Source organism: Pseudomonas sp. SB113 (assembly GCF_040754745.1).
GTDB lineage: Bacteria > Pseudomonadota > Gammaproteobacteria > Pseudomonadales > Pseudomonadaceae > Aquipseudomonas > Aquipseudomonas grimontii.
Genome location: NZ_JBFMHW010000033.1, coordinates 1 through 57671, shown reverse-complemented (window position 1 = coordinate 57671; position 57671 = coordinate 1). Strand labels below are relative to the sequence as shown.

General features: G+C 61.6%; 49 protein-coding genes (1 of these 49 running past the window's edge). 22 read left to right on the top strand and 27 right to left on the bottom strand.

Translation table 11 applies throughout. The features are described 5' to 3' along the window. From AB1462_RS28445 to AB1462_RS28435, 3 genes are all read left to right on the top strand, one after another. Positions 1 to 8, top strand: the 3' portion of a protein-coding gene (locus tag AB1462_RS28445) for a MarR family winged helix-turn-helix transcriptional regulator (RefSeq protein ID WP_090410013.1). Its footprint begins 427 nt before the window's first position; only the last 8 of its 435 coding nucleotides appear in the window; the start codon falls outside the window, past its left edge; its stop codon occupies positions 6 to 8. Positions 9 to 207: 199 nt separating this feature from the next. Next, positions 208 to 690 carry a (2Fe-2S)-binding protein gene (locus AB1462_RS28440; protein ID WP_090404870.1) on the top strand — a complete coding sequence of 161 codons (483 nt, stop codon included), beginning with the start codon at positions 208 to 210 and terminating at the stop codon, positions 688 to 690. A 5-nt stretch (positions 691 to 695) separates the two neighbouring features. Next, the gene (locus tag AB1462_RS28435; RefSeq protein ID WP_367248603.1) at positions 696 to 4217 is read left to right on the top strand and encodes a molybdopterin cofactor-binding domain-containing protein; all 3522 of its coding nucleotides are present in this window, start codon (positions 696 to 698) and stop codon (positions 4215 to 4217) included. On the opposite strand, the gene AB1462_RS28430 is transcribed toward AB1462_RS28435, so the two are convergent. Further along, a complete protein-coding gene (locus tag AB1462_RS28430) occupies positions 4214 to 4861 on the bottom strand; it encodes a TetR/AcrR family transcriptional regulator (protein ID WP_090404867.1) in 648 nt (215 codons plus the stop codon). The genes AB1462_RS28435 and AB1462_RS28430 overlap by 4 nt on opposite strands. A gap of 160 nt (positions 4862 to 5021) precedes the next feature. Between AB1462_RS28430 and ggt the strand changes: the two genes are divergently transcribed. After that, positions 5022 to 6746: a gamma-glutamyltransferase gene (gene ggt, locus AB1462_RS28425; protein WP_259194137.1), complete on the top strand. Its 1725-nt coding sequence runs from the start codon at positions 5022 to 5024 to the stop codon at positions 6744 to 6746. A gap of 138 nt (positions 6747 to 6884) precedes the next feature. Here ggt and AB1462_RS28420 read toward each other — a convergent pair whose 3' ends face one another. The 3 genes from AB1462_RS28420 to AB1462_RS28410 all read right to left on the bottom strand — a co-directional run bounded on the left by AB1462_RS28420 (position 6885) and on the right by AB1462_RS28410 (position 9719). Continuing rightward, positions 6885 to 7409 carry an AAA family ATPase gene (locus tag AB1462_RS28420; RefSeq protein ID WP_090404860.1) on the bottom strand — a complete coding sequence of 175 codons (525 nt, stop codon included), beginning with the start codon at positions 7407 to 7409 and terminating at the stop codon, positions 6885 to 6887. Further along, positions 7406 to 7969, bottom strand: a complete 564-nt coding sequence (gene pnuC / locus AB1462_RS28415) for a nicotinamide riboside transporter PnuC (RefSeq protein WP_090404858.1) — start codon at positions 7967 to 7969, stop codon at positions 7406 to 7408. Before pnuC ends, AB1462_RS28420 begins: the two co-directional genes overlap by 4 nt. Before the next feature lie 115 nt (positions 7970 to 8084). Next, positions 8085 to 9719, bottom strand: coding sequence for a methyl-accepting chemotaxis protein (locus tag AB1462_RS28410; protein ID WP_090404854.1), 1635 nt, complete (start codon positions 9717 to 9719; stop codon positions 8085 to 8087). Between the two features lie 232 nt (positions 9720 to 9951). On the opposite strand from AB1462_RS28410, the gene AB1462_RS28405 reads away from it, so the two are divergent. Together AB1462_RS28405 and AB1462_RS28400 are read left to right on the top strand one after the other, a co-directional pair. Continuing rightward, a complete protein-coding gene (locus tag AB1462_RS28405) occupies positions 9952 to 10782 on the top strand; it encodes an undecaprenyl-diphosphate phosphatase (RefSeq protein ID WP_090404851.1) in 831 nt (276 codons plus the stop codon). Then, positions 10779 to 11162 (top strand): DUF1294 domain-containing protein, encoded by a 384-nt coding sequence (locus AB1462_RS28400; RefSeq protein ID WP_259194136.1) that lies wholly within the window; start codon positions 10779 to 10781, stop codon positions 11160 to 11162. Before AB1462_RS28405 ends, AB1462_RS28400 begins: the two co-directional genes overlap by 4 nt. Here the strand turns inward: AB1462_RS28400 and AB1462_RS28395 are convergent. Further along, positions 11151 to 11507 carry an MmcQ/YjbR family DNA-binding protein gene (locus tag AB1462_RS28395; protein ID WP_090404843.1) on the bottom strand — a complete coding sequence of 119 codons (357 nt, stop codon included), beginning with the start codon at positions 11505 to 11507 and terminating at the stop codon, positions 11151 to 11153. The genes AB1462_RS28400 and AB1462_RS28395 overlap by 12 nt on opposite strands. Then, positions 11504 to 12412 (bottom strand): LysR substrate-binding domain-containing protein, encoded by a 909-nt coding sequence (locus tag AB1462_RS28390; RefSeq protein ID WP_259194134.1) that lies wholly within the window; start codon positions 12410 to 12412, stop codon positions 11504 to 11506. The genes AB1462_RS28395 and AB1462_RS28390 overlap by 4 nt, the downstream gene beginning before the upstream one ends. A gap of 125 nt (positions 12413 to 12537) precedes the next feature. Between AB1462_RS28390 and AB1462_RS28385 the strand changes: the two genes are divergently transcribed. Beyond that, complete coding sequence (locus AB1462_RS28385) at positions 12538 to 13149, top strand: FMN-dependent NADH-azoreductase (protein ID WP_090404835.1); 612 nt, start codon at positions 12538 to 12540, stop codon at positions 13147 to 13149. Between the two features lie 241 nt (positions 13150 to 13390). Beyond that, positions 13391 to 14428: a dienelactone hydrolase gene (locus AB1462_RS28380; protein WP_315338953.1), complete on the top strand. Its 1038-nt coding sequence runs from the start codon at positions 13391 to 13393 to the stop codon at positions 14426 to 14428. On the opposite strand, the gene AB1462_RS28375 is transcribed toward AB1462_RS28380, so the two are convergent. Further along, a complete protein-coding gene (locus AB1462_RS28375) occupies positions 14422 to 15597 on the bottom strand; it encodes an MFS transporter (RefSeq protein WP_090404829.1) in 1176 nt (391 codons plus the stop codon). The two genes, AB1462_RS28380 and AB1462_RS28375, sit on opposite strands and share 7 nt — an antisense overlap. A 335-nt stretch (positions 15598 to 15932) precedes the next feature. Continuing rightward, positions 15933 to 17519: an ABC-F family ATPase gene (locus AB1462_RS28370; RefSeq protein ID WP_074846575.1), complete on the bottom strand. Its 1587-nt coding sequence runs from the start codon at positions 17517 to 17519 to the stop codon at positions 15933 to 15935. A gap of 311 nt (positions 17520 to 17830) precedes the next feature. Here AB1462_RS28370 and AB1462_RS28365 point away from each other — a divergent pair, with 311 nt between their 5' ends. Next, on the top strand, positions 17831 to 17992 hold the full coding sequence (locus AB1462_RS28365; protein WP_167361116.1) for a hypothetical protein: 162 nt from the start codon (positions 17831 to 17833) through the stop codon (positions 17990 to 17992). 5 nt (positions 17993 to 17997) lie between these two features. Further along, on the top strand, positions 17998 to 18315 hold the full coding sequence (locus tag AB1462_RS28360; protein ID WP_259194144.1) for a hypothetical protein: 318 nt from the start codon (positions 17998 to 18000) through the stop codon (positions 18313 to 18315). Between the two features lie 122 nt (positions 18316 to 18437). Here AB1462_RS28360 and AB1462_RS28355 read toward each other — a convergent pair whose 3' ends face one another. Further along, entirely contained in the window at positions 18438 to 19676 is a 1239-nt protein-coding gene (locus tag AB1462_RS28355; protein WP_315338954.1) for an MFS transporter, read from the bottom strand. A gap of 155 nt (positions 19677 to 19831) precedes the next feature. Between AB1462_RS28355 and AB1462_RS28350 the strand changes: the two genes are divergently transcribed. Beyond that, positions 19832 to 20644, top strand: coding sequence for a bifunctional 2-polyprenyl-6-hydroxyphenol methylase/3-demethylubiquinol 3-O-methyltransferase UbiG (locus AB1462_RS28350; RefSeq protein WP_259194131.1), 813 nt, complete (start codon positions 19832 to 19834; stop codon positions 20642 to 20644). Positions 20645 to 20777: 133 nt separating this feature from the next. On the opposite strand, the gene AB1462_RS28345 is transcribed toward AB1462_RS28350, so the two are convergent. Continuing rightward, entirely contained in the window at positions 20778 to 21164 is a 387-nt protein-coding gene (locus AB1462_RS28345) for a TIGR03067 domain-containing protein (RefSeq protein WP_367248598.1), read from the bottom strand. Positions 21165 to 21524: 360 nt separating this feature from the next. Between AB1462_RS28345 and AB1462_RS28340 the strand changes: the two genes are divergently transcribed. Together AB1462_RS28340 and lpxO are read left to right on the top strand one after the other, a co-directional pair. After that, positions 21525 to 22841: a Wzz/FepE/Etk N-terminal domain-containing protein gene (locus AB1462_RS28340; protein ID WP_259194142.1), complete on the top strand. Its 1317-nt coding sequence runs from the start codon at positions 21525 to 21527 to the stop codon at positions 22839 to 22841. 264 nt (positions 22842 to 23105) lie between these two features. Beyond that, positions 23106 to 24005, top strand: coding sequence for a lipid A hydroxylase LpxO (lpxO, locus tag AB1462_RS28335; protein ID WP_090404811.1), 900 nt, complete (start codon positions 23106 to 23108; stop codon positions 24003 to 24005). 19 nt (positions 24006 to 24024) lie between these two features. On the opposite strand, the gene ligD is transcribed toward lpxO, so the two are convergent. Together ligD and AB1462_RS28325 are read right to left on the bottom strand one after the other, a co-directional pair. Beyond that, complete coding sequence (ligD, locus tag AB1462_RS28330) at positions 24025 to 26487, bottom strand: DNA ligase D (protein WP_367248596.1); 2463 nt, start codon at positions 26485 to 26487, stop codon at positions 24025 to 24027. Positions 26488 to 26511: 24 nt separating this feature from the next. Beyond that, entirely contained in the window at positions 26512 to 27339 is an 828-nt protein-coding gene (locus AB1462_RS28325; RefSeq protein WP_259194128.1) for a Ku protein, read from the bottom strand. Positions 27340 to 27523: 184 nt separating this feature from the next. Between AB1462_RS28325 and AB1462_RS28320 the strand changes: the two genes are divergently transcribed. Both AB1462_RS28320 and AB1462_RS28315 read left to right on the top strand, forming a co-directional pair. Further along, the gene (locus AB1462_RS28320) at positions 27524 to 27838 is read left to right on the top strand and encodes a hypothetical protein (RefSeq protein WP_367248594.1); all 315 of its coding nucleotides are present in this window, start codon (positions 27524 to 27526) and stop codon (positions 27836 to 27838) included. Positions 27839 to 27849: 11 nt separating this feature from the next. Next, positions 27850 to 28998, top strand: coding sequence for a PQQ-dependent sugar dehydrogenase (locus AB1462_RS28315; RefSeq protein WP_367248593.1), 1149 nt, complete (start codon positions 27850 to 27852; stop codon positions 28996 to 28998). Between the two features lie 43 nt (positions 28999 to 29041). Here AB1462_RS28315 and AB1462_RS28310 read toward each other — a convergent pair whose 3' ends face one another. Then, positions 29042 to 29521: a nuclear transport factor 2 family protein gene (locus AB1462_RS28310; RefSeq protein ID WP_090404796.1), complete on the bottom strand. Its 480-nt coding sequence runs from the start codon at positions 29519 to 29521 to the stop codon at positions 29042 to 29044. 41 nt (positions 29522 to 29562) lie between these two features. Beyond that, positions 29563 to 30126 carry a TetR/AcrR family transcriptional regulator gene (locus AB1462_RS28305; RefSeq protein ID WP_090404793.1) on the bottom strand — a complete coding sequence of 188 codons (564 nt, stop codon included), beginning with the start codon at positions 30124 to 30126 and terminating at the stop codon, positions 29563 to 29565. A gap of 123 nt (positions 30127 to 30249) precedes the next feature. Between AB1462_RS28305 and pssA the strand changes: the two genes are divergently transcribed. Together pssA and AB1462_RS28295 are read left to right on the top strand one after the other, a co-directional pair. Beyond that, positions 30250 to 31593, top strand: coding sequence for a CDP-diacylglycerol--serine O-phosphatidyltransferase (gene pssA / locus AB1462_RS28300; RefSeq protein ID WP_090404790.1), 1344 nt, complete (start codon positions 30250 to 30252; stop codon positions 31591 to 31593). 150 nt (positions 31594 to 31743) lie between these two features. Further along, entirely contained in the window at positions 31744 to 35340 is a 3597-nt protein-coding gene (locus tag AB1462_RS28295; RefSeq protein WP_367248590.1) for a hypothetical protein, read from the top strand. A 44-nt stretch (positions 35341 to 35384) separates the two neighbouring features. On the opposite strand, the gene efeO (AB1462_RS28290) is transcribed toward AB1462_RS28295, so the two are convergent. The 6 genes from efeO (AB1462_RS28290) to AB1462_RS28265 form a co-directional block, all read right to left on the bottom strand. Next, positions 35385 to 36332 carry an iron uptake system protein EfeO gene (gene efeO, locus AB1462_RS28290; RefSeq protein WP_367248588.1) on the bottom strand — a complete coding sequence of 316 codons (948 nt, stop codon included), beginning with the start codon at positions 36330 to 36332 and terminating at the stop codon, positions 35385 to 35387. Beyond that, positions 36229 to 37533: an iron uptake transporter deferrochelatase/peroxidase subunit gene (gene efeB / locus AB1462_RS28285; RefSeq protein ID WP_259194123.1), complete on the bottom strand. Its 1305-nt coding sequence runs from the start codon at positions 37531 to 37533 to the stop codon at positions 36229 to 36231. Before efeB ends, efeO (AB1462_RS28290) begins: the two co-directional genes overlap by 104 nt. 14 nt (positions 37534 to 37547) lie before the next feature. After that, complete coding sequence (efeO, locus tag AB1462_RS28280) at positions 37548 to 38750, bottom strand: iron uptake system protein EfeO (RefSeq protein WP_259194122.1); 1203 nt, start codon at positions 38748 to 38750, stop codon at positions 37548 to 37550. A 10-nt stretch (positions 38751 to 38760) separates the two neighbouring features. Then, positions 38761 to 39606 (bottom strand): iron uptake transporter permease EfeU, encoded by an 846-nt coding sequence (efeU, locus tag AB1462_RS28275; RefSeq protein WP_315338944.1) that lies wholly within the window; start codon positions 39604 to 39606, stop codon positions 38761 to 38763. Positions 39607 to 39721: 115 nt separating this feature from the next. Continuing rightward, positions 39722 to 40714, bottom strand: a complete 993-nt coding sequence (locus tag AB1462_RS28270; protein WP_259194120.1) for a hypothetical protein — start codon at positions 40712 to 40714, stop codon at positions 39722 to 39724. After that, positions 40711 to 42309, bottom strand: a complete 1599-nt coding sequence (locus AB1462_RS28265; RefSeq protein WP_367248585.1) for a hypothetical protein — start codon at positions 42307 to 42309, stop codon at positions 40711 to 40713. Before AB1462_RS28265 ends, AB1462_RS28270 begins: the two co-directional genes overlap by 4 nt. 130 nt (positions 42310 to 42439) lie before the next feature. On the opposite strand from AB1462_RS28265, the gene AB1462_RS28260 reads away from it, so the two are divergent. From AB1462_RS28260 to AB1462_RS28245, 4 genes are all read left to right on the top strand, one after another. Beyond that, a complete protein-coding gene (locus AB1462_RS28260) occupies positions 42440 to 43456 on the top strand; it encodes an AraC family transcriptional regulator (protein ID WP_367248583.1) in 1017 nt (338 codons plus the stop codon). Positions 43457 to 43476: 20 nt separating this feature from the next. Further along, entirely contained in the window at positions 43477 to 44001 is a 525-nt protein-coding gene (locus tag AB1462_RS28255; protein ID WP_367248582.1) for a hypothetical protein, read from the top strand. 416 nt (positions 44002 to 44417) lie between these two features. Continuing rightward, positions 44418 to 45365 (top strand): hypothetical protein, encoded by a 948-nt coding sequence (locus AB1462_RS28250; RefSeq protein ID WP_367248580.1) that lies wholly within the window; start codon positions 44418 to 44420, stop codon positions 45363 to 45365. Next, positions 45355 to 45744, top strand: coding sequence for a hypothetical protein (locus AB1462_RS28245; protein WP_315338934.1), 390 nt, complete (start codon positions 45355 to 45357; stop codon positions 45742 to 45744). Before AB1462_RS28250 ends, AB1462_RS28245 begins: the two co-directional genes overlap by 11 nt. Before the next feature lie 78 nt (positions 45745 to 45822). Here the strand turns inward: AB1462_RS28245 and AB1462_RS28240 are convergent, their stop codons facing one another. The 7 genes from AB1462_RS28240 to AB1462_RS28210 all read right to left on the bottom strand — a co-directional run bounded on the left by AB1462_RS28240 (position 45823) and on the right by AB1462_RS28210 (position 56580). After that, positions 45823 to 47238 (bottom strand): efflux transporter outer membrane subunit, encoded by a 1416-nt coding sequence (locus tag AB1462_RS28240; protein ID WP_259194116.1) that lies wholly within the window; start codon positions 47236 to 47238, stop codon positions 45823 to 45825. Further along, a complete protein-coding gene (locus AB1462_RS28235; RefSeq protein WP_090404755.1) occupies positions 47235 to 50414 on the bottom strand; it encodes an efflux RND transporter permease subunit in 3180 nt (1059 codons plus the stop codon). Before AB1462_RS28235 ends, AB1462_RS28240 begins: the two co-directional genes overlap by 4 nt. A gap of 15 nt (positions 50415 to 50429) precedes the next feature. After that, positions 50430 to 51671 (bottom strand): multidrug efflux RND transporter periplasmic adaptor subunit MexE, encoded by a 1242-nt coding sequence (gene mexE / locus AB1462_RS28230; protein ID WP_090410005.1) that lies wholly within the window; start codon positions 51669 to 51671, stop codon positions 50430 to 50432. A 301-nt stretch (positions 51672 to 51972) separates the two neighbouring features. Then, on the bottom strand, positions 51973 to 52443 hold the full coding sequence (locus AB1462_RS28225; protein ID WP_090404752.1) for a response regulator: 471 nt from the start codon (positions 52441 to 52443) through the stop codon (positions 51973 to 51975). Next, positions 52440 to 54755, bottom strand: a complete 2316-nt coding sequence (locus AB1462_RS28220; RefSeq protein WP_367248578.1) for an ATP-binding protein — start codon at positions 54753 to 54755, stop codon at positions 52440 to 52442. The genes AB1462_RS28225 and AB1462_RS28220 overlap by 4 nt, the downstream gene beginning before the upstream one ends. Beyond that, on the bottom strand, positions 54752 to 55405 hold the full coding sequence (locus AB1462_RS28215; protein WP_090404746.1) for a response regulator transcription factor: 654 nt from the start codon (positions 55403 to 55405) through the stop codon (positions 54752 to 54754). The genes AB1462_RS28220 and AB1462_RS28215 overlap by 4 nt, the downstream gene beginning before the upstream one ends. Then, on the bottom strand, positions 55402 to 56580 hold the full coding sequence (locus tag AB1462_RS28210) for a sensor histidine kinase (protein ID WP_367248576.1): 1179 nt from the start codon (positions 56578 to 56580) through the stop codon (positions 55402 to 55404). Before AB1462_RS28210 ends, AB1462_RS28215 begins: the two co-directional genes overlap by 4 nt. A 179-nt stretch (positions 56581 to 56759) precedes the next feature. On the opposite strand from AB1462_RS28210, the gene AB1462_RS28205 reads away from it, so the two are divergent. Continuing rightward, positions 56760 to 57278, top strand: coding sequence for an SgcJ/EcaC family oxidoreductase (locus tag AB1462_RS28205; RefSeq protein ID WP_090404740.1), 519 nt, complete (start codon positions 56760 to 56762; stop codon positions 57276 to 57278). Positions 57279 to 57671 lie beyond the last annotated feature (393 nt).

The following is a 57671-nucleotide window of genomic DNA, read 5'->3' as shown; positions in this document are numbered from 1 at the left end:
AGGACTGATAGCCGCCTGGAGTCGTACCTATTGTGGCAAGCCCGCTCGCCACAGTGGATGTGCCGAGCCTTTTGGCATCGTTTTTGCTCTCTGTTGATGTAGCGGGCACTTCATCAGTCAAGTGTGTCGCGAGACCCCAGGTCCGCGACGCTTTTTTTTGACTGTTTCATGTAGTGTCTACTTCATCAATGGGCTTGGGCGAAGCAAATGATCAGCCAGCACATCACGGTAGCGCTTGAGGTCAACGGGCAAACCAGCGAAGTCAGCGCCATGGCGGATACGCCGCTGTTGCTGGTACTGCGCAATGACCTGCAACTCAACGGCCCCAAGTACGGCTGCGGCCTGGGCGAATGCGGTGCATGCACCGTGATCATCGATGGCGTCGCTGCGCGCTCGTGTGTGTTTCCGCTGTCGGGCGCGGTGGGGCGTGAGATCGTCACCCTCGAAGGCCTCGGCACCCGCCAGGCGCTGCACCCGGTGCAGCAAGCGTTTATCGATGAACAGGCCGCGCAATGCGGCTACTGCCTCAACGGCATGATCATGACCACCAAGGCCTTGCTCGACCGCAACCCCAGCCCCAGCGAAGCCCAGGTGCGCCTTGAGCTGTCGGGCAACCTTTGCCGCTGCGGCACCCATATCGAAATCCTTCGCGCGGTGCTGCGTGCCGCGCGCCTGATGAACGTGGATTGATGACCATGACCGACACCCCGCTTTCCCGTGACCAGTGGCTGGCCAAAACTGGCGTTTTGTTGATCGTCGATGACGTGCTACCGCCTTCGGGGCCGGTGGCCAAGGGCGGTACGCCGAGCGTGAAGCCCAAGGAACTGGGGCTGTTTATCGCCGTCAACGATGACGGCCTGGTGTATGCGTTCAACGGCCATGTCGACCTGGGCACCGGCATCCGTACCGCGCTGGCGCAGATCGTCGCCGAGGAACTCGACCTGAGCATGGAGCAGGTGAAGATGGTGCTCGGCGACACCGAGCGCGTGCCGAACCAGGGCGCGACCATTGCCAGTGCCACGTTGCAGATTTCCGCGATCCCTCTGCGTAACGCGGCGGCGCAAGCGCGGCGCTGCTTACTGGCGCGGGCGGCGGGGCGCTGGGGCGTGAGCACGGCCAGCCTCAAGGTGGAAGGTGGCGTGATTCACAGCGCCGACGGGCGTACCAGCACCTACGCGGAACTGGTCAGCGGCCAGCATCATCAGTTGCGCATCAGTGGTGATGCGCCCCTCAAGGCCAGCCCGGATTACCGTCTGGTGGGCAAGGGCGCCGCGCGGGTGGACATCCCGGGCAAGGCCACCGGCGAACTGACTTATGTTCACGATATGCGCGTGCCCGGCATGCTTCACGGCCGGGTGATTCGCCCGCCGTATGCCGGGCTCGATTGCGGTGACTTTGTCGGCAACAGCCTGCTGCGCGTGGATGAAGACTCCATCGCGCATATCCCCGGTATCGTCGCGGTGGTGGTGATCGGTGATTTTGTCGGCGTGGTGGCGCTGCGCGAAGAGCAGGCGATCAAGGCCGCGCAGACGTTGCAGGTGCATTGGAAACCCTGGAACACCGCGCTGCCGGACATGAGCGATGTGGAGCAGGCCATCCGCGACAACCCACGGGTACGCCGCACGGTGCTCGACCAAGGCAATGTCGACGCAGCCCTGGCCAATGCCAGCCAACGCATGCCGCGCACGTACCTGTGGCCGTACCAGATGCATGGCTCCATCGGCCCCTCCTGCGGGCTGGCCGACTACGCGCCGACAGGCAGTCGCGTGTGGTCCGGCAGCCAGAACCCGCACCTGCTGCGCGCCGACCTGGCGTGGTTGCTGGAGTGCGATGAGGCGCTGATCGACGTCATCCGCATGGAGGCTTCCGGCTGTTATGGCCGCAATTGCGCTGATGATGTGTGCGCCGACGCCTTGCTGCTGTCCCGCGCGGTGGGCAAGCCGGTGCGCGTACAGCTGAGCCGCGAACAGGAGCATCTGTGGGAGCCCAAGGGCACCGCGCAGTTGATGGAGGTGGACGGCGGCCTCAATGCCGACGGCAGCATCGCCGCCTACGACTTCGAAACCAGCTACCCCTCCAACGGGGCACCGACCCTGGCACTCTTGCTCACCGGCCGCGTCGAACCGGTGGCGGCGATGTTCGAGATGGGCGACCGCACTTCGATTCCGCCCTACGACATCGACAACCTGCGCGTGACCATCAACGACATGGCGCCCATCGTGCGCGCTTCGTGGATGCGCGGCGTGTCGGCGTTGCCCAACACCTTTGCCCATGAATCCTATATCGATGAACTGGCCTTCGCTGCCGGCGTCGATCCGGTGGAATACCGCCTGCGCTATCTCAAGGACGAGCGCGCCATCGACCTGGTGAAGTCCACCGCCGAACGCGCCAACTGGTCACCGCGCACCGCGCCGATGCAAACCGCCAGTGACGATCACCTGTTGCGCGGCCGCGGCTTTGCCTACGCGCGTTACATCCACAGCAAGTTCCCCGGCTTCGGCGCGGCGTGGGCCGCCTGGGTGGCGGATGTGGCGATCGACAAACACACCGGCGATGTGTCGGTGACGCGGGTGGTGATCGGGCATGACTCGGGGATGATGATCAACCCGGCGGGCGTGCAGCATCAGATCCACGGCAATGTGATCCAGTCCACCAGTCGCGTGCTCAAGGAGCGCGTGACCTTCGAAGAGTCGACGGTAGCGAGCAAGGAGTGGGGCGGGTACCCGATCCTGACCTTCCCTGAGGTGCCGCAGATCGATGTGCTGATGATGCCGCGCCAGGACCAGCCGCCCATGGGCGCGGGTGAGTCGGCGTCGGTGCCCAGCGCGGCGGCGATTGCCAATGCGATCTACGACGCCACCGGGATTCGTTTTCGCGAACTGCCGATCACCCCGGAGCGGGTGCTGGCGGCGCTGAATGCCGGGGCCTCGGGTGAGCCGGCCAAATCGCCGGAAAAACGCCGCAAGTGGTGGTTCGGTGCGCTGTTCGCGACGTTGGGCGCGCTGCTGGCCACGGCCTGGCCATTTCACAATGAAATCGCGCCCATCGCGCCGCCCAGCGCCGGCACCTGGTCCAAGGCCACCCTGGAACGTGGACGCCTGCTGGCGGCGGTGGGTGATTGCGCGGTGTGCCATACGGCGCCGGGTGGTGCGACCAACGCGGGCGGGCTGGCGATGGAGACACCGTTCGGCACGCTGTACAGCAGCAATATCACCCCGGATGTAAACACCGGCATCGGCGCCTGGTCGTACCCGGCCTTTGAGCGGGCGATGCGCGATGGCATTGGCCGCGACGGGCGCAACCTGTACCCGGCGTTTCCCTACACGGCGTTTCGCAATATCAACGATGCGGATATGCAGGCGCTGTACGCCTACCTGATGTCACAGGCACCGGTCAGCCAGGCGCCGACGCCGAATGCCATGGTTTTTCCGTTCAATCTCCGGCCGCTGATGGCGGGGTGGAATGCCCTGAATCTGCGGCGCGGTGAAATCACTTTGCAGCCTGAACGTGGTGAGCAGTGGAATCGCGGCAATTATCTGGTGAACGGCTTGGGCCACTGCGCCGCGTGCCATTCGCCACGCAACCTGATGGGGGCCGAGAAGGGCGGCAAGGCGTTCCTGGCCGGCGGTACGGTCGATGGTTGGGAAGCGCCGGCGTTGACAGGGTTGTCCAAGGCGCCGACGCCGTGGACCGAGGACCAGCTATTCACTTACCTGAGCACCGGCTATTCCGATGCACACGGCGTAGCGGCAGGCCCGATGGGGCCGGTGGTGAGTGAGTTGTCGAAACTGCCCAAGGCGGATATCCGCGCCATGGCGGTGTACCTGGCGTCGCTGAAGGGCGAAGCCGTTGCGCAAGTACAGGTGGCGACCACGCTGCCAAATCCCAATGGCCGGCGCGTGTTCGAAGGGGCGTGCAAGGCCTGCCACGCCGACGGGCTGGGGCCGACGTTGTTCGGGGTGAGCCCGTCGCTGGCGACCAATACCAACGTGCACAGCGACCAGCCGGACAATTTGATCAAGGTAATCCTGCAAGGCATCAGCAATCCGGCGACCGAGGATCTGGGCTACATGCCGGGCTTCAAGGACAGTTTGTCGAATAGCCAGGTGGCGGATCTGGTGGCGTACCTGCGCGGGCGGTTTGCGCCGAATGCGCCGACGTGGAATGGGTTGGAACAGAAGGTTGCGCACCTGCGCGCCAACCCTGGCACTCATTAGTGTGGGAGGGGGGTGACGCCGCGTACCACCAGGTCGCTGATAAAGGCCAGCCAGTCCTGCTGCGGGGTCTTGTTCGACAGGTCTTCCCCGAGGAATGAGCTGAGGGTGTGGCGGTTGGAGTTATAGAAGTAGCACAGCGAGGCGATCATCAAGTACACGTGCTTGAGGTCGACATCCTCGCGGAACACGCCTTGGGCTTGGCCGGCTTCGATGATCGGGCGCAGCACGCCGACCGCTTCCCCCGACAGCCTGCGCAGTTCGCCGGACTGCTTGGCGTGCTTGCCCTGGTGCAGGTTCTCGATGCTCAGGATCGCCACGAACTCCGGGTGCTTGACGTAGTAGGTCCAGATAAACGCGACCAGCTCGCGCAGGGCCTGCACCGGCGCAGCCAGGTCCAGTTTGAGTTTGCTTTCGGCCCGGTTGAACTGCTCGTAGGTGTGTTCCAGCACGCAGACGAACAGGTGTTCCTTGCTGCCGAAATAGTAATAGAGCATACGGTCGTTGGAGTCGGCCTCCTTGGAAATGGTGTCGACGCGCCCCCCGGAATAGCCGTCGCGGGTGAACACCTTGACCGCCGCCTGCAAGATGCGCGAACGCGTCTGGTCGGCCTGTTGGGCACGAATTCCGGTCTTCTTGATCGCCATGTCAAAACGCCTTGCAGGACAGTTTGGGCGCGAAATATAGCATGGGCTTTTTCCGCTCCGTTCTATGACCGACAGGTTCTGTAATAAAAACGCCATTGCGCTGGGGATTAAATTCAGGCCGGGCTATTTTGGTGCATCTCAATAACTAGAGTAGCCATGGATGAAATACCAACCCTTCAGCCGCACATTAATTGCCACCGCCTTGGTGCTGACGGTCAGCGGCGTGCAAGCCGCTTCCCAGGCGCCGGTGGCCGGTGAAAATGGCATGGTGGTGACCGCCCAGCATTTGGCCACGCATGTCGGCGTGGATGTACTCAAGGCCGGCGGTAATGCGGTCGATGCCGCGGTGGCGGTCGGCTACGCGCTGGCAGTGGTGTACCCGGCGGCAGGGAACCTGGGCGGCGGCGGGTTCATGACCGTGCAACTGGCGGACGGGCGCAAGACCTTCCTCGACTTCCGCGAAAAAGCCCCGTTGGCAGCCACCGCTGACATGTACCTGGACAAGGCCGGCAATGTTGTCGAAGGCCTGAGTGCCAAGGGCCACCTGGCCGTCGGCGTGCCCGGCACCGTGTCCGGCATGGAGCTGGCCCTGAGCAAGTACGGCACCCTCAAGCGCGCCCAGGTGATTGCCCCGGCGATCAAGCTGGCGGAAAACGGCTTTGCCCTGGAGCAGGGGGATATCGACCTGCTGCACACCGCCACTGGTGAGTTCGAAAAAGACAAGGACATGCGCGGGATTTTCCTGCACAACGGCCAGCCGATGCAGGTCGGCCAGAAGCTGGTGCAGAAAGACCTGGCCAAGACCCTGAAGGAAATCTCCGCCAAGGGCACCGACGGTTTCTATAAAGGTTGGGTCGCCAAGGCCCTGGTGGACTCCAGCCAGGCCGGCAAGGGCATCATCACCCAGGCCGACCTCGACAAATACAAGACCCGCGAACTGGCGCCCATCGAGTGCGATTACCGTGGCTACCACGTGGTCTCGGCACCGCCGCCAAGCTCGGGCGGTGTGGTGATCTGCCAGATCATGAACATCCTCGAAGGCTACCCGATGGCCGACCTGGGCTATCACTCGGCCCAGGGCCTGCACTACCAGATCGAAGCCATGCGCCACGCCTACGTGGACCGTAACAGCTACCTGGGCGATCCGGATTTCGTCAAGAACCCGATCGAGCATCTGCTGGACAAGAACTACGCGGCCAAACTGCGTGACGCCATCGAGCCGCACAAGGCCGGGGATTCCCAGGCGATCAAGCCGGGCGTGTCGCCCCACGAGGGCAACAACACCACTCACTATTCCATCGTCGACAAGTGGGGCAACGCGGTCTCGGTGACCTACACCCTCAACGACTGGTTCGGTGCAGGGGTGATGGCCAGCAAGACCGGGGTGATTCTCAACGATGAAATGGACGACTTCACCGTCAAGGTCGGCGTGCCGAACATGTACGGCCTGGTCCAGGGTGAAGCCAACGCCATCGCACCGGGCAAGGCGCCGCTGTCGTCGATGAGCCCGACCATCGTGACCAAGGACGGCAAGGCCGTGATGGTCGTGGGTACGCCGGGCGGCAGCCGCATCATTACCGCCACCTTGCTGACCATCCTGAATGTCATCGACTACAAGATGAACATCCAGGAAGCCGTGGACGCGCCGCGTTTCCACCAGCAGTGGATGCCGGAAACCACCAACCTTGAGACCTTCGCCGTCAGCCCGGACACCCAGAAGATTCTGGAAAGCTGGGGTCATAAGTTTGCCGGGCCGCAGGACGCCAACCACTTGGCGGCGATCCTGGTGGGCGCCCCCTCCCTGGACGGTAAACCGGTGGGCAGCAACCGCTTCTATGGCGCGAATGACCCGCGTCGTAATACCGGCCTGTCGCTGGGCTACTAAAGCCTGACACGGTCAAAAATGTGGGAGGGGGCTTGCCCTAATGCCAGTCAGTTAAGAGATAGAACGGGCAAACAGTTACAGTGTTCCTCCTTAACTGACTGGCATTAGGGCAAGCCCCCTCCCACAGTGAGGACAGTGTTATGGTTGAAGCAGGTGTTCCACTGCTGAAAACGCCGCCTGTTTGCGCGCTTCCCAATCCCCCCGAATCACCACAACCGCCTGTCGATGCTGCTGCATCCACGCCAGGCTGCCTTGGAAAAACGCCTGGCGGTCGGCCAGTTCCGGCTGGCAGCGTTGGCCATCGGCAGTCCATTCCACATCGTCCGGCGATAGCAGCAGGTGCAGGTCGTAGTGCCGCGCCAGCAGTTCGTCGTCCAGCCACGCCGGGTAGTCACCGAACAGGGTCTGGCTCCACAGTTTGTTGGTCAGCAGGTGCGTGTCGAGGACCAGCAGGTGCGGCTGCTGGGCGCGGGCGGCATCTTCCCAGGCCAGTTGGCCGTGGGCGATGGCCGGAATATCCGCCAGACTGGTGTCGCGCTGGTGGTGGTCCATGAAATCGCGCACGTATTCACGCACCATCAGCCCGCCGAAATGCGCGTGCAACTCGGCGGCCAGCCAGCTTTTACCGCTGGATTCGGGGCCGGCCAGTACCACCACCTTCATGGTTGCAACGCCGGGTCGGCGCGCCATTCACGCCAGCCTTGCACAGCGATCACGGTGAACAGTGCATAAAGGACGGCGGTGAGATAGAGGCCTTTGTAGAGGAACAGTCCGACGAAAATCACGTCCACGGCAATCCACAGCGGCCAGCATTGCACGCGTTTCTGCGCCATCCACAGTTGCGCCACCAGGCTGAAACCGGTGAGGGCGGCATCGAGCCAGGGTTGCGCGGCGTCGGTCCAGTGCGCCATCGCAGCGCCCAGCAGCAGGCTGCCGACCGCGCCGACCGCCAGGCTGGTCATGATCGCCGGCACTCCCAGGCTGGTGACCTGGCGGCCTTGCTTGACCTCGCCGGCGCGGGTCCACTGCCACCAGCCATAGACTTGCAAGGCGGCGTAGACCACCTGCAGCAGCATGTCGGAATAGAGTTTCACGTCATAGAACACCCAGGTGTACAGCAACACCATCACCAGGCCGATGGGCCAGCACCAGGGGTTTTGTTTGACCGTCAGCCAGACAGCGATCACCCCCAGGGCGGCGGCGAACAGTTCAAGCCCGGACATGGCGGTTCCTTGGGAAATGAGAGAGGGCGGGGATTGTAACCAGAGGTAAGCAATCTTCAAAACACTGGAGGGTAAATGTGGGAAGGGCTAGCCCCCTCCCACAGGTTGGCCTGCGCTAGACCTTGAATTGGCGTAGCAGGCCGTCGAGCTGTTCGCTCAGCCCGCGCAAATGCACGCTGGCGACGCTGGATTGTTCCGCTGCCAATGCGGTGCTGTGGGACAAGCCGGCGGCCTGGGTGACGTTCTGGTTGATGTCTTCCACCACATGGGCCTGTTGCAGGGTGGCGCTGGCAATCGACGCGTTCAGGCCGTTGAGGTTGTGCAGGGCCTGGCCGATGGCTGTCAGGCTGGCACCGGCCTGGCCGGCTTGTTCGATGGTCAGTTGCGAGGCGCTGTGGCTGTCGCTGATCACCTTGACCGCCGCTTCCGAGTGGCCTTGCAGGCGCTCGATCATCGCCTGGATCTCGGCGGTGGATTTTTGCGTGCGCTGGGCCAGCAGGCGCACCTCGTCGGCCACCACGGCAAAACCACGGCCTTGTTCCCCGGCGCGCGCGGCTTCGATGGCGGCGTTCAGGGCCAGCAGGTTGGTCTGGTCGGCGATGGAGCGGATCACTTCCAACACGCCACCGATTTGCGTGCTTTCGCTGGACAGGGTGCGGATCACTTCCACCGCCTGGCTGATGGTGGTGGAGAGCTGATCGATCCGCTGCAGGCTGCCGTCGATATTGACCTGGCCTTGCTGCGCCTGGGCCTGGGCGTCGCGCATTTCGCTGGCGGCGTGTTCGGCGTTCTTGGCCACGTCCTGCACGCCGTAGGTGACCTCGTTGATGGCGGTGGCCACCAGTTCCATCTGCTGCGACTGCTGCTGGCTGCGGTCATGGGCCTGGCTGGCGTTGTTGCCCAGCTCCGTGGACGACTGGCCCAAGGCGTTGGCGCACGCCTGCAACTGGCTCACCACCTGGCGCAGCTTGGCGGTGAAGGTATTGAAGTGTTGGGCCAGCTGGGTGACTTCGTCGCGGCCGTGGGTGTCGAGGCTGCGGGTCAGGTCGCTTTCGCCGCTGGCGATATTGCCCATGGCGTTTACCGCATCCTGCAAGGGGCGCACGATACTGCGGGCAATCAGCGACACCAGCAAGGCCATCACCAGCGCAATGCCCAGGCCGATAAATGAGGTTTTCCATACCTGGCCGTTGAACTCGGCCTGCACATCGTCCACGTACACGCCGGAGCCGATGATCCAGCCCCAGGGTTCGAACAGTTGGATATACGAGGTTTTCGCCACCGGCGCCTCGGCACCCGGTTTCGGCCAACGGTAATTGATGATGCCGGCGCCCTTGGCCTTGGCCAGGCTCACGAACTCGTTGAACACGGCAAACCCGTCGGGGTCGCGGATGGCCGAGAGGTTCTGGCCGTCCAGCTTGGGGTTGGCCGGGTGCATGATCATCACGGGCGTGAGGTCGTTGATCCAGAAATAGTCGTCGTGGTCATAGCGCAAGCCGCGCACCGCGCTCAGGGCTTGTTTTTGCGCGGCGTCGCGGGTCATCACGCCAGTTGTTTCGAGGCTGTGATAAAACGTCAGGATCCCGCTGGCGGTCTGGACCACGTGCTGGGTCTGTTGGCGCTTGGCCTGGTAGAGGTCGTCATGGATCTGCTTGAGCATCAATAAACCCAAGGCCAGCAGCATCAGCACGGCGACTATCAGGATCAGCCAGAGGCGTCGGCTGATCGACATATTGCGCAAACTGTTCATCGTCCTGTCACTCCGGGCTTTTTATAATTGTGGGCGTCGCATCGACTTTTACGCCTTGTCTGATAGGCTTTCGGCCTGAAATCGCAAAACCTGAGTGCTGCTTGATTTTCACAGAATTTTTGCAGTCCGGCGTTGACCATTATCAACACTGGGCCTTCAGTGTGCTCGTCGTCAGTGAACCATTAAAAAAGACTAACAAGGCATGCCACGGCGCATGACCTTTGGGGGAAACATGGATTTTTGGACCGCCATTCAGGCATTGATTCTTGGCGTAGTGGAGGGGCTTACGGAGTTCCTGCCGATCTCCAGTACCGGCCACCAGATTATCGTCGCCGACTTGCTCGACTTCGGCGGCGAGCGCGCCATGGCGTTCAACATCATCATCCAGCTGGGCGCCATCCTGGCGGTGGTCTGGGAGTTCCGGCGCAAGATCCTCGATGTGGTCACCGGGTTGCCGACCCAGCGCAACGCCCAGCGCTTCACGATCAACCTGCTGATCGCGTTCCTGCCGGCCGTCGTGCTGGGGGTGATTTTTGCCGACCTGATCCACCACTACCTGTTCAACCCGATCACCGTGGCCACCGCGTTGGTGATCGGCGGCATCGTCATGCTGTGGGCCGAGCGCCGCGAGCATGAAGTGCACGCCGAAAGCGTCGATGACATCACCTGGAAAGATGCGCTCAAGGTCGGTTTTGCCCAGTGCCTGGCAATGATCCCGGGTACGTCGCGCTCCGGCTCGACCATCATCGGCGGCCTGCTGTTCGGCCTGTCGCGCAAGACCGCCACCGAGTTTTCGTTCTTCCTGGCCATGCCGACCATGGTCGGTGCGGCGGTGTACTCGGGCTACAAATACCGCGACCTGTTCCAGCCGGCGGACCTGCCGGTGTTTGCCATCGGTTTCGTCACCTCGTTCATCTTCGCGATGATTGCGGTCAAGGGCCTGCTCAAGTTCATTGCCAGCCACAGTTATGCGGCGTTTGCCTGGTACCGCATTGCGTTCGGCCTGCTGATCCTGGCGACGTGGCAATTCGGCTGGATCGACTGGGCTGCGGCCAAGGCATGATGGTTCAGCACTTGCGCCTGAAAGCGGCGATTTTTGTGCTGTTGTGCGCCGCGCCACTGGTGGGTTCGGTGTTGGTGTGGCTGCGCGGCGAAACCGTGCTTCCGTTGGCGGCCTACGGCGTGGTCAGCGTGCTGGCGTTCTTCCTGTATTGGAGCGACAAGCGCAAGGCCCGCACCGACAGCTGGCGCACCCCGGAGAACATCCTCCACGCCGTGGAACTGGCGGGCGGCTGGCCGGGAGCGTTGATTGCCCAGCAGGTGTTCCGGCACAAGACGCGCAAGGTGTCTTACCAGGTGCTGTTCTGGGTGATTGTGCTGTTGCACCAGGTGTTCTGGCTGGACCAGTTGTTCCTCAGCGGCACGCTACTGTCAGTTCTCTAGCAGCAAGCCGACCTGCGTGCGCTTGGGCAGTTTGCTCACCACCAACTGGTGGGAGCGCTGCAACAAGCCGCGCAGTTCCTCGGCGCCCAGCGGGTAGGGCGTGTTCATGATGATCCACTGCGCGCGTGCCAGGTACGGCGCCGGGTGGATGCCGGGGCGGTCGACATGGCCGAGGAACAATTCCTTGTCGACCTTGAACGCCAGCGAATCACCGCGCAGGTTTTGCAGGGCGAACATCTTGTTGCCGGCTATCGAGAACACCCGCACGCCGCCCCATTTGTAGTCTTCCCGCGCGCCGGGCAGGCTCAGGCAGAACGTCGCGACTTGTGCTTCGGTCATCTTCATAGCAAGCGGTCTCCGCAGCTCTTAAAGCCTTCTTCCAGGTAATCGATCCAGGCGCGAATCGCCGGCAGTACGCCACGGCGATGCGGGTAGACGGCCTGGAGCCAGCCGCCCGGCAACGACCATTGCGGCAGCAGTTGCACCAACCGACCGTTGGCCAGTTCCTCTTCGCAGTACATCATCGGCAGCACGGTAAAGCCCAGGCCCATGACGGCGCTGGCCTTGCGCACGATGAAGTCGTCGATGCCCAGGCGGGCTTCCATCGCCAGATCGTGTGGGTTGCCCTGGGGGTCGAGGATGCGCTGATGCACCAGGCGATCCGCCTCCAGCGCACCGAGTATCGGCAGTTGCTTGAGATCGTCGAGGGTGTTCACCTGGCGACCGAGCATGAATGCGGGGCTGGCGACCAGCACGGTCTGGGCCTGGCGCAGGCGCTTGGTGACCAGCAGCGGGTCTTCGTCACCGAGATCGCGCACTCGCAGTGCCACATCGATGCCCTCGGCGACCAGGTCGACGCGGCGGTTGACCAGGGTCATCTCCAGCTGTACCTGGGGGTTGGCGGCGAGAAATCCGGCGACCAGTTCCGGTAGGAAGTGCTGCGCCAGCCCCACCGGGCATGTGACCCGCAGCCGCCCGCGGGGTTCGCTGGACATGCTGGCGACGGCCTCGTCGGCCATTTCCGCCTCCAACAGCATCGCCTGGCAGTGGCGCAGGTAGCGTTCGCCAACGGCGGTGAGGGTCAGTTGCCGCGTGGTGCGTTGCAGCAGGCGCGCGCCGAGGCGTTCTTCCAGCTCGGCAATGCGCCGCGACAGCCGCGACTTGGGGATACCCAAAAGCCGCCCGGCCGCCGCAAAGCCGCCGGCTTCGACGACTTTGGCGAAATAGTAGAGGTCGTTGAGGTCTTGCATGGTCAGCCTATTGTCCTGTCAGTGGGACAAACTATCGCATTTCAGGCGTCTTATCGACTATTGGTTTCATGCGTAGCATCACCACCATCTGATCGCCACTGTCGATCCCACCTCGGAGATCCACCATGAAACTATTGCACATCGATTCCAGCATCCTCGGCGACAACTCGGCGTCCCGTCAGCTCAGCGCTGGCGTAGTCAAGGCCTGGCAAGCGGCCGAGCCGGGTGTGGAAGTGACCTACCGTGACCTCGCCAGCGAAGGCATCAACCACTTCTCCGGCGCGACCCTGGGTGCCCTGGGCACCGCCGCCGAGCTGCGTGACGCCGCACAACAGCACGAGGCCGACCTGAGCGCCAAGACTCTGGCTGAATTCCTCGCCGCCGATGCCGTGGTATTGGCTGCGCCGATGTACAACTTCACCATTCCAACCCAATTGAAAGCCTGGATCGACCGCATCGCCGTCGCCGGCCAGACCTTCCGCTACACCGAAGCCGGCCCTGAAGGTCTGTGCGGCAACAAGAAAGTCATCATTGTTTCCACCTCCGGCGGCTTGCACGTTGGCCAGGCGACGGGTGTTGCCCACGAGGAATACCTGAAAGTGATGCTGGGCTTCCTCGGCATTACCGACATCGAATTCGTGCGCGCCCACGGCCTGGCCTACGGTGATGAAGTGCGCAGCAAATCCCTGAGCGACGCGAACGTACTCATCAACGAACAATTGTTCGCTGCTGCGTAAGGCGTGTGTAAATTTCGCCTCTGCTCGGTTTCAATCTGAAGCCGGGCGCCTAAACTCCGTATTCTGGTCGCCTTGAAACGACCGGCGTACGGAGTTTTTCCGTTTATCCGCTGTCATTACTTTGGCCCAGGTTATGCACACATGGGTTTATCACCCAGTGTGAGTAACTTGAACCATGGACTTCTCAGATCGATATGCCGCGGGTATTCAACGTGGTCACGCAGCAAAGGTGGACATCCTCATGATGCGTCTTTGTGCTGTTATGGTTCTTTCCCTGCTCGGCGGCCTGATTTCAGTGCACGCCGCGCCGGCGCCGCACCCCCATTGGAGTGTGGGCTTCCATCGCATGACCTTTCTCGACCCGCTGGACCTGCAGCCGATGAAAGCGGTGGCGTTCTACCCCTCCACCGACGATGAACACAGCACGCAACTGGGTCCCTATCACGTCGCCGCTACCGAAGATTCCAAGATCGCCATTGGCCGCTTCCCGATGCTGATGCTGTCCCACGGCAACACCGGTACGCCGTTGGCGCTGCATGACCTGGCCACGTCGCTGGCGCGCAAAGGCTTTGTAGTGGTCGCGGTGCTGCATCCCGGCGATAACTACAAGGACCATAGCCGCCTGGGCACGGTAAGTAACCTGTACGGCCGGCCGATCCAGATTTCCGAAGCGATCACCGCCACCCTGGCCGACCCGATGCTATCGCCGTTCGTCAACGTCAATCAGGTAGGGGTTATCGGCTATTCGGCCGGTGGTGAAACCGCGTTGATCCTGGCGGGTGCCAAGCCGGACTTCGACCGCCTGCGCCGCTATTGCCAGGAACGCCCCGAAGATCGCGATGCCTGCACCACCAAAGGCGAACTGGTGGTGGACCGTGACGACCTGCAGCCGCAATCCGACCCGCGTATTCATTCCTTGATGTTGATGGCGCCATTGAGCCTGATGTTCGGTCGCCACACCCTCGCCGACGTGCATGTGCCGGTGCTGCTCTACAGCGGCGACGGCGACAAGCTGGTGGCGGTAGACAAGAACGCTGCCGCCCTGGCGCGCAAGCTGCCGGAGCCGCCGGACTTCAAGCTGCTGGCGGGGGCAGGGCACTTCGTGTTCATGGCGCCGTGTGACAGCGACCAACTGGCCGCGATGCCGGCCATCTGCACCGATGCCGACGGTGTCGACCGTGAAGGCATCCACCGCGACCTGATCTCCGAGGCCGGGCGTTTTTTCACCCACACCCTCGGCCAATCTACCCGCGCCGGCTTGCAGACCGCCGATCAGTAAGCGCGGCGCTTGAGCAGCAAGGTCACGCCCAACGCAGTGACCGACAACAGCGCCGCACAGAAGAAAATCCAGCTGTAACCCAGGTTCAACGCCACGGCACCCATCAACGGCCCTGCAATCGCCAGCGCGAGGTCGAAAAACACCGCATACGCACTCAGGCCTGCACCGCGGCTGCTGTTGGGCACCTGCTTGATGGCTTCCACGCCCAGCGCCGGGTACACCAGCGACAAACCAAAGCCGGTCAGCCCTGCACCGATCAAGGCCACGCCGGTGGACGGCGCCAGCCACAGCAGCGTCAGGCCCAGGGTTTCGATGATCATGCACGCAATCGCCGCCCTGAAGCCGCCAAAGCGGCTGATCGCCGAGATGAACACCAGTCGCGAGACGATAAAACACACGCCAAACACCGTGAGGCAGTACGCCGCGCCGACCCAGCCGCGATTGAGGTAATACAGGGTGATAAAGGTGGTCAGGGTGCCGTAGCCGATGGACGCCAGGCACAGGCTGGCACCAAACGGTGCGATGCGCCCGAACACCGCCCAGAACGGCAGGCGCTCGCCGCGCACCACCGGCACCGAGGGCTTATTGCGGATCAGCACCAGGCCCAGCGCCGCCAATACCGACAGCGCGATACCCAGGCTGGTGTAGCCATATTCAGCGACCATCACCACCCCCAGCGGCGCGCCAATCGCGATGGCGCCGTAGGAGGCAATGCCATTCCACGAAATCGACCGCGCCGTGTGCTCCGCCCCGACCTGGCCCATGCACCAACTGATGGTGCCCACGCCGATCAGGCCTTGGGCCACGCCCAGCAACAGCCGGCCGACGATCAGGATCCCCAGGCTCAGGCTGGGCAGGCTGTCCACCAGGGTGGCGAAGAACGTCAACACACCGCTGATCAGGATGCCGGCCAGCCCCAGCACAATCGCGCGCTTGGTGCCGACGTTGTCGGACATGCGCCCGGCCATGGGACGGCTGAGCAGGGTTGCGAGGTACTGCGAACCGATGGTGACCCCGGCCACTACCGCGCTGAAGCCCAGTTGCTCATGTACATAGCCTGGGATTACCGCAATCGGCAGGCCGATGCAGATAAAGGCGATGAAGGTGTAGAAGACGATGGAGACGATCTGCAGGGTGATCGACAGGGAGGAGGGGGCGGCGTTGGACATGGGCTCTCGTTCGCGGGCGGGCGGTGAACGCATCATGGCAAGGGCTTGGGGGAAAAGGAAGCAGCCTAACTATTTTGGCTGAGAAACCGGCTTTTGTGGCGAGCGCACTTTTGTGGCGAGCGGGCTTGCCCCGCGTCGGGCTGCGCAGCAGCCCCAATAAAAAACACCGCATTCTGCCAGGCAAAAACGCGGTGTTCGTTTTCAGGGCCGCTGCGCAGCCCAACGCGGGGCAAGCCCGCTCGCCACAACAAGCCCGCTCACCATAACCAGCATGCTCACCACAACAAGCATGCTCGCCACAACAAGCATGCTCCCAGGGTTTCAGGTCGCTACTGTTAGAACACCACGCCTTGGCTGCGCAGGTAGTCGTCGTAGGTGCCGCTGAAGTCGATCACGCCGTTGGCGCTCAACTCGATGATGCGGGTGGCCAGGGACGATACGAACTCACGGTCATGGCTGACGAAGATCAGCGTGCCCGGGTAGTTCTCCAGCGCCAGGTTCAGTGCCTCGATGGATTCCATGTCCAAGTGGTTGGTCGGTTCGTCCATGATCAGCACGTTCGGCTTTTGCAGGATCAGCTTGCCGAACAGCATGCGGCCTTGCTCACCACCGGAGATCACCTTGACTGACTTGAGGATCTCGTCGTTGGAGAACAGCATGCGGCCCAGGGTGCCACGGATCACTTGCTCGCCTTGGGTCCACTGGCCCATCCAGTCGAACAGGCTCATGTCGTTTTCGAAGTCACTCGCGTGATCCTGGGCGTAGTAGCCCAGTTCAGCGGCGTCGGTCCACTTGATGCTGCCAGCATCCGGGGTCAGTTCGTTGACCAGGGTGCGCAGCAGGGTGGTCTTGCCGATACCGTTCGGGCCGATGATCGCCACGCGCTCGCCGGCTTCAACCTGGAAGCTGAAGTCCTTGAACAGCGGCTTGCCGTCGAAGCCTTTGGCCATGCGCTCGACGATGACCGCCTGGCGGTGCAGCTTTTTGGTTTGTTCGAAACGGATGAACGGGCTCACGCGGCTCGAAGGCTTGACCTCGGCCAGCTGGATCTTGTCGATCGCCTTGGCACGGGAAGTCGCCTGCTTGGCTTTCGAGGCGTTGGCCGAGAAGCGGCTGACGAAGGATTGCAGCTCGGAGATCTGCGCTTTCTTCTTGGCGTTGTCCGACAGCAGTTGCTCGCGGGACTGGGTCGCCACGGTCATGTACTCGTCGTAGTTGCCCGGGAACAGGCGCAGCTCGCCGTAGTCAAGGTCAGCCATGTGGGTGCACACGCTGTTCAGGAAGTGACGGTCGTGAGAGATGATGATCATCAGGCTGGAGCGCTGGGTCAGGATGTTTTCCAGCCAGCGGATGGTGTTGATGTCCAGGTGGTTGGTCGGTTCGTCGAGCAACAGCACTTCCGGATCCGAGAACAGCGCCTGGGCCAGCAACACACGCAGCTTCCAGCCTGGGGACACTTCGCTCATCGGGCCGAAGTGCTGTTCCAGGGGAATACCCAGGCCCAGCAGCAGTTCACCGGCGCGGGATTCGGCGGTGTAGCCGTCCATCTCGGCGAACTCGGTTTCCAGCTCGGCCACGGCCATGCCGTCGTCTTCGCTCATTTCCGGCAGCGAGTAGATACGGTCGCGCTCGGCCTTGACCTTCCACAGCTCCTCGTGACCCATGATCACGGTGTCGAGCACGGTGAATTCTTCGTAGGCGAACTGGTCCTGGCGCAGTTTACCCAGGCGCACATTCGGCTCCAGCATGACCTGGCCGCCGGACGGATCGAGGTCGCCGCCGAGGATTTTCATGAAGGTCGACTTGCCGCAACCGTTGGCACCGATCAGACCATACCGGTTGCCGGCGCCGAACTTGACCGAGACGTTCTCAAAGAGCGGCTTGGCGCCGAACTGCATGGTGATGTTAGCTGTGGAGATCAATTACTTTACCTATCAATGGGTTGCGAGCGTGGCGGCAGGAGCCTTCAGGCATGCATCAACAGCGACATCAGGGCGCGAAACCCGGTCGCTGAGCAAAAAATGGGGGATGTGTGTTGGAATTTGGCGCGCATTGTCGCATATGTCAGGCGACAGTTGTATGGCAGCCGACGACGGATGTTCAGAGCCTTCAACCTCGAGTGGCGCATGGTCACCCCAAGGTGGCGGGTTGTTCAGAATGGAGAGCGGACCGTATGATCGCAACGCGCCCCCTATGTGGGCGCCGAGACTCACACCCCTTGAAGGACATGAGCATGGAAAAGCACTTCGGTAATTCAGGCCTGTTCAAGGCTGCTTCGTATCACTGCAACGAACTCCTGGGCCGCGGCATCGCTGGCTGGGAGCTGAAAAATATTGCGTTGAATACGAAGGAGTTTTTGATATGTCCAAAGAACTACTCGGAGTTTCTGCTCTAGGGTTGATGGTGCTCGGCGAGTTTTGTGCGATCTACAGTGAGGTGGTGACCGCCAAGCTTGCCCACACAGGAAATGGTTCATGGGAAGGGTTCGTGCTTCCCGTTGTGCTGATGTGTTTTGCAGGGCTTTGTCTGCTGGGTGCGTATTGGTTGGGGTACGTGGCTGTCGGTGATATCTGGATCGTCACCGTGGTCTCCGTCACCTCGTTGTTGCTGCTTGAGCCGGTGGTGGTCTGGTCGCTGTTTCATGAGGCACCAGGACGAGGCGCACTTATCGGGTTCGTCTTGGGCGCCTTGGGAATGCTGTCCACTGTACTGCTTTAACTTAGCCCTCTGGCCCGGCAATCAAACGCTGGGTCAGCTCACCGAAGATCGCTATTAGACGGGTAGAGCCGCCCGAACAGGCGCAGCTCAGCGGCGGTTGAGCGCTGGTTGTGTCGCTTATATCAGGCGGCAGAGGCATGGGGCGCGAAGATGGGCTTCGCCAGGGTCTCCGGCATCGCCAGCCATAACAGCGCCAACGCGACGAAAGCCACACCGGCCAGGGTGAGGAATGCTGCGTTGTAGCCGGCCTGTTGCACCACGAAGCCGGCCAGGCTGTTACTTAGTGCCGCGCCCAGGCCAAACACCGTGGACAGCGCGCCCAGGCTGACATTGAAACGCCCGGTGCCCTGGGTCAGGTCCTTGACGATCACCGGGAACAGCGCACCGAAGATCCCCGCGCCGATACCGTCGAGCATTTGCACCGCCACCAGCCAATAGGGGTCACTGGACAAGGTATAGAGCACGCCACGCAGTGGCAGAATCAAGAAGCCGAACAGCAACAGCGGCTTGCGCCCCCACACGTCGGCCTTGCTGCCGACCAGCCAGGCCATCGGCACCATCACCAATTGCGCGGCGACGATGCAGGCCGAGGTCAGTGGGGTGGCCATCTGCAGGTTGATCTGCGAGAGCTTCTGGCTGACCAGTGGCAGCATCGCAGCATTGGCCAGGTGGAACAGCGCGCAGCAAATGGCGAACAGCAGCAGTGGTCGGTTACCCAGCAGCACCCTCATGCCGGACGGTGGTTCGTGGTCGGTGATGTGGGCCGGGTCGAAGCCGCGGGCGACTTCGTGGTCGATAGCCTTGGCCGACACGCAACTGACCGCCACGACGCTGGCCACCGCCATAAAGGCCATCAGGTAGAACACCACCACCGGACCAAACAGATACGCCAGGCCACCGGCCAGCAGCGCAGCCACGGCGTTGCCGGCGTGATTGAAGGTTTCATTGCGCCCGGTGCGGCGGGTAAAGGCCCGCGGCCCGGTGATCCCCAGGGAAATCGCGGAAATCGCCGGGGCAAACACGGACGCGGCGACGGCACTGGCCGCTTGGGTCAAGGCGACCAGGCTGAATGAACTGACGAAGGGCAGCAGCAGGCAACTGCCGGTCACCAGCAGGGCAGCGATCGCAATCACGGCGCGCTTGCTGCGCGTGCGATCGATCAGTGCGCCCGCCGGGCCCTGAGTGATCAGCGCGGCAATACCCGCCAGGGTCATGACCACGCCGATACTGGCCGGGTCCCACTTGTGTACGGCCAGCAGGTAGATGGCCAGGTACGGGCCGAGGCCGTCGCGCACATCCGCCAGGAAGAAATTCAGGCTGTCCAGGGACAAGGTATTACGCAGGTCGGCGTGTCTGGCCACGATCAGGACTTCGAAGGGGGCATTCAAGGGCTGAACACTCATTGCGCTAATGACCTGCGCGCATTGCATTTAGTTTCGCCTGCTGCTTGGGGTTTTATTCTGCGGATAGGTGGCTTATTTTCGCTGCTCCGCCGTATGACTTATCTGGAGACGCAATGGACATGCCCTCAGCTCAACAGGCGATTGCCTGCAACAAGGACGCCTGGGACCAATCCGCCGACCTGCACAAAACCACCGAGACTTGGAGCGCACTGCTTAGCGGAGTCCGCAAACCTGATTTTTCGTGCCTGGACCCCACCATTACCGGCTTGTTGCAGGACATCGGTGTCGCTGGCAAGGATGTGGTGCAACTGTGTTGCAACAACGGTCGCGAAAGCCTGTCGCTGTTCGCCCTGGGCGCGCGTTCGGTAGTGGGAGTGGACCAGTCCCGGGCGTTTCTCCAGCAGGCGCGTGAGCTGGCCGATGTGTCGCCCCATGATCCCGAATTTATCGAGAGCGACATCCATCATCTGCCGCAACGCTTGCACGCGCGATTCGATATCGCCCTGGTGACCATCGGTGTACTCGGCTGGATGCCGGATGTGGCGCTGTTCATGCGCCATGTCGCCAGCACGTTGAAGCCCGGCGGTACGCTGGTGATGTATGAAACCCATCCATTCCTGGAGGTGTTCGATCCCAAGGCGCCAAACCCGCTGCTGCCTGCCAGTTCGTATTTCCAGCGTGAGCCCTTTGTGTTGCAGGAGTCGATTGTCTACGAAGGCCAGGGCGACGTGGCCGGGCCGACCTCCTATTGGTATGTGCACACGTTGGGGGACGTGGTGAGCTCAGCGATTTGCGCAGACTTGCAGATCAGCCACTTGCAGGAGTATGCGCACTCCAACCGCGAAGAACTGTACGACCAGTACGAGCACCAGCCTGCTCAGTTGCCCTTGTGCTTTACCTTGGTCGCCACCAAACCTTGCGTTTGAGTGGAATGCTTTCGGCAAAAAAAAGCCCGCGAGGGGAGGCGGGCCAAGGGATTCACTGGAGTAGGTCTCACCCTATAGCGCTGAAAGTGAAGGCCTTGTGAAAACGCTGTCGCCGGTCCGGATGGCGTACGGCTCAGGAGCGCCGTATGAAACTGCGCATGGTCTGGCCTGCCCCCGTCTTGAATGACATGGGCCTGGGCATACCTTCATCCGCCGCAATGAACACAAATGTATCCCCTTCGAGGCGATAGCTGGCAGGCAAGTGTTTGCCGGCGTCATCGCCGATGGCGTCCACCCAGGTAATGCTCTTGGGAACGGGAGTGCCGTCGAGGAAAAACCGGCCCTCCAGCAACACCTCGCCACTGACGGTCTTCACCTCGAAACGGTCGCCGGCAATCGTGGTAACTGCCCCCGGAGCGCTGTGCGCGTCGACGGGGTTGAGTACGCCACTGTCCTCCAGTGACGTTTGTTCCCAGGCACCTTGGAGCGCTTGAAAGTCCGGATCTGAAATGGATGACATACAAAATCCTTTTTGCTGAAGGGTTAATTGCCGATCGTTACGAACTATGCGGCGTTTTCATCATCTGATGTGAAACCGCGTGTAGGAACTATCCTATTTTTTGGTTTTTTTGTAATTTTTCCTTTAACGACAGGTGATTAGCGTTACTTTGCCTGCCCGCCGGGTAACGTCTCGTAACAGATCGTCTATGCTCGTGGCGTCTATCAGATAAGACACCCGTGTAACTGAAATGAAACCTATCGCTGCTTAGGTGTGAGGATTCATTCAATCGGGTGGTCGACGTTGCCCCCTGTTTATTCAGTTGTTATTCAGGGCTGTGTTTTTGGACGCTGGATTTCAACTCATCAGGGTGTACGAACTTTGAACAACACTCCCCAGCTTCAACAACATTTGCCATCGGATGAAATTGATCTCTTTGAACTGTTTCACGCGATATGGAAGCAAAAAAAACTGGTCATCGGTTGCACGATCCTGGCAGGCCTTCTGGGAGTAGGTTACGCATTTCTTGCACCCAGGGTTTACCAGGTCAGCAGTGTGCTGCGGCCAGCGGCGATCAACGAGCTGGATGCCCTCAATCGTTCCGAGGTCTACAAGTTGCCGCCGGCCGAAGCGTTGGCCAAGGTCGGCGCACAACTGGACTCCTATGAGGCCCGGCTGGGCTTTTTCAGGGCCAACCCCGCATTGTTCGAAGCCTTCCAGCGCCCGGGGCAAAGCCTGGAGCAGAGCTTTGAAGCATTTAACCGCAATGCCATCAACCTGGTGATGCCTGATTCGAAGAAGTCCGACGGAGTCAGTTCTTACCTTCGCCTGGAAATGCAGTACCCCAAGGGGATTGATGGCGCGGCCATTCTCAACGGATTCGTCGACTACGCCATTGCGCAGGAACGCAACCAGGTAGGGGCCGACCTCAAGGTGATCGTCAATAACCGCCTCAACGAGCTCAAGGGTAAGATCGACGCGGCGCGCGCCAACTACGAGACGGGCAAGGCGTCGAAAATAGCCATGTTGCTGGAGGCCGATAAAGTCAAACGCGCGCGTTTGCAGGATGAACTCACGGGTTTGCGCTTGCAGATGAAGATGGAGCGCGCCAGCCGCCTGTCAGAACTGGCAGAGGCGATCTCGATTGCCAAGTCCGTTGGCATCAAGAACCCCACCACCCCCTCATTCATGGGCGGGGACGCGCAGAATGATTCGAGCCAGATGATGCGCACCGTGGTGACTAATCAGAAGACGCCTTTGTACTTCATGGGTACCCAAGTGCTGGAGGCGGAGCGGGCAGCGCTGCAACAGCGCACCAGCGACGACTTCACCAACAGCAGGGTGGCCGAAATCTCCAAGGAACTGCGCATGCTCGACGCTAACCGTGAAGTCGAGGTTCTCAGCAGCCGTAAAAATGAAGATCTGTTCCTGACGGACGTTGAACCGCTGTGGGCAGAAGAGGCGCGGCTGCGCGGCCTGAATATCGACATGAGTGCGCTGAAACTGGTCACTGTGGATCGTCAGGCACAGGAGCCGCTGAGCCCGATAAAGCCAAGGGTGGGCATTATCATCGCACTGAGCGTAGTAGCCGGGCTGATGCTGGGAATGCTCGTGGCATTGATTCGGCATTTCATGCAGGTAAGGCGTGCGATCGGGCCGTTTTCGGTATTCGACGAGCGCCGGTTGCCGCGTCAATAGGGCGGGCCGACTACCTGGCGGGCCGTTGCGCGGCCTGACCGTCGAGGTAGTCGCCCAGCACATTCAGTAGACAGGTTTTCACAATTCTTGGTTAACTTTTGGTTACAAACTGTGGCTAAATAACTGCCACGGACTGCGTACCGGGTACTCACTCAGCCGGTCGTGCCAATTGTGTGAATTGTGATTTCAGATGCTGCTATCTATCCTCGGCCGTTGTGGGCGCGCAGGAGTAGCCTGTTTTCTTCTGACATGTGACGAACCCCCTTGAAACTCATCATTGTTGTTCTCTACGTTGCCTCCATTGCGTATGTACACCTGCGTGGTCGGGTGCGACACACGCTGGGCCGACAACTCAGTGATCATTCGACCTTCCTGGCCCCGATCAACTGCTTGCTTTACCTGTGCTCCAAGCTACCCGGCCGTCCCTACCTGTCACCCAGCGATTTTCCCGATTTGAGCCCGCTGCAAGCGCATTGGAAGGAGATTCGCGAGGAGGGCCTGAACCTGATGCGCGCCGGTGAAATCAAGCGTTCCGACCAGTACAACGATGTGGGCTTCAACTCGTTCTTCAAGTCAGGCTGGAAGCGCTTTTACCTGAAATGGTACGGCGAAAGCCACCCGTCGGCGATGAAACTGTGCCCGCGTACCACTGAGCTGTTGCAGAGCATTGGCTCGATCAAGGCGGCGATGTTCGCCGAGTTGCCACCGGGCTCCAAGCTGGTGCGCCACCGTGACCCCTATGCCGGTTCGTACCGTTATCACTTGGGGCTGGTTACCCCGAATGATCCGGGCTGCTATATCAATGTGGATGGCGAGCACTATTACTGGCGTGACGGTGAGCCGGTGATGTTCGATGAGACCTACATCCACTATGCCGAAAACACCACGCAGCAGAACCGTATCATTCTGTTCTGCGATATTGAGCGACCGATGAAATACCGCTGGGCCGCCGCGTTCAACCGTTGGTTCAGCCGCAATGTAATGGCTGCTGCGGGCTCGCCCAACGATGCTGGCGACAAGACCGGTGGGCTCAACCGTGCCTTTAACCGGCTGTACAAGATTCGCTTGCGTGGCAAAGCGTTGAAAAAACGCAATCGCACGCGCTACTACCTGGAAAAATGGGCGATTTTCGCCGCGTTGGCGCTGATCTTCGTGCTCATCTGAAACCCGGCGGGGGCGCCATTCACTGGGGTGGATGGGCGCCCAGCTTGTCCCACATCTTCTTGCTGATCTTCTGCCGATGGGCATAGCCCGCCCACGGATCTTCCTTCAACCCCTGCAACCGCTGGTGCAGATTAGCCACCGTCCACTGCTGGGCGCCGCGCAACCCCTTCAACTCCTCGCGACTGACCGGCACCGACACCGGCAGCCCTGGGCGTGCCCGCACCGAATAGGCGGCTACCGTACTGGCGCCGCGTGCATTGCGCAGGTAGTCGATAAAGATCTTGCCCACACGGTTTTTCGGCCCGGAGGTGGCGGTAAAACGCTCCGGTAGTTGCGCGGTCATGAACTGGGCAATGGCCTTGGCAAAGGCTTTCACGCTGTCCCAACCATCCCGGCGCGCCAGCGGTATGACCAGGTGCAAGCCTTTGCCGCCGCTGGTCTTGACGAAAGCGTCGAGTCCCAGCTCGTCCAGTACCGACAAGGTGAGTTGCGCGGCTTCCAGCATGCTTTTCCAGGGCAGCGCCGGGTCCGGGTCGAGGTCGAGCACAAACAGGTCCGGGGTTTCGATCTTGTCCGAGGTGGCGCCCCAGGTATGCAACTCAACGGTGCCCATTTGGACGGCGCCGATCAGCGCCTCGACGCTGTTGATCTCCATCAGGCGCGCGTGGCCTGGGTCCAGCGTTGCGTTCAGGTGCTTGATGCCTGGAATCGCCAGGCGCTCCGAGTGTTTCTGGAAGAACTGCTCGCCCTTGATACCTTCCGGGGCCCTGAGCAGGGACACGGGGCGATGGCGCAGGAAGGGCAGGATCCATTCGCTGATGCCTTCGTAGAACTGCGCCAATTGCTGTTTTTGCGTGCCGCTTTGCGGGTCAATCACCCGCTCGGGATGCGTGATGTTCAGCGTGCCCTTGGCGTTCGGTGTTTTTACGGACTCAGCCTCGCGCGGCCGCTCGTGCACGATTTGCGCAGCGGGCTTGTCGCTGCGCAAGCCCACAAAGGCCGCTTGGCGGACCAAGCCTTCGCGGGTCCACTGCGCAAATTGCACCTCGGTGACCAGCGTTGGCTCGACCCAATGCACGCCTCGCGCCTGGGCACTGGTCAGGGTGTGGTGCAAGGGCGAAGTCTTGCGCGCCAACGGTTTGAGTTGCTCATGGATAGCCTTCAGCGCGGCCTGGTCAAAACCGGTGCCCACGCGACCGGCGTACCTCAGCCCCGTATCGTCATTCACCGCCAGCAGCAATGCGCCAAAACCTGTGCGTGAACCCTCGGGGCGGGTATGACCGACAATCACGAACTCCTGGCGCAGACGGCACTTGAGCTTGATCCAGTCGGTATTTCGCGTGGAGGTGTACGGACTGCCGATGCGTTTGCCTATCACACCCTCCAGGGCCAGGTTGCAGGCACTCTGTAAAATGTCCTGATGAGGGGCGGTGAAGGCTTCGGAAAACCGCAGCAGCTTGCTTTTGCTGCCGGACAGCGCGGCCTTGAGTGCCGCGCGGCGCGCTTCGAGAGGCGCTGTGCGCTGGTCCTGGCCGTCGAGGAACGGCGCGTCAAACAGGTAGTAGACAATGTCGAGGCTGCGCCCGCTGTCAAAGGCATTTTGCAGGGCCTGGAAATCCGGTAACCCGTCACTGTCGAGGCTGACCACTTCGCCATCGAGCCAGCTGTCCCTGAGCTTGAGGGCTTGCAGGGCCTTGACTTGGCGAGGCAGACGCTCGGTCCAGTCATGGCCGTTACGGGTAAACAGCCGGACCTCGCCCTCGCGAATGCGCGCCAGCATTCGGTAGCCATCGAACTTGATTTCATACTGCCACTCGCCTTCGGGCGCGCGGTCTACCAGGGTTGCCAGTTGCGGGGAGAATTGCGTCGGGACGGTGGTGGCAGCCTTGCTGGCTTTTGCCTTGGGCTTGGGTTGGTCGATGGAGGCATCGCTAAGCACGCTTTTCGGCTTGGCCTGAACGATGTCGTAGTCGACTGCGGGGCGGGCTTGTGGGTCGTTTTCCTTGATCAGCAACCATTGTTCCTTGTCACCGCTGCCTTTCAACCGTGTGCGTACCAGCGCCCAATCCCCCGCAAGTTTTTCGCCCACCAACGTAAATTTGAGCTTGCCGGCGGCGTAGGCCTTGCGCGGGTCATCATGGGGTTGCCATACGCCACGGTCCCAAACGATCACCTTCCCGGCGCCGTATTGGCCGGCCGGGATGTTGCCTTCGAAACTGCCGTAACCCAGCGGGTGGTCCTCCACATGCACGGCCAGGCGCTTTTGGCTGGGGTCCAGGCTTGGGCCCTTGGGCACGGCCCAGCTTTTGAGCACACCATCGAGCTCCAGCCGAAAGTCATAGTGCAGGTTACGTGCAGCGTGCTTCTGGATCACGAACGACAGCGCCGACGCCTTGCGTTTACCTGCGGGCGCGGCGCCGGAAGGTTCTGCGGTAATCTCGAAATCGCGCTTGCGGTTGTATTCACTCAGGGGCTTTGCCATGGGGTTCTCCTGATGATGGCAGGCTCAAGAGGCCTTTTTCTTCGCGGTTTTTTTTGCCGCCGGCTTGCCGGCCAGGCTGCGCTTGAGCAGTTCGGTCAGGTCGATGACGTCGGCCGATTTGCGCTCTTCGCTGCCTTCCTGGGATTCCACGTCTTCGATCTTGCCGGCCTTGGCCTTCTTCGCCACCAGCGCCATGATTTTTTCCTGGAAACTGTCGCGATAGTCCTCGGGCTGCCAGTCGGCGCTCATGTCTTCCACCAGGCGCTTGGCCATGTCCAGTTCACCCTTGGCCAGGCTGGGTTTGGTCACGTCGCTGGGCAGTTCCAGTTCATCCAGGCTGCGCACCTCGGCCGGCCAGCGCAGCATCACCAGCACCAGCGCCGACTCCAGGGGCATCAGCGCCGCCAGGTGCTGCTTGGTGTGCAGCACCACGTTGGCCAGGGCGACCTTGCGGGTCTTCCTGAGGGTTTCCCGTAGCAGCGCGTACACCTTACCGCCGCGTTTGTCCGGGGCCAGGAAGTAGGGCGTGTCGATGTTCTGCAGCGGGATCTGGTCACCGGCGACAAAGGCAATGATTTCGATGGTCTGGGTGGACTTGGGGTGGGCCGAGCGGATCTCCTCTTCACTGAGTACCACATAACGACCTTTCTCAAACGCTACACCCTTGACGATGTTGTCCTTGGTGACCTCCTTGCCGGTGGTCTTGTTGACGCGCTTGTAGCCCACCGGGTCCATGCTGCGCTTGTCCAGCCAGTCGAAATCCACGCCCTGGGCGGACGTGGCCGAGACCAGCGATACCGGAATATGAACCAGGCCGAAACTGATGGCGCCTTTCCAGATTGCCCGTGGCATACGTGCGATTCCTTAACAAGAGGCTGTGTTCGGGTGACTCGAAGGGGGCGCGAAAAGTTTCCCTGGGCAGATGCGCGGACAGATCGTGTTACACCTGATCAGAAAGTATTTAGTTACGAAAGCCGAACCCCGGGCGTAGCGTGTTATCGAAAGCACGTACTCCTCGCCCCAGAGAGGCTTTGTCATGATCACCCGTGTGCATCATCTTGCAGCGTTGGCGTTTGGCTTGGCACTAGCAGCCACAGGCCAGGCACAGAACCTGCCTGGCAACAACAACGCCAACAACGGCCCCATCCACCGGGCCAACCCCAACAGCATGCAGGGCGCCCAGCCTACGGCGCCGGCGATTCGCGGTATCCAGACCGGTCCCACCACGCGCACGCCGACCCTGGAAAACGGTGGCATCGGTAACCGCTATCCCCAGCGCGAAGCCGCTCCCAGCCGCCCGGCCACCGACACCAAAGCCCCCACTTATGATGCCAACGGCAATCGCCGGTAAGGACTTGTCTTATGTTTCTACGCAAAACCCTGTTAGCCGTTATATGCGCAACCACTCTGACGACGGTTTACGCAGCCGATGCCCAGCAGTTCCCCAGCGAACAAGGCAGCATCACCGCCACCCCGATTGCCAAAGGCCTGGACCACCCGTGGGCGGTGGCTTTTCTGCCGGACCAGCAGGGCTTCCTCGTCACCGAGCGCCCCGGTCGCCTGCGTGTGGTCAGCCCGGATGGCAAACTCTCGGCGCCGTTGAGCGGTGTACCCGAGGTCTGGGCCAAGGGGCAGGGCGGTTTGCTGGATGTGGTGCTGTCGCCCGACTTCAAACAGGACCACATGGTCTACCTGTCCTACGCCGAAGGCGGCGGCAAAGGCGGCACGGCCGGGACTGTGGTGGGCCGTGGGCGGCTGGCGGCGGACCTCAGCGGGCTGACCGATTTCAAGGTAATCCTGCGCCAGGAACCGAAGCTGTCCACCGGCAATCACTTCGGCTCGCGCCTGGCCTTCGACCGCGATGGCTACCTGTTCGTGACCTTGGGCGAAAATAACGACCGACCCACCGCCCAGGACTTGGACAAGTTGCAAGGCAAGGTCGTACGAATCTTCCCGGATGGCCGTGTGCCCGATGACAACCCCTTTGTAGGCCAGCAGGGTGTACGCCCCGAAATCTGGTCCTACGGCCAGCGTAACCCACAGGGCCTGGCGCTGAACCCCTGGAGCGGCACGATCTGGGAAAACGAGCACGGGCCCCGTGGTGGTGACGAGATCAATATCATCGAACGTGGCAAAAACTACGGTTGGCCATTGGCGACCCACGGCATCAACTATTCCCTGACGCCGATTCCAGAGGCCAAGGGCAAGACCGTAGAGGGCACTGTGGCGCCCCATCATGTGTGGGAAAAATCACCGGGCATCAGTGGCATGGCGTTTTATGACGGTGACCGGTTCAAGGCCTGGCAACACAACGTATTCATCGGTGCGCTGGCCAGCCAGGAACTGATTCGCTTGCAGTTCGACGGCGACAAGGTGATCCATGAAGAGCGTTTGCTGGGTGGGTTGAAGGCGCGTATCCGCGATGTGCGCCAGGGCCCGGATGGCTATCTGTATGTGCTGACGGATGAGGATGATGGCGTGTTGTATCGGGTCGGGCTGAATCAGGATTAAGCGATAAGCCGCAAGCTTGAAGCTTCAAGCTTGCGGCTTCAAGCTACAGCCCCAGCTCCGACAGCCCCGGATGCTCATCCGGGCGTCGACCCAGCGGCCAGTGGAACTTGCGCTCGCTTTCCTTGATCGGCAGGTCATTGATGCAGGCAAAACGCTTGGCCATCAGGCCGTTCTCGTCGAACTCCCAGTTTTCATTGCCATAAGAGCGGAACCAGTTGCCGGAGTCGTCGTGCCATTCGTAGGCATAACGCACGGCGATGCGGTTATCGGTGAAGGCCCACAACTCCTTGATCAGCCGGTAATCCAGTTCCCTGGCCCATTTGCGGGTAAGAAAGCCCTTGGCCTCCTCGCGGTTATGGGCGAATTCGGCGCGGTTGCGCCACTGTGTGTCCACGGTGTAGGCCAGGGATACCCGTTGTGGGTCACGGCCGTTCCAGCCGTCTTCGGCCAGGCGGACTTTCTCGATGGCCGACTCACGGGTAAACGGCGGCAGCGGTGGACGTGTTTGCGGGGAGGATGGCATTTCAGGGCTCCTGTTAAGACAAAGTTGCTCGGCCGGTGTATTCAAAGCCCCAATAACGTTCGCGCCATGCATTGCGCATTATCAGCAGCCGTTGAATCACCCATGACCAGGGCAACGGTAATGGCGCCATCGATCAGGATCAGCAGGTGCGCGGCCTGCCGTTCGGGGTCGGGGGTGCCATGGGCTTGACACAGTTCGAGGGCATACTCGAACAGTTTCTGTTTATGTGCCTTGGCCAGCAGGCGTACCGGGTCGTGCGGATCGCCGGTTTCACCGCTGGTGTTGATAAAGGCGCAGCCGCGAAAATCCGCCGAGCCGAACCAGGTCCTGAGTGCGTCGAACAGCGCGAGCAAGCGGTCGCCGCTGCCATCGACGCGTTCCACTTCACCGCGCAGCCATTGCATCCAGCGCGCGTCGCGGCGCTGCAGGGCGGCGATCACCAGTTCATCTTTATTGGCGAAGTAACGGTAAATACTTTTTCGCGACACGCCGGCGGTTTTCACCAGAAAGTCCATGCCGGTGGCGGCGATGCCGTGGCGATAGATCAACTTCTCGGTGACGTCGAGGATAATGTCGCGGGTTTCATTGCCAGGGATATCGTTCATGCCACCTAAAGTAGAACGATCATTCTCCTTGGTCAACAAACTTTTCCGCGCCAGGTAACGAGACCTGAGCAAGCCCATGGTGTAAGCTTCGGGCCTCTTCGGATTCGACCCATTGCGAGCCCTATGCCGTCGTTCTTCAAACGCTCCCTGTTGCCCAAACTGCGTGGCTTCCCCCTCACTCCCGACGCCCTCGACGTGTTGTCCGGTGCTGATGCGTATCGCCGTTGCCTGCTGGAAAAAATCTCCCAGGCCACCCGGCGCATCTACATCGTTGCGCTGTACTTGCAGCAGGACGAAGCAGGGCAGGAGATCTATGCCGCCCTGCACGCCGCCAAGGCCGCACGACCGGAACTGGACATCGTGGTGGTGGTCGACTGGCTGCGCGCCCAGCGCGGCTTGATCGGCGCCGGCAAGCAACCGGGCAACAGCGCCTGGTACCAAGCCATGACGCAGAGCCATGCCAGCGAAGTGCCGGTGTATGGCGTACCGGTGCAAACCCGCGAGCTGTTCGGCGTGCTGCACCTGAAGGGCTTCGTGATTGATGACAGCGTGCTGTACAGCGGTGCCAGCCTGAATAACGTGTACCTGCACAAGTTCGACAAATACCGTTTCGACCGTTACCACCTGATCCACAGCAAAGCCCTGGCCGATTCGATGCAGCACCTGGTGGAGCACGGCCTGATTGCCTCCAAGGCGGTCAATCGCCTGGACTTGCCCAACCCACCGACCACGCGCAGCTTGCGCAACGATATCGGCGACTTGCGCAGCCGCCTGAAACACGCGGCCTATGACACCACGACGGGGCAGTTGCCCAACGGCAACCTGTCGGTCAGCCCATTGCTCGGGGTGGGCAAGAACAACCCGTTGAACCGCGTAATCCTGGAACTGATCGCCAGTGCCCAGCAGCAACTGACCATCTGCACACCGTACTTCAACCTGCCGTTGCCGGTGACCCGTGAAATCAACCGTGCCCTGGCGCGTGGGGTAAAGATCGACATCATTGTCGGCGACAAGACCGCCAACGACTTCTACATCCCGCCCAGCGAGCCGTTCAAGGTCATCGCGGCACTGCCGTACCTGTACGAAATCAGCCTGCGTCGTTTTGCCAAGCGCCATCAGTCGATGATCGACAGCGGCCAGTTGAACCTGCACCTGTGGCGCGACGGCGACAACACTTACCACCTCAAGGGCATGTGGGTCGACCAGCGCTACACCTTGCTCACCGGCAACAACCTCAACCCCCGGGCATTCCGCCTCGATCTGGAAAACGCCTTGTTGATCGACGATCCACAGGGCCAGTGGCTGGAGCCGCGGCGTACCGAGCTGGCGCAGATTTTCCAGCACACCACGCGGATCGACGGTTACGCGCAATTGCAGACCCTGGTGGACTACCCGCCCGCCGTCGGCAAGTTTCTGCGCCGGGTCAGCCGCGTGCGAATCGAGCGGCTGCTCTATCGGATCCTGTAGGTCGTCGCCTGTCATAAATCCGCGACACACCAGTCAAGGGAGTCGGATATGGCTGACATTCAGGTTGGAATGACTGTTTATACATTGCCTCTCATCGTTCACGGATGGACGAAGTTGTCCTAAAGGGATTCATCCGAGAGAGAAATGAACATGTCGATGTCATTGTCGAGCACCCGCGCGCCCATCCCCTATGCCGCGCTGCATGCAAGCAAACTACCCGCTGCCAACATTCAAACCCCTGCCTCGCGTACACGGCGCGAGATTGCTGGCGATCCGCCCGCAGCAGGCTTGCCATGGACGCGATTACCGAATCGGGAGCGTGACCGTGTGCTTGCAGCCGAAGCCCAGTTGGCCGAACGCATGGCGGCCGCCGAAGACGAGGGTTACACCTTGGTCGAGGTGCCTCCCGACAGCCGCCTGGGGCCCGCAATGCGTCTGTACCAGCACCTGCTGAACCGGCCTTTGTTGCAACAGTGGATAGCCGGCCAGGGCCTGGAACCGGCGACTCTCACGGTGCACCGTGACCGTATCGAGGGCTACGTCAACCACAACGGTGTACGCAGCGCCGCCAGCTTCAGCCTGACCGACAACTCCGGCTGGAACGAGGTTTCGCGCACCCTGAGTCCGATCCGCGAGTTGCTCGACCCCGCCGACCAGGGCCTGCCTTTTGTCGAGCAGGGCAAGGGGCTGTGGCTGCCACATCAACGGGTTGCACAGGTCGATGTCAGTCGTCTTGAGTCGGTGTGGCAGGTGATTGGCGACCTGGAGGAGCGCTATTACCTGGCAGATCGTCTTGAAAAAGAGCTTGAGCCCTTGCCGGACAATGCGCGTACAGACTGGTCCACTCACCCCACCGAGCTGTCACCCGCATCGCCGTTGCCGGCGCACAGCCAGGCTGCGATGGAGCGCTTGCAGCGGTTGGTCGCCCGCCCGGAGATGGTCAGCCTGCTGGCGCGCGAAGGATTCGACTGGCCGGGTAAACCCTTTCGGGTGTCCGAAGGCCGGCTTGAACGCCAAAGTCCGGTGGGCGGATGGGTAGACCTGAGCCGTTATGTGGAGTCAGTCGACACCCTGAACGATGAACTCACGGCGTTGACGACGCTCGCTGAGCCGCTGGGCAATGCCGTGTACTCAACGCCACGTTACGACATGCGCCAGCTTCTTGACTTCAAGGGCCTGGGCTCGCCGCGTACCGTCGCGCAAACGCGTAATGTCATTGACTGGCTGCGCACCTCCTTGCCGCCGGCACCGGTGCTGGGCGACTACGACGGGTTGATAAAACAAGATTGGGCGCCTGGCAGTTTAACCCCGGACGACAAAAACGCCGTGGCCGCGCTGGCTGGCATCCGGCTTGGCGGCGCTCACCCGCGATTGTTCGGCGCGCTGACAGGCTTCACGTTGCAGGCGATGCAAGCCGATCCCCAGGCTCATTTGGACAAACTGCTCGATAGCCTGGACGCCCTGGCATTCGGTGAGCAGTTGGCCTATGCGCTACGCTGGCAGGGCGGCCAGGGTAATGCATCGGTCCTCCCCAAGGCGCTGCGCCAACAGCTGGTGATCGCTGCGATCAAGCTGCATGTCAATCCGTCCATGCCTGACAAACCCGGCGAAATCGCCGGCTATTCGATCTACCAGCCGGCGAACATGGGGCGCAGCTTCAGCGAGGTGCGTCGTGATATCGAGCGTCACTTGCAGGAAAGCAAAGGCCTGGACCCCAAGCTGGCGGTGTTGGCTGCCCAGGTATGCCTGGCGCAGGCGGCGCCGGAACTGCTGGTGCGGGACGTGCCGGCTTCGGTGCACATCGGCACGCCTGCCTGGGTCGAGCTGCGTCTGGGCTGTGCATTGGCCGATCACAACACACCGGGTACATCACGGATGATGAGCGAGCAGCAGGTGACTGCCCTGACCACCTTGATGCCCACCAATGAAGGGCAAGCCACGTTGATGCAACTCAGTGCCCTGAAAATCATCGCCGACTGGGCCGTGCTGAACGGCGTCGTCAGGCAGCGCAGCGATGGCGAGTACTCCGCGTACGATATCCAGGATGCTGCGCGGGCGTTTTTCAAACAACGCCAAGAGGCCAGCAGCGCCTTTGCAAACGCCAGCCTGGAACTGCCGACGCGCAAGACGCTGGCCATCAAGGAACTGCTGCGCGCATTCCCGGATAGCACGCAGGCCGAACTCGAACGCATGACCGTGACCCTGGCCAGCGCCGAGGATCGCCGCAACCTGCCGGTGTCGGAGCCACGCTTTCGCTCGTTGGTCGAAACCTATATGACCGGCGACCTGACACCGGGCAAGTGGGTGTTCAGCGACGACGCGCCCATATTATCCCTGCCGGTGAAAACACCCTCTGAGCGAACCCGTTCACCCGAAGTTTCCGCCGAGGCTCGCGATAGGCTGGACAAGCCTATTCGCTACCTTCCTGAGCTGGACGGCTTGTTGAAAACCGCTGTCAACCAACACCACAAAAATCTCCAGAGCGCCTATGCCACTAAGCTCAAGCTGATGTTCGCCCAATTACCGTTAGCCGACCGCCAGGCGCTTGAAGTGGGCAAAGTCGAACTCTTTACCTTGCGACTGGAGACCGGTGTCACCGAGGCCGAGGAAACCGACGAATACAGAGACGCGAAGCGCGCGCGCCAAGGTACCTTGATGCGCTTGGAGCATGCAAAGAAGGTCGTGTATTACGAAGTGTTTGCCAATGGCAGCCTCATTAGGCGTACGGATTTGCCCGAAGCGGTCAAGCTCAATGGCACCGCTCGCTGGGAGCAAGTTCTAGGTGACCGTGGCCCCGATTATTGTCTGGTGGTGCGTGGCGCGCAGATGGCCGTCGATTTCGACGCCTATGCCACCGGCTCCAACCCTCGGCCCAATGTGATTGAGCCGGCAGTGATCGTCGAACCCTTGGGCGCCGTGTTCCCCGCGCGCGAACTTCCCGGCAACCTTTCGCCGCAAACCTTCGTGCCGGACACCTACGGCTCGCGGAGAACCTCAAGCATTGCCGACAGGATCTCACAGGGTAATTTTTACGAACCGCTCGAAGCGATGCAGCAACGTGCCCGCGAGCCGTTGCCCCTGGAGGAGCGCCGCGAGGCCCGCGAGCGCACGCATGCATTTCTGCTGGGCTTCGTGCCGTTCGTGGGCGCCTATCAGGAGTTCAAGCAAGGCAATATCGGCCAGGGCATGACCAACTTGGTGGTGGATGCCGTTGGGGTGGCAATTGGGGCAGGCAGTCAGGCTCGCGGGCTGATCCGCTCGGCAAAGGCTTTGGTGGCCAATCCGGTGTCCAGGCTCGTCACGCGGTTCAAACCGTCCGCCGCCACATTGACCTCGGCAAAATCCATGGCGACCTTCAGCGACTGCGCGTTTGACTTCATCAAGCGGTCCACCCTGTTCACCAACGCAGCGCTGAATCCGCTGGATGGTTTTCCGCAGTTGCTCAGTGCCGCGACCAAGGGCCTGGTAAAAGTGCCTGCGCTGCTGGTCGGAGCGGGTACGAAATGGAGTAAGGCGGCGCCGCACCTGTTGACGGCGGAGGAGAAGTTGCGCACATACCTGCTGGCCTCTGCAGGCCAGGCAAGTGGCACGGACGCCCCGACTGTCTCGTCAACCGTGGCACGGGCAGGGCGTTATCAGGGGGTCGACGTTCAGGCTGTGCAATACAACCACCGTTGGTATTCGATTAACCCGCGCAGTGGCCAGGCGTACGGCACGCCACTGAGCGGGTTCTTGCCCAAGGACTAAGCGAACGACCTCTCGTACTGGGCGCGGGAGGTCGGGAGCCGTGATCAGTTCAAACCCAACTTGCCCCGCAAAGTCGACAGGTCTTCCGCCAGGGTATTGACCGGACCTACCAGCGCCTTACGGTCGTTTTCCTTGACCTTGTCGTAGGTCTCAAAGCCGCCGTCCTTGGTCTTGTACTTGGCCAGGATCTTGTTCACGGCGGCGAAGTTCTTGTCGACCTTGGCCAGGAACGCCTTGTCCTGTTTCTCGATCTGGCCGCGGAACAGGTCGACGATTTTCTTCGCGCCGTCGATGTTGCCCTGGAAGTCATACAGGTCGGTGTGGCTGTAGCGGTCTTCTTCGCCGGAGATCTTGGTGGCGGCGACTTCTTCGAGCAGCGCCGCAGCACCGCCGACGACTTTCTCAGGCGGGAAGGTCAGGCCGTCGACGCGGGTCTTGAGGTCGTTGACGTCGGTGTTGAGCTTGGCCGTCAGCGCTTCCAGGCCCTTGGTTGAGCTCTGCGAGAACAGCGCGTACTCGATGCGGTGGAAACCGGTGAAGTCTTCGGCGGTCACGCCTTTTTCGTGGTCGTCGACACGGGAATCGATGGATGCATCCAGGTCGCTGAACAGTTCGGCGATCGGCTCGATGGACTCATAGTGCACACGGGTCGGCGCGTACAGCTTCTTGGCGGTGGCCAGGTCGCCTTGGTTGATGGCGTCGGTGAACGCCTGGGTCTGGGTGACCAACTCGCCGATTTCCTCGGTAACGTAGATTTTGTAGTCCGACACCGGGCCTACCAGGTCCAGCGGCGCGGTGGCGGCGAAGGCTGCCAGCGGCGAAAGGGTCATTAACAACGACAACGCGATAGTCGACTTCTTCATGGGACGTTTTCCGCTCTGGTGTGTTTTAGGTGTTGGCAGTGGTTTGAGGGTGCGTTGCAGCGAGCAGCGTGCGCCCAATGAAATCCTTGGGCCCGGTGACCCCCGGCAAGGTGAAGAAATACCCGCCACCGACCGGCTTGAGGTATTCCTCCAGGGGCTCGCCATTGAGCCGGGTTTGCACGCTGATAAAGCCTTTCTCCAGGTCAGCCTGGTAGCAGATGAACAACAGCCCCATGTCCAACTGACCGTTTTTATTGACGCCGTTGGAGTAGTTGAACGGCCGACGCAGGATCAGGTTGGCCTGGGTCTGCGGGGTACGCGGGTTGGCCAGGCGGATATGGGCATCAAGCTTGGTCAGCTTGCCTTGCGGGTCCTTGCTGTAGTCGGGCACCTGGGATTCTTTCTGGCCATCCATGGGCGCACCGCTGGTCTTGACGCGGCCGATGATGCTTTCTTGCTCTTGCAGCGGCGTGCGGTCCCAGCGTTCAACGAAGTTGCGGATGATGCGCACCGCCTGATAGCTGCCATGGGCCGCCCAGTTTGGTTCGTCGCTGCCGGGCTGGACCCACACAATCTGGTCCATGGCCTTGTTGTCGTTGGAGTTCGGGTTGGCCGATCCGTCACGGAAACCCAGGAAGTTGCGCGCGCTCTGTGCCGGCTCGCCGGGCTTGGCCGGCGCCTGGGGCGGCACACTGCCTTCCTGCTTCCAGCGCACCAGCAGCAGGTCGGGCAGGTTCTTCACGATGTCGCGCAGGGCGTGGATATTGGTGTCCGGGGTGTTGGAGCTGAATTGCAGGCTCAGGTCGCCGTGGCACTGCGCCGGTTCCAGCGCATCGTTGGGGAAGCCCACCATGCGGCTCAGGCGCCTGGGTTTGACGGCGGCCAGGCCGAAGCGCTCATCGAACAGCGATTCGCCGACGGACACGGTGATGGTCAGGTTGTCCGGTGTGACGATAGGGCCGAGGATGCCGGAATCGGTGGGCGGCAGCTTCGGGTCGACCTGGGCCACGGTGCCGCCGGTCATCAGAAAACGGATGCGCTCGTTCAAGGTGCGGAACAGGCGCTCCAGGTCTTCGCGGTCGCTGGCCAAGACGTCGAACGCCACGACCATGCCGCAGGCCGGGCGCGGGGTGACGATGCCGCTTTGGTGCTGGCCGAAAAAATCGTGGTGGTCCTGGGTTTTGTCACTGCGCGGCGCGGTGGTGACTTGTTCGGCAGCGGCGGCCATGGCCGGGCAGGTCAGGGTACTGCCGGCAATGGCGGCTCCGGTGGCGGCCATGCCCAAGAGGACACGGCGGCGTTGTGCGCAAAACTGTTCTGAATCACTCATGTGTGCGGTCGTCTTCACTGCAGGCCGGAAAGGCCAAGGGCGGGGTCGATTCCATCGAGTGCGGCGGCCAGTGCCTTGGCCTTGTCGGCGATCTGCGTGCGCTGATCGGCGGTAACGCTGTCATAGGTGGCGTAGCCTTTGTCGAGCTTGAAACCCTGGAGCTCGGTATCGAAGGCGGCGAGGGCGCTGTCGACTGTCGGCAGCAGGTCGGCGGCGGACTTGGCCAGCAGCGGACGCATCAGGTCGACCACCTTGTGCGCGGCCTCCAGGTTGGCGGCGAAACCATTCAGGTCGATGTGGCTGTAGCGTTCTTCCTCACCGCTGATGGCACGCACATCCGCGAGGCTGTTGAGGTTGCGTACCACGATGCTGACCAACTGCTCCGGCGGCAGGGACTGCGCCAGCAATTGCTGTTTGAGGGTGGTGACATCGGTCACCAGGCGCTGCGCCACCGGGGCCAGGCCATTAAGGCTGCGTTGCTGGAACAGGCTGTATTCGAGGCGATGGAAGCCGCTGAAGGCCGGGTCTTGCTCACGTTTTTCAAAGTAGTCGGCACGCGCATTGATGGCGTTGTCCAGCTCCGCCAGGCGCTGGGAAGCCGGGGCCAGGCGCTGGTAGGCCACGCGGGCCGGCACGTACAGCGCTTGGGCCTGGGCCAGGTCGCCGGCATTGATCGCTTGTTGCAGGGCGGTCACGGCCTTGACCAGGGCACTGCCCTGGCTGCTCAGGTACACGCGAAATTCCGACAGCGGGCCGATAAACGCCACCATCGACGGCTTGGCCTTGGCTTGGGCGTCGGATTCAGCGGTCGGCGTCACATGCAGGGTGCCGCGCGGGTTGCTCAGCAGGCCGCAGGTGATCGCATAGTCGCCAGGCAACAGGTTGGCATTGATCACTTGGCTCAGGCCGGGGGCAATGTTTTCGCGCTCTTCGACCACCAGCACGCCGTCGAGGATTTCCCATTCCACCGCCCGGTCGGAGCGGTTGATGATGCGAAAGCTCGCGCGCCCGGCCGGAACGGTCAATGCGTTGGGCTCGCAGGCGTGGCCATGGATGGTCACGGCGATTTCATTTTGGTTGGTCTGGCGCTTGCTGGCCGCCAGTTGCGAGGCGTAATAGAACAGGCCACCGGCAGCGATCATCACGATCACCGAGCCGGCCACCGCCCAGCGCAGGGCACGGGGGGGCGAGGCAGGTTGAGGCGTTGGGTTGGACAAGAGACGGTCCTTACTGGCTGGAAACGGAAGAAGATGCGACAGCAGGCTTGGTCGGTGCAGCGGGCAGGAAGAACATCACCAGCGCTACGACCAGGTAGATCAGATAGGCGCCCAGGGTGCTGATAGTCGGCGCTTCCTGGTAGCCGAACATGCCGGCCAGTACCGAACCGAGCGGGCTGTCCATCGGCAGCACGGCGCTGAAATCGAACAGCACGGTCTGCCAGTGGTTCCACACGCCTGCTTCGTGCAGGGCTTGCACCGAGTTGGCCAGGATGCCAGCGGCCACCACGAGGATGAACAGGCCGGTCCAGCGGAAAAACGCACCGAGGTTCAGGCGCATGCTGCCGGTGTAGATGAGGAAACCGACGATGATCGCCAGGACCAGGCCGAGCAGGGCGCCAATCGGTGCGCCCGGGCCTTCGCTCTGCTGGAACACGGCCAGCAGGAAAAATACGGTTTCCAGGCCTTCACGGGCGACGGCGAAGAACACCATGAGGATCAACGCCGTGACCTGGTGTTTGGAACCGGTCAGCGCCTGATCTAGCGAGGCGTGCAACGAATGCTTGATGGAGCGCGCGACCTTGCGCATCCAGAACACCATGGAACTGAGGATGCCCACGGCGACCAGGCCGACGATGCCTTCGAACAGTTCCTGTTGTTTTTGCGGGAATTCGGCGCTGACCAGTTCCAGGCCGCCGCCCACCAGCAAGGCCAGGGCAGCGGCGAGGAATACGCCAATCCACACGGCGGGCATCCACTGACCACGGCCGGTTTGTTGCAGGTAACTGGCGATGATGCCGACGATCAGCGCGGCTTCAATGCCTTCGCGCAGCATGATGAGAAAGGGGACAAGCATTCGGCACCAGAACGTAACTAGATAGGAGCCTAAGTTGTAACATAATGATACTCATTACTAAACAGCCAATCTTGACGTTTGCTGAACAGTGGCTGAACGGCCCGGAGAAGGCCGTTCAGTAGTCCTGCCCGACGGCTTGGTTATAGGCGTCCACCAGCAAGTCAAAGCGCCGTTGAGTTTCAAAGTAATCAGCGTCCAGCCGCTCTGGGTCGGGGTTTTCGCTTGAATGCCGGGCAAGTGTTTGCAGCGCGCCAAGGTAGGCGTAACCGGGTTGTTTAATCCGCTGCCACAGCTGTTGGGCCTCGGCATCGGAGGTCGGTTGATTGGGGCGCAGGTACCGCTGGGCGTAATCCCAGGTCTGCTGTAAGTCGCTCAATGCATCCACCAATTGCTTGGGGGATCGCGGGTCAAGGCTGTGCATCGTGTCACGGGTTTGCAGGATCAGGCCGGGGATAAGCGCCATTTGGTGTTCGTCACGGACCTGCAAGTGCTGCAGTTGTTGCAAGCGTATCTGGCGGTCGGCTTTGTCCACGGCGGCGCGCAGTTCGGATGAGACCGCGAGGAAATTTTCCGCCACCGGGAAGAACCGCGCATCGCTCATCGCGCGCTGCGCAGGGGCGAGGCCGGGGACGGTTGCGTTGGGGTAGAAGTCGAACTCTTTTACCGCTGAATAGACCCGCAGCAGATGATCCATATAGCCCTTGCGCAGTGCGGCGATCTGCGGCAGGTACTGTTGCAGCGCGCTTCTTTGCGAGGACGTCAGCAGGCACAGGTCCGGGCGTTTGGCGTCGTAGTCCAGCAGGCTCAATTGCGGGCCTTGTGCGCGCTGATACAGCTCGGGAAAACGCTCGATGACATCCAGGCTGGGGTCGTTGGCACGGGCGCTGCGGCTGCGATAGTTGAAGTAGGCCAACCGCCAATTGCTGTCGACTCGGTTGAGGCAATCGATCACCGGGCGCAGCGCCTGGGCTTGCTGGTGTTCAAGCGCTGCCGGGCGGTTGGCCCAGGTTTTCAGCGGGGCGAGCAGATCGGTATTCGTCAGCAGGCCCACGGCGCTGAGCGTCAGGGGCACGATGGTGCACAGGGCAGCAATGGTGAGGCGGTTCATGGTGTACACCCCGGCGCGCCGGCTTTGAGCCCACTGCAAGGGCTCATCAGGAACGGTTGCAAGCCCTCGTCACGGTGGATGCGTTGGTTGTTTGCGTACATCAGCGCGGCGCTCAACAACAGGGCGCCGAGGCCCAGGCAGGTGGCCCATTGGCGTGTCGACGGTCGCGCAGGCCAACGCCACGTCAGTGCTGCACGTATCGACGGTCGCCCGAGTACGCGCTGCGCCAGCCCCAGGCCCTGCAGTGTCAACACATAGCCGGCGAACGCGTAATTGCCGAGGATGATCCAGATCAACAGGCCAAGCACCCAGCACGGCAGAATCTCGCGGATCACCAACGGCGGCGGCCGGCGAAAACTCAGCCAGGGCGATAGGTGGGCGGCGAGCTTCTCGTCAATCTCGCCGTAACCATCAGTGGCCGGGCGCCAGATTGCCAGGATGAGCAGCGCCGGTATGGCGATCAGGAAGGCCCAGGCCGGGGCCATGCCGAGGGATTCCATCAAGGTATGGTCGGTCAGTTGCTGGTCGTGGATCGCCCAGCCTGCGGCCATGCCCAGCAGCGCCACAAACATCGGCCAGGGGCGGCTGATGCGCTCCCAGTCGCGCCAGAAGTAGGGATCTCCACCGGGCATCTGTGCGCACAGGGCCGGGTATTGGTTCAGCAGGGTTTCACTGAGGGTGCGGCAAGCGTTCCAATCGGATTCGCCAAAGCGCCGGGCAAAGCGTTGCCGTTGCTCCAGCGTCAGGTCGCCGAACAGCAATCTGGCCGCACTCGCCTTGGGATCACGGCTGTCCAGGCTGGCCTGGTGGTGCGCCTGTGCCTTGAAACGCTCCAGTGTATTGCGTGCCTTTAATGCCGACCATTCGGGCTCAGGGCAGCGGTTTTCCAGGTACTGATCGGACCAGGCCTGCTCACTGCACAAGGTGTCGAACAGCGCCTCGGACCAGAAGGTGCTGGCCAGCAGCGTACGCGCGAGTACGTCATTGAGCCGCGCATGGCGCGCCAGGGGCGTGAGCCATTCGGCGTTATGCACGTCGACCAAGGCGGCGCAGAAGGCCTCGACCTGTTGCTGATCGAGTAACTCGGTGAGCCGGTGTTCGACGTCGGCAAACATCTGCTCCAGCAGTGCGGCCAGACGATAGTCGGGCAAACGCGCCGGTGTTTGCCGTTGCCAGGGGCTGAGCCAGTGCAGGTGTGTCACGGCCCAGTCCGCAATTTCGGGGGCCGCGCCACTCAGGCAGCGTTGCAGCAACAGGCCTTCAAAAGCCTCGGCGCACTCATTGTCCTGGGCTTGTTGATAGAGAAGCGCGAGATTGGCCGGCGTGGCATTGGCCACCAGGGCTTGCGCCTGGTCGTAGCGCGTGTCGGGCTCAGCGGCAGCGGGCTGCACCGTGTCGACCGGCGGCGCTTGCGGCACTTCGACGGGTGCTTCATAACGGCTCCACTGCAGCGCGTGCTCATAGGCCTCGCGCAGGCGCTGGAAGCCGACAGGGTCTTCATCAGGACGATGCTGCTTGAGCAACACCGCGTATTGGCGCTTGATACTGCGAGCATCGGCGTCGGACGGCAGCCCAAGTACTTCCCAGCAACTCATTGATTCAACTCCCTGTCGGTAAAAATCCCGGCGCAGAATACCCGAGACCACTACTTCGGTGCCTACTCTTTTGCCGCGTGACTGCCTAAGATGGCCGCACTTCACGCCACACAGGGCACGGACTGCACCCATGTCGGAAAAAGACACCATCTCCCTCCACCTCGTGCGCGAGGCCTTATTGCAGAGCTGCGCACCGGGGCCGGCCACCGTCGAAATCTTGAGCAAGGTCGGTATCGATCCGGCATTGCTGGAGCAACCCGACGCTCGCGTTCCGGCCACTGCCTACGCACGTTTGTGGCGCTTGCTGGCAAGGCGCATGGACGATGAGTTCTTCGGCATGGACCCGCGCAAGCTCAAGTCCGGCAGCCTCGAGTTCCTTTGCCGCGCCGCCATTGCCCAACCCAGCCTGGCAGCGGGCCTGCAAACCGCCCTGGGTTTCCTCTCACTGATGCTGGAACACATGCCAGCCCAGCTGGTGCGTCAACAGAGCCTGGCGGAAATCGTGTTGCTCGAACCAGAAGCTGAGCCCAATCGAGCGTTCACCTATTTCACCTATTGGATGATCGTCCACGGCGTCGCCTGCTGGCTGGCGGGGCGGCGCATTCCGATCCTGGCCATCGAACTGCGCTGCTCGCAGCCGGACTTTTGCGATGACTACCAGGTGATGTTTTCGGACAACCTGCGTTTTGATCGGCCCCGCACCCGCATGATCTTCTCCGCCGATTGCCTCGACTTGCCGATCAAGCGCAGCCCCGAAGAACTCAAGCGCTTCCTCGCCCACGCGCCGGCCAACATCCTGGTCAAATACCGCAACCCCGACAGCCTGGCTACACGCATCAAGCACGACCTGCGGCAAATGCCTCCCGACACTTGGCCGGAGACCGAGGGCCTTGCTGCCACGCTATGCATCTCCGCATCCACGCTGCGCCGCCGCCTGGCGGAAGAAGGCCAGAGCTATCAGGGGCTCAAGGACAGCGTGCGCAAGGAGTTGGCGATCGTGTGGCTGGCTGAACCGCAGATCAGTTTTGCCCAGATCGCCGAGCGATTGGGGTTTGCCGATACCAGTTCGTTTTATAAGGCGTTTCGTAAATGGAGCGGGTCGAATCCGGGACATTATCGTAGTTTGATTCTTAACGATGCCGGATAAAGTCTTCAGGGAGACAGGTCGTGCTTAAGTCATGGTTAATCTGTATTTGTTGCGCTTTGTTCCCGCTCACCGCCTGGTCGGCCCTGGGTATCGGTGATTTCACCCTGGGCATGCCTCGCTCGCAGGTCATGGACATCCTGCAGCGTTATTTTCCGAAGGTGGAACTGGAGAGGAACCTCTCCTATTCGGTGCCGATGCCTTACTACCGCGCGTTGGAACCGTCACGCCCGTATCAATTGGGCGATGTGCCGATCTACGTGGTGGAGGCGTACTTCGACGAAGCTGACCGCCTCAAGCAACTGAACATCGCCTTTAATATCACCGACCCCGAGCGTCTCAAGCCGTTGATACCGTTGATGCGCGAAGCACGCTTGGTTCCGGACACGAACGGGCGCTATGAGGTGATGGTCGAGGAGGGTGAGCTGACCTATTGGGTTTCCAGAATGTTCGAATGGACTACTGTGGAGATCGCTGACAAAGCCGCGTCGAAGGTCAATATTCCGATGCGTTTTCACGTTGATCAGCAAATCAGGGCGGCCAGGTAGCCGTCCGGCCGACCAAACATGCGGGTCAGCGCTCAGGCGTTGCTGCAGCCAAAAAAAGCCCCATGACCGAATAGACCACGGGGCTAAAAATTGGCTGGATGCGACCAACCAAAGCCGCTCTTAAATCACTTGCCGATGGCTCCAACCGATCGGCAACGCCTTGGCAATCGCTGGCAGGTCGTTCGAGTTCAGGTCCACGGTCAGCTTGTCGCCGCGCTGGCCCAGATAAGTTTCTGACAGAGTCTGGAGTTCGCCTCGTAGCTCTTTTCCCAAAGTCAAAAATGCCCGGCACATTCAGCCGTTAAAACCACGACAGCTCAACTGAGTGTTCCTTACATTTCGCAGCCATCTCCATTCGATAAGGACCGAATGCATGGCTTTCTCCCAATCCCACCTGAATCGCTGAGGACTTTCCCGTGCCTCAGCCTTATGCGTTTATCAACGACCGGCAGCAAACCTCGACTGAACTCAAGGCGCGTCTTGACCTGAGCAGACCTGCCGCCGAGAAGTTCGACTTCCTCAACAGCCATATCCGCAACGTAGTGGTTCTACCGGGCCAACTGGTGATCGTCGGGGATCATACGACCGCGACCTGTACGCCGCAGGAGGCTCGGTTGATGCAGTCCGCCTGGGGTATCCGCCATAGCGTGATGGCCGAAGGCGGAGCCGGCTTCGCTTTGCAGAACTATGACCTGTTGCAGAGCCTGCTCGGCTACACCTCGCTCGGGATCGGCACGGCGGGCGATGCATGGAGTCGGCACTTGAAGGACATCGCCAAGACCCTGGAAGAAATTGACGCCTTGCACAAACAGTCCCTGCGCCGAGGCGGCGGTGCTGCACGGGAGGATTTTTTGGCACGTCGCCAGGTTTTGTTTACCAAACTGGAAGGGCAAATGCGTGGGTTCGCCCGTTACGGCACCGGCTTGCGTAATGACGGGTCAATCAAGAAGATGCTGGGGATTTCCACCAGGAGCTATCTGCATACCGGAGAGATCAGGCGGTATGCCGAGAGGATTGCGAAGATTGCCAGGACGTCGAAGGTGCTTAAAGCCGGGACGCCGTTGGGGATTGCGTTGAGTACTGCATCTACTGCGCTGGAGATCAAGGAGGCGTGTTCAACGGGGAGGGAGGAGCAGTGTAGTAAGGCGAAGTATGTGGAGGTGGGTAAGCTGGGCGCAAGCGTTGTGGGCGGAATGGCAGGTGGGGCTTTGGTAACCGCGCTATGTCTTGTCGTATTGGCCCCCACAACCGGGCCAGTGTCATTGGGCTGCCTGTTAATAGGAGGGGGAACCGGTGGTGCGATTGGTGGCAGTTATGGGGGATCGTTCGGGGAAACCGTAGGCGAGAAAATCTATGAGTATTGATTACTTGTTCAATCACCCTCAGAAATTTTGGTTTGATCTGGGAGTCATGTGTTTGGCCCTTGCCTTTAATGTGACGGGCATTGTTCTGGCGTATACACGACTGGATGAGATGGAGGACCGATTAAACAAATGCAGTCTTGTCACTTCTCACAAGCGCATCTGGGGTGATTGGATACTGGGGAGGGTGATTCGACTGTACGTCGTCATGGCGACGGTATCAATGCCACGGTTGAACATACGGCGCGGTGTTGTGGACCGGCAGCAAGTGCAGGACTTTCCTCGCGGCCTTAAGCATGTACTTCAAAGCATGATGCTGGGGGGCGTGGTTTTTTTAACGGTTGCCACAGCCGACACCCTCTATAGATGGCTGGGACATTAATCAAAAAAAGCCCCATGGCCAAATAGGCCACGGGGCTAAAAATTGGCTGGATGCGACCAACCAAAGGAGCTCTTTACGTTACTTGGCAGTCGCCACGACGGTGTCTGGCTTCCAGCCACCCCCCAGCGCCTTGTAGATCGCCACAATCCCGCGATACAGGTCCACTTCGGCCTGGGCCTGTGAGTCTTCGGCGGCCAGGCGTTCGCGTTGGGCGTCGAGCAGGACGAGGAAGTCCACGGTGCCTTCGCGGTAGCGGATCGCGGCGAGGTCGGCGGCGGCGCGGCTGGATTCGCTTTGACGGATCAGCGAGACCAGGCGTTGCTGACGCTTGCCGTAATCACTGAAGGCATTCTCGGACTCTTCCAGCGCCAGCAGCACTTGCTGCTCGTAGCTCGCCAGGGCGCCATCGGCTTCGGCGTCTGCGCCACGCAAGCGAGCACGTACGCTGCCCAGGTCGAATGCCGCCCAGGTGATGCTCGGGCCAAGGGCCCAGGCATTTGCGGCGGACGAACCGATCTGCGAACCGCGCCCGGCGGTAAAGCCGAGGAAGCCGCTGAGGCTGACCCGTGGGAACAGGTCGGCCTTGGCCACGCCGATACGCGCGGTGGCGGCGGCCAGTTTGCGTTCGGCGCTGAGGATGTCCGGGCGCCGTTGCAGCAGTTGCCCTGGGTCACCGATCGGCAACGCCTTGGCAATCGCCGGCAGGTCTTTCGGGCCCAGGTCCACGCTCAGCTTGTCGGGACGCTGGCCGAGGAGGGTGGCGATGCGGTTACGCTCACGCACCTGTTCGGCTTGCAGTTGCGGCACGCTGGCTTCCACGGCCGCGAGGCGTGCGTCGGCGCGCTCCACATCGAGTTGGTCACCCACACCGGCGTCGCGCAGGCTGACGGTGATGGTGCGCGAGTCCTGCTGGTTCTTCAGGTTGTCGAGGGCAATACGTTCACGCAGTTGCGCGCCGCGCAGTTGACCGTAGGCGTCCACCAGTTCGGCAATCAGGGTGACTTGCAGTTGGTACAGGTCGGCCTCGGCGGCCTGCTGGTCGGCGTCGGTGGCTTCCAGGTTGCGCTGGATGCGCCCGAACAGGTCCAGTTCCCAGGCCATGTCCAGGCCCAGGTCGTAACGCTCGGTCTTCACGCGGCGGGTGGTCTGGCCCGGGATCTGGCCCTTGCCCTGGTCGCTGCTGACGCGGCTGGTAATCGTCGGCATGGCATCGTTGCTGGCGTCATCGCGGATTGCACGAGCAGCGCGCAGACGGGCAAACGCCACGCGCAAATCACGGTTGCCTTGCAGCGATTGTGTGACCAACTGGTTGAGGGTCGGGTCGTCGAACTGCTGCCACCAGATGCCTTCGAACTTGGCGTGGTCATACTGCTTGGCATCCGCGGCGGCGGTGATATTCGCCGCCTCCGGGGTCTGGGTCTGGTAGTCCGGGCCCACGGCACAGGCGCTCAGCGCCAGTACCAGCAAGCTCGGCAGGAATACTTTCACACTCATTGCTGTGTCTCCAGCTTCAAGGCCTTGGCCGCTTTGCGCGCTTCGCTGCGCTCCACATAGCGACGGATCAGTACGTAGAACACTGGCGTCAGCAACAGACCGAAGAAGGTCACCCCGATCATCCCGGAGAACACCGCCACGCCCATGGCATGCCGCATCTCGGCACCGGCACCGCTGGACAACACCAGTGGCACCACACCCATGATGAAGGCGAACGAGGTCATCAGGATCGGCCGCAGACGCAGGCGGCAGGCTTCCAGTACCGCGGCGAGCGGGTCGAGGCCTTCCTGCTGTTTGTCCTTGGCGAATTCGACGATCAGAATCGCGTTCTTACAGGCCAGGCCCACCAGTACGATCAGGCCGATCTGGGTGAAGATGTTGTTGTCGCCGCCCGAGATGATCACCCCGGTGATGGCCGACAGCAGCGTCATCGGTACGATCAGGATCACTGCCAGTGGCAGGCTCCAGCTTTCGTATTGGGCGGCCAGTACCAGGAACGCCAGCAGTACGCAGAGTGGGAACACGAACAGCGCAGTGTTGCCCGAGAGGATTTGCTGATAGGTCAGGTCGGTCCACTCGTAGGTCATGCCGTTGGGCAGTTCATCCTTCAACAGTTTTTCAATCGCTGCCTGGGCCTGGCCGGAGCTGTAGCCCGGTGCCGCGTTGCCGTTGATTTCGGCGGTGATAAAGCCGTTGTAGTGCATCACGCGGTCCGGGCCCGAGGTGTCGCTGACCTTGATAAAGGTCGCCAACGGGATCATCTCGCCCTTGTTATTGCGCACTTTCAGCTGGCCGATCTGGTCGGAGTCCTGGCGGAACTGTTGCTCAGCCTGCACGTTGACCTGATAGGTCCGCCCGAAGCGGTTGAAGTCGTTGGCATACAACGAGCCCAGGTAGACCTGCAGGGTGTCGAAGATGTCGCTGATCGCCACGCCGTGGGTCTTGGCCTTTTCGCGGTCGATGGCGGCATCGACCTGGGGCACGTTGACCGTGTAGCTGGTGAACAGGCCGAACAACTCGGGCACGCCACGGCTCTTGGTGATGACGTTCTGCACTTCTTTGTACAGCTCGTCATACCCCAGGTTGCCACGGTCTTCGATCTGCAGGCGGAACCCGCCGATGGTGCCCAGGCCTTGTACCGGCGGCGGTGGGAAGATCGCCATGTAGGCTTCTTCGATGTTGGCGTACTGGCCATTCAACGCACCGGCAATTGCCCCAGCGGACATGCTCGCGTCTTTACGCTCATCGAACGGTTTCAAGGTCACGAACACGATGCCGCTGTTCGGGCTGTTGGTGAACCCGTTGATCGACAGGCCAGGGAAGGCAATCGCGCTTTCCACGCCGGGCTGTTTCAGGGCGATCTCCGACATGCGCTTCATCACGTTTTCGGTGCGGTCCAGGCTCGCAGCGTCGGGCAGTTGGGCGAAGGCCACCAGGTATTGCTTGTCCTGCGCCGGTACGAAGCCGGTCGGGGTGTGGGCAAACCCGAAGAAGGTCAGCACCATCAGGCCGGCGTACACGAACAGGGCAATGCCCGTGCCGCGAATCACCCGGCGTACGGTACTCACGTAGCCATGGCTGGACTTTTCGAAAAAGCGGTTGAAGGGACGGAACAGCCAACCACCGAGGAGCTTGTCGAGGACCTTCGAGAAACGATCCTTCGGTGCGTCGTGACCGCGCAGCAACACGGCGGCCAGGGCAGGGGACAGGGTCAGCGAGTTGAACGCCGAGATCACCGTAGAGATCGCAATGGTCAAGGCGAACTGTTTGTAGAACTGCCCGGTCAAGCCACTGATAAACGCGGCTGGAATGAACACCGCACACAGCACCAGCGCCGTGGCGATGATCGGGCCGGTCACTTCACTCATGGCTTTTTCAGTCGCCGGGAACGGCTCCAGGCCCAGCTCGATATTACGTTCGACGTTCTCCACCACCACGATGGCGTCGTCCACCACGATGCCGATGGCCAGTACCAATCCGAACAGCGACAGCGCGTTGAGCGAGAACCCGAACAGGTGCATCACCGCAAACGTACCGATCAACGATACCGGCACCGCCACCAACGGAATGATCGAGGCGCGCCAGGTCTGCAGGAACAGGATGACCACCAGCACCACGAGGATCAGTGCTTCGAACAGGGTGTGCACCACCGCTTCGATGGAACCGCGCACAAAGATCGTCGGGTCATAGGCGATGCGGTAATCCATGCCCGCCGGAAAGCTCTTTTTCAGCTCGGCCATCTTGCTGCGTACATCGTTGGAGATGTCGATGGCATTGGAGCCGGGACGCTGGAAAATCGGAATCGCGACGGCCGGCTGGTTATCGATCAGCGAGCGCAGCGCGTATTGGCTGGAGCCCAGTTCGACCCGGGCGATGTCCTTGAGGCGCGTGATTTCACCGTTGGCGCCGGCGCGGATCACAATGTTCTCGAACTCTTCCTCGGTGACCAGGCGGCCCTGGGTATTCACCGACAGCTGGAAGCTGGTATCACTCGGCGCAGGCTGCGCGCCCAGGGCACCGGCTGCCACCTGGCGGTTCTGCTCGCGGATCGCGGTGACCACATCGGTCGCGGTCAGGTTGCGCGAGGCGGTCTTGTTCGGATCCAGCCATACACGCAGGGAGTAATCGCCCATGCCGAACAACTGCACGTCGCCGACGCCGCCCAAGCGGGCCAGCTCATCCTTGATATTGAGGATCGCGTAGTTGGACAGGTACAGCATGTCGTAGCGCTGATCCGGGGAGGTCAAGTGCACCACCATGGTCAGGTCGGGGGAGGCCTTGTCCACGGTAATACCGATGCGCGTCACTTCCTCAGGCAGTTTTGGCTGAGTTCGCGTCACGCGGTTTTGCACCTGCACCTGCGCGTTGTCCAGGTCGGTGCCCAGGGCGAAGGTGATGGTCAGGGTCAGCTTGCCGTCGGCGGTCGACTGCGAGGACATGTACAGCATGCCCTCCACGCCGGTGATGGCTTGCTCCAACGGCGCGGCCACGGTTTCACCGATGACCTTGGGGTTGGCGCCCGGGAAGTTGGCGCGTACCACCACGGTCGGCGGCACCACTTCCGGGTATTCGCTGATCGGCAATTGGAACAGCGAGATCGCACCGGCGATCAGGATCAGCAGCGACAGCACTGCTGCGAAGATCGGCCGCGAAATGAAGAACTTGGAAAAATTCATCTTGAGTCGTATCCCTTAACCGCGTGGAGTCGCAACGGCTGCGAGCTTGGGCGCGGTTTTTTCCGGCGCCACTTGCTCCAGGTTGCTGGCTTCAAGCGCTTGTCGTTGTTGGGCCAAGGCGGCGAGGGTTTCCTTGCTGGCCATCGGGATGGTTTCCGGGGCGACCGGCGAGCCGGGACGCGCACGTTGCAGGCCCTTGACGATAATGGTGTCGTCCTTGTTCAGGCCGCTGCGCACGATGCGCAAGCCTTCAATCTTCGGCCCCAGTTCCACCGCGCGATACGCCGGCTTGTCGCCTTCCATCACCAGCACGAACTTCTTGCCCAGGTCGGTGCCGACGGCCTCGTCGTTGATCAGCACGGCGGAGTAGGTGCCGCTGCCGACCAGTTTCAGGCGCGCATACAGGCCAGGGGTGTATTCGCCCTTGCTGTTGTCGAACACGGCGCGCCCACGGATGGTGCCGGTGGCCGGGTTGACCTGGTTGTCGACGAAGTTCATCTGGCCCAGATGCGGGTTGCCGGTTTCATTCGACAGGCCCAGGTACACCGGGGTGGTGGCGCCACGGCGGCCTTGGCGCGCGAGTTCGGTGTACTTGAGGTACACACGTTCATCGGCGTCGAAGTAGGCGTAGACCTTGTCGGTGGAGACCACGCTGGTCAGCGCGGTGACGTCGGCGGTCACCAGGTTGCCGGCGGTGATTTCGGCGCGGCTGACGCGGCCGCTGATCGGCGAGGTCACGCGGGTGAAGCTCAGGTTCAGCTTGGCCAGGTCCAACTGCGCCTGGATCCCGGCGACGGCGGCGCGGGCTTCCTGGGCGGCGGTGGTGCGCGAGTCGGCCAGTTCGGCGGAGATCGCATTACTCTGGCGCAGGCGTTCGCCGCGCTGGGCTTCGTTGTCGCTGCGGGTGGCGGCGGCTTTGGTTTGAGCCAGTTGGGCTTCCAGGCGGCGCACTTCGGCCTGGAACGGACGCGGGTCGATCTGGAACAGCAGGTCGCCTTTCTTGACCAAAGCGCCTTCGGTGAAAGCGACTTGGTCAATCTGGCCAGAGACCCGTGGACGAATCTGTACGGTTTCGGGCGCTTCCAGGCGACCGGTGAACTCATCCCACTCGTTGACCGGCTGCTCAAGCACCTTGGCTACGCTGACTTTCGCAGCTGGCATGGCGGCCGCTTGTTCCGGGGTCTTGCCGCACGCGCTCATCACCACCACGGCCAGGATCGCCAGGGGGAAGCGCAAATGTTTGAGTGACTGTTCCATGAGGTGCATCCGCCAATGTATTTGAGATGGGCGGATCATGCGCGGCGAGGCGGTATGTCACGAATCGAATGAAGCAAAGGTAACTATCATTCGGAATGATATAAGCGCGGGATTAGCCCTCTAGCATGGGGGTTTCGTTAGGGTGCTATCAATGGGCGTGATGACAAAGGACTGTTGCGGTGCTCGCAACACTTGGTGCTTCAGGCCAGAAGCGGTGCGATGCCCGGTCGTTGTTGCAGCGAACACCCCCCGCCAGCCATTTCTCGCTGACGTAGCGCATCTGGCGCGCTCCGCTCGAATACTAGCGACGCTGAATAGCCGTTGAACCGCCGCGCTGCAACAACTCAATCTGATCCGCCGGCACCAGCGTGCGCAAGGTCTTGTACAGCACCCGGGTTTCCAGCAGGTTCCACACCCGCAGCATGGTTTCCAGCGCGTCCAGGGGTTTGCTGATGAAGTCCCGGGCGCCCAGGGCCAGGGCGCGCAGGCGCGTGTCGCGGGTCGCGTCGGCGGTGAGCACCAGGATCGGCAGGTATTCACCCTGGGGGATGCGCCGGTTGAGTTGTTCCAGCACCGCAAAGCCGTCGAACTCCGGCATGTGCAGGTCGAGGATCACCAGGTCCGGTTCGAAGCTGTTGAACAACTCCAGGGTGCGCAGCGGCTGGGTGCTGCTCAGCACGTTGGTGAGCCCTTCGCGCGCCAGCAGTTGCTCCACCAGGTCGAGGTTCGGGCGTTGGTCATCGATTATGAGGATACGCAGGTCGAGGTTCACGCGGGCTCCGGAAAAGCTTGGTCGAGGTGGGCGAGAAACGCCGGCACGTTGATCGGTTTGTTCAATACCGCGGTGGCGCCTGCTTCCTGCAAAGCCTGGCGGGTAAGGTCGCTGGCGTCGGCGGTGATCATCAGTACCGGTGTGTCGCGGGTGATCGGTGACTGGCGCAAGCGTTGCAGCACCTTCAAGCCATTCATGTCCGGCAGGGACACATCCAGCAGAATCAGCTGTGGCGCATGCTGCGCGGCGAGGTCCAGGCCCAGTTGGCCTTGCATGCTCGACAGCAGTCGTATACCCGGCCGCCGTTGCAGCAGGGTTTCGATCAGCGCCAGGCTGGAGAGGTTGTCTTCGATGCACAACACCTTGCCCTCGAAGGTGCTGATGACGGGGGCAGGGCGCGTCAATTCGGTGTCGATGAGGGGGATGGCAATCGGCTGGGATTGCGCCACGCGCACGAAGGGCAGTTCCAGGCTGAAGCGCGACCCGATGCCGGGTTGGCTCTGCACCGTGAGTTGGCCGTCCATGTTTTCCAGCAGGCTTTTACTCAGTGCCAGGCCCAGGCCGCTGCCTTCCACATTCGGGTCGGCCCCCAGGCGTTCGAAAGGCTTGAACAGCTGGCCGATATGATCGGCGGCGATGCCATTGCCGGTATCGCACACCGACACGCGGATACGCTGCTCATGGACGCCCACCTCAATGCTCACCTGGCCATCGCGCCGGTTGTATTTGATCGCGTTGGACAGCAGGTTCAGCAGCACCTGGGTCAGGCGTTGGCGGTCGGCAACGATGCCCGTATCCGCCGCCAGCGCCGGCAGTGGCTGCAACTGCACGCCCGCGTCGGCGGCCATGGGCGACACCAGCGTCAGCGCCTCTTGCAAGGTGCCCGCCAGCGGGATCGGCACGATATTCAACGCCAGGCTTCCGGCCTCGATCTTGGCGATGTCCAACACTTCGTTGATCAGCGTGAGCAGGTGCTGGCCGGCGCGCAGAATGTGACCGACATCGGCCTTTTGCGCCTTCGGCGCGTCCATGTCCAACAACTGTGCAAAACCCAGGATCGAGTTGAGTGGGGTGCGCAGTTCATGGCTCATGCGCGACAGGAACTCGCTTTTGGCACGGCTGGCGCGCTCGGCTTCCTCGCGGGCCGTACGCAGGGCGATCTCCGCCGCGCGGCGGTCGGTGATGTCGCGGGTGATCTTCGAGAAACCGCGCAGGGCGCCGGTGCCGTCGTATTGCGCGGTGATCACCACGCTGGCCCAGAACCGCGTGCCGTCCTTGCGGCAGCGCCAGCCTTCTTCGGTGTAATCGCCGTTGCGGGTGGCTTCGCGCAACGCCATGTCCGGGTGCTGCGGGCATTCCTGGGGCAGGTAGAACACCGAGAAATGCTGGCCGATGATCTCCTGTTCGGTATAGCCCTTGATCCGCTCGGCGCCATTGTTCCAACTGGTGACATGGCCCGCCGTGTCGAGGGCGAAGATCCCGTAGTCCTTGACCCCATCGATGATCAGCCGCAAGCGTTCTTCGTTGTCGCGCAAGGCGCGTTCGCGCTCGGCCAGCAATAACCCGGCCTCCACCAGGCTGGTGCCCAACTGGCCGATTTCGTCTTTTTCCGGCGGCTGTGGCAGCAGCGGCGAGCCCAGGGCCAGGCGCTGGGCATTGCGCTGCACATTCTGCACCCGGGCCACAATGCCCTTGGACAGAAACAGCACCGCGACAATCGCCCCGAACAGTCCGCAGATCGCTGCCAGCCAGGTGGACAGCAACAAGCGTCGGCGGGTTTCGGACGCGGCGGCGCTGCGTTCAGCCAGCAACGACTCTTCAAGGGTCAGCATGGTGCTGATGTGTTGGCGCAGGGCATCGAGGATGTGCTTGTTGCTGATCAGGATGGCACTGATGGACTCCGGTGTGGCCTGACTGTCCTTGAGCATGTCCTCCAGCCCGTCGATCTTGCCGTCGATCAGCGGCTTGATCGCGCTGAGCTGCTCGCGCACGCGTTGATCGCGTACGTTGCGGTCCAGTCGAAGCAAGGCTGACTCGATCTGGGGCTTGGCGTTCAGGTAGCTGGGCAGGAAGTCTTCGCGGCGGGTGAGCAGGTAACCGCGCACACTGGCGGCGGCTTCCGCGAGTAGGGTATGCACGGCCTGAATATCGCTTTGCACGCGCAAAACGCGGCGCACATCCTCTTCGGCGCGGGCGGTCTGGCGCTCCGTGGTGTAGATCAGCACCAGCGACAGCAACAGCACCACCAGTGGCAGCGAAATCACGACCAGCGCCTTGCCGCGCAACGGCAGGTCGGTCCAACGTCGCCTCATAGTGGCGTCACCAGGCCCAAGGCAATGCCCCGCACGGCTGCCTGGGTGCGGTCGGCCGCGCCGAGCTTGCCGATCACCCGCTCGACATGGGCCTTGGCCGTGCCGGTGGTAATGCCCAGATGCTCGCCGATGGCCCGGTTGCTCATACCATTGGCGACCAAACCGAGGACCTGGCGCTCCCGTGGGGTGAGCTGTTCGTTGGCGACGGCACCGCTGGCCTGGCGTTCGGTCATGCGCCGCAACAGCCGGGCGCTGACCGCCGTGTTGAGCGCCTCGCCGCCGGCGGCCACTTGTTGCAGCGCCTGGATCACCTCGGCACGGCTGGCGTCTTTGAGCAAGTAGCCCACCGCACCGGCATTCATGGCTGCTTCCAGGTACTCGGGGCTGTCGTCCATGGTGAACATCACCACCTTCACCGCCGGCAGGCGTTGTTGCAGCAAGCGTGCGGCGCCCAAGCCGTTGAGCCCGGGCATGCGGATGTCGAGGATGACGATATCCGGCAGCAATTGCTCACACAGCTCCACCGCTTGCAGGCCATCGCTGGCTTGACCGACCACCTCGAACTGCGGATGGCCGGCCAGCAGGGAAACGAAGCCGGTGCGCGTGACTTCATGATCGTCCGCCAGCACCAGGCGCAAGACGTGGGTCATTGAGGTACTCCAATCAAGTGGGCTGGCACGCGGGCGTGCAGCTGGGTACCGCCGTCGACTGCGCTGACGCAGGTGAAGCTGCCGCCCAGCAGGCTGGCGCGCTCCTGCATGGTGGCGAGGCCCAGGTGCTGGGCGTCATCAAGGGATGGCGCCGAAGTGAAGCCTTTGCCATTGTCGTCCAGCCGCAGGGACGCGTGGTCGTCGTGCAGTGCCAGGGTCAGTTGCACCCGACTTGCGCGCGCATGTTTGAGCACGTTGTTGATGGCTTCCTGGCCGATCCGGAACAAGGCGATTTCCACCTGGCTGGGTAAGCGCGTTTCACAGTGCGCCTGCCACACCACATTGATTCCGGCGTCGCGCAGGCGGTCGGCTTCTTTATCGAGGGCTTTGAACAAGCCGAAATCATCCAGCACCGTGGGACGCAGGCCCGCGATCAGTTGCCGGCCCTCGCCAACCGAGTGTTGGGCCAGGGTAAGAATCGCCTGCAGGTCGGCAGCCAATGCCTCTGGCAGCGGCGGGCAGCGTCCGGCAAAACCTTGCAGCCGTTGGTGCAGGCCCGCGAGGGTTTGCGCCAGGCCATCGTGCAGGTCGTAGGCCACGCGCTTGCGTTCGTCCTCCTGGGCGCGAAGCAAGCGGTTGACCAGGTCGGACAGGGTTTTATCGCGCAGCTTGAGGGTGGTCAGCAGCCGATCGTTTTCCAGGTGGGCCGCCAGCAATGTGGCGAGCAGTTGCAGGGATTCGCTGTCTTCGTGCTCCGGCGCCCGCAGGCTGATGCTATTGCCCAGCACCAGTACGCCAAAGGCCTGGCCGTCACCGGCGCGCAACGGTACTTGCAAGACGCTGGGCAAGTCCTCCGATGGCCGTTCCTGCCAACACGGTGTGCGCAGGCTGCGGTCGGCGAGGGCGGCCAGGCTGCCCAATCGCGCCGGGTTGCCATGGCGGGCGCCGGTGTAGGCGACGCCCTCGGCGTCCCACTCCAGCAGCAGCCCGTGGTCCATCGCCAGAAACGCGCAGGCCCGCGCGAGCACGTGTTCGCGCATGGCGTCGGGGCTCAGCTGGCGCAGTTGCTGGCCGGTATCCACCAACAGGCGCAGGCGCGCCGTACGACTTTCCGATTGACGGAAATGCGCGCGCATGGCCAAGGCACTGCCGGGGTCATGGGGCGTGTCATGCATGGGTGATACTCCATTGCTGCGGGCGTGAGGGGTAGCTATTCAAGGGGTAGCTATTAAACATGCTCGGACACCTTGGGCGCTATCTGCCAAATGGCATAGGTAAATACCTCCGGTTGGCCGATGGCGGGCAGCGGGCAGGTTGGCAAAGTGGTCTCAACGACGACCACTGGAGTAACGCCATGAAATTCAAGATCGCCCCAATCGCTCTGATGTTTGCCCTGAGCGTACCGTTTGTTCACGCCGCCGAGACGGCCCCGTATGTCTACCGTGAGGTGGCCCAGGCGCCGGCCAATGTCAAAGACCGCGAGATTGCCGGTTTATTCGACCGCTGGAACAACGCCTTGCAGACCGGCAACGTGAAATCGGTGGTGGACCTGTACGCGCCGGGCGCTGTGTTGCAGCCGACCGTGTCCAACCAGGTGCGCACGACGCCGGAGCAGATCAAGGATTACTTCGACCACTTCCTGGCGCTCAAGCCGGTGGGCCAGATCAACTACCGCGAGATCCGCCAACTGGGCAGCAACGTGGCCATGGACAGTGGCGTCTACACCTTCACCCTGACCGAGTCGGACGGCAAGGTGCGCCATGTGCAGGCACGCTACACCTTCGTCTATGAGCAGGTGGGTGGCCAGTGGAAAATTCTTAATCATCACTCTTCGGCGATGCCTGAGGTACAGGCCAAGCACGCCAAGCAGTAATGGTTGGAGGAAAAATGCCTATCCCTTGGCGGGGGTGGGCATTTTTTGTTGTGGCTGGGAGATTGTTGCTGTGACGGATCCACAGCCCGGCGACATTTGACTGATTGTCTCCTATCCAAATGTGGGAGGGGCGGTGCGACGATTCGACTTGCCCCCGATGGCGGCCTGACAGTCGACCAGGATGTCAGGCCGAGTACATATCCGTTGCTGCGGTAACGGCCACTTAGGGTTCCGCTCTTACAGCGGGTCACTTTTGGAAAAGAGCCCCAAAAGTAACCATGGACCTGTCCCGTGACAACGGACGCCAAGAAGCTGGTTATCCAGTCTTCTGCCTCAAGCCCTTTGCATATTCGTTCGGAGAACGATATCCGAGGGCTGAGTGCAGGCGACTGC

Coding starts and splice junctions, on each gene's coding strand:
- ligD (WP_367248596.1), bottom strand. CDS start 26,487: ATGGCAAAGCCCCTGAGTGAATACAACCGCAAGCGCGATTTCGAGATT.
- AB1462_RS28310 (WP_090404796.1), bottom strand. CDS start 29,521: ATGCCATCCTCCCCGCAAACACGTCCACCGCTGCCGCCGTTTACCCGT.
- AB1462_RS28235 (WP_090404755.1), bottom strand. CDS start 50,414: ATGAATTTTTCCAAGTTCTTCATTTCGCGGCCGATCTTCGCAGCAGTG.
- AB1462_RS28395 (WP_090404843.1), bottom strand. CDS start 11,507: ATGAAGATGACCGAAGCACAAGTCGCGACGTTCTGCCTGAGCCTGCCC.
- AB1462_RS28215 (WP_090404746.1), bottom strand. CDS start 55,405: ATGACCCACGTCTTGCGCCTGGTGCTGGCGGACGATCATGAAGTCACG.
- AB1462_RS28375 (WP_090404829.1), bottom strand. CDS start 15,597: ATGTCCAACGCCGCCCCCTCCTCCCTGTCGATCACCCTGCAGATCGTC.
- mexE (WP_090410005.1), bottom strand. CDS start 51,671: ATGGAACAGTCACTCAAACATTTGCGCTTCCCCCTGGCGATCCTGGCC.
- AB1462_RS28315 (WP_367248593.1), top strand. CDS start 27,850: ATGTTTCTACGCAAAACCCTGTTAGCCGTTATATGCGCAACCACTCTG.
- AB1462_RS28240 (WP_259194116.1), bottom strand. CDS start 47,238: ATGAGTGTGAAAGTATTCCTGCCGAGCTTGCTGGTACTGGCGCTGAGC.
- AB1462_RS28405 (WP_090404851.1), top strand. CDS start 9,952: ATGGATTTTTGGACCGCCATTCAGGCATTGATTCTTGGCGTAGTGGAG.
- efeU (WP_315338944.1), bottom strand. CDS start 39,606: ATGCTTGTCCCCTTTCTCATCATGCTGCGCGAAGGCATTGAAGCCGCG.
- AB1462_RS28305 (WP_090404793.1), bottom strand. CDS start 30,126: ATGAACGATATCCCTGGCAATGAAACCCGCGACATTATCCTCGACGTC.
- AB1462_RS28205 (WP_090404740.1), top strand. CDS start 56,760: ATGAAATTCAAGATCGCCCCAATCGCTCTGATGTTTGCCCTGAGCGTA.
- AB1462_RS28390 (WP_259194134.1), bottom strand. CDS start 12,412: ATGCAAGACCTCAACGACCTCTACTATTTCGCCAAAGTCGTCGAAGCC.
- AB1462_RS28440 (WP_090404870.1), top strand. CDS start 208: ATGATCAGCCAGCACATCACGGTAGCGCTTGAGGTCAACGGGCAAACC.
- AB1462_RS28210 (WP_367248576.1), bottom strand. CDS start 56,580: ATGCATGACACGCCCCATGACCCCGGCAGTGCCTTGGCCATGCGCGCG.
- AB1462_RS28265 (WP_367248585.1), bottom strand. CDS start 42,309: ATGAGTTGCTGGGAAGTACTTGGGCTGCCGTCCGACGCCGATGCTCGC.
- AB1462_RS28270 (WP_259194120.1), bottom strand. CDS start 40,714: ATGAACCGCCTCACCATTGCTGCCCTGTGCACCATCGTGCCCCTGACG.
- AB1462_RS28380 (WP_315338953.1), top strand. CDS start 13,391: ATGATGCGTCTTTGTGCTGTTATGGTTCTTTCCCTGCTCGGCGGCCTG.
- AB1462_RS28220 (WP_367248578.1), bottom strand. CDS start 54,755: ATGAGGCGACGTTGGACCGACCTGCCGTTGCGCGGCAAGGCGCTGGTC.
- efeB (WP_259194123.1), bottom strand. CDS start 37,533: ATGAGTGATTCAGAACAGTTTTGCGCACAACGCCGCCGTGTCCTCTTG.
- AB1462_RS28360 (WP_259194144.1), top strand. CDS start 17,998: ATGGTGCTCGGCGAGTTTTGTGCGATCTACAGTGAGGTGGTGACCGCC.
- ggt (WP_259194137.1), top strand. CDS start 5,022: ATGAAATACCAACCCTTCAGCCGCACATTAATTGCCACCGCCTTGGTG.
- AB1462_RS28320 (WP_367248594.1), top strand. CDS start 27,524: ATGATCACCCGTGTGCATCATCTTGCAGCGTTGGCGTTTGGCTTGGCA.
- AB1462_RS28410 (WP_090404854.1), bottom strand. CDS start 9,719: ATGAACAGTTTGCGCAATATGTCGATCAGCCGACGCCTCTGGCTGATC.
- AB1462_RS28245 (WP_315338934.1), top strand. CDS start 45,355: ATGAGTATTGATTACTTGTTCAATCACCCTCAGAAATTTTGGTTTGAT.
- AB1462_RS28345 (WP_367248598.1), bottom strand. CDS start 21,164: ATGTCATCCATTTCAGATCCGGACTTTCAAGCGCTCCAAGGTGCCTGG.
- AB1462_RS28435 (WP_367248603.1), top strand. CDS start 696: ATGACCGACACCCCGCTTTCCCGTGACCAGTGGCTGGCCAAAACTGGC.
- pnuC (WP_090404858.1), bottom strand. CDS start 7,969: ATGTCCGGGCTTGAACTGTTCGCCGCCGCCCTGGGGGTGATCGCTGTC.
- pssA (WP_090404790.1), top strand. CDS start 30,250: ATGCCGTCGTTCTTCAAACGCTCCCTGTTGCCCAAACTGCGTGGCTTC.
- AB1462_RS28385 (WP_090404835.1), top strand. CDS start 12,538: ATGAAACTATTGCACATCGATTCCAGCATCCTCGGCGACAACTCGGCG.
- AB1462_RS28365 (WP_167361116.1), top strand. CDS start 17,831: ATGGAAAAGCACTTCGGTAATTCAGGCCTGTTCAAGGCTGCTTCGTAT.
- AB1462_RS28430 (WP_090404867.1), bottom strand. CDS start 4,861: ATGGCGATCAAGAAGACCGGAATTCGTGCCCAACAGGCCGACCAGACG.
- AB1462_RS28350 (WP_259194131.1), top strand. CDS start 19,832: ATGGACATGCCCTCAGCTCAACAGGCGATTGCCTGCAACAAGGACGCC.
- AB1462_RS28400 (WP_259194136.1), top strand. CDS start 10,779: ATGATGGTTCAGCACTTGCGCCTGAAAGCGGCGATTTTTGTGCTGTTG.
- AB1462_RS28295 (WP_367248590.1), top strand. CDS start 31,744: ATGTCGATGTCATTGTCGAGCACCCGCGCGCCCATCCCCTATGCCGCG.
- AB1462_RS28260 (WP_367248583.1), top strand. CDS start 42,440: ATGTCGGAAAAAGACACCATCTCCCTCCACCTCGTGCGCGAGGCCTTA.
- AB1462_RS28325 (WP_259194128.1), bottom strand. CDS start 27,339: ATGCCACGGGCAATCTGGAAAGGCGCCATCAGTTTCGGCCTGGTTCAT.
- AB1462_RS28420 (WP_090404860.1), bottom strand. CDS start 7,409: ATGAAGGTGGTGGTACTGGCCGGCCCCGAATCCAGCGGTAAAAGCTGG.